Genomic DNA, 46,941 nt, shown 5'->3' on the forward strand with positions numbered 1-46,941 from the left:
AAAGCATTGGTAGAATTTCCATCAGTTCTACCGCGTTATATGATCAGAAAACATCAATACCATTTGGCTTGTGAATTTAGAAGATGGATTGGCTATGTCATCAACGCGTAACGATGGTCTGCTTTTTTTGTCATCTATTAATGTTTAAGTCACGAGGCGGTGGTTTACGGCGGTCGCATTGAACTCCATTGTTTTTTATTGTGTACCCTATTTTTAACAATTGCTTAACAAGCGAGTTGTGCCCCCTATTGCGGTTTAGTGAGCTTGCGTGGTATAATCACAAGATGAAGACATTTGATACTTTAAATATTAGTCATAAAACAAAGCAAGCATTGACTGCGCTGAATTATATTGAACCTACGCAAGTACAGGAGTCTGTGATTAGTGAGATGATCGCAGGTCATGACCTACTTGTTAAATCACAGACAGGTAGTGGTAAAACAGCTGCATTTGCTATTCCAATCGTGGAAAGCATTGCTTGGGAAGAACGCCGCCCTCAGGTACTTGTACTTGCCCCAACGAGAGAGTTAGCATCACAAATTAGCGAAGAAATTTTTAATATTGGCCGTTTCAAACGTATTAAGGTTGAAACGTTAATCGGCCATGCTTCTTTTCAAGCACAAGCCCGTAATTTGAAGGAACGCACACATGTTGTCGTTGCCACACCTGGTAGATTATTGGATCATATCGAACAAGGGACGATTCAGCTAGGGTTAGTGAAACTGATGGTACTCGATGAAGTTGATGAGATGCTTAGCATGGGGTTCATGGATCAAGTTGATGCCATCTTTGATGCCTTGTCAAGTCGACCACAAGTGGCACTGTTTTCGGCCACATTACCTCAGGAAGTAAAAGATATCGCCGATTTTTATGTCAAAAATCCTACTGTAGTCGAAGTGGAGGCAACCAACGCCGTATCAAAACGAATTAATCAGTCTTTCTACTTAGTAGACCAAGCAGATAAGCTTGAAAGCCTTTATCAGCTACTGGTCATTGAAAATCCAGATTCAGCGATTATTTTTGCCAATACTCGCGCTGCTGTTGATGATATTTCGACATTTTTACAGCAAAAAAATGTGAATACTGAAACCTTACATGGCGGAATGGAACAACGTGATAGAACTCGGGTTATCAATGACTTTAAGCATAATTATTTCCGCTATTTGATTGCAACTGATGTTGCAGCACGTGGGATTGATGTGGCAGATATTGCAGTTGTCTATAACTATGATCTACCTGACAATCCAGATGCCTATACACATCGCATCGGTCGCTCAGCACGTTTTGAAAAAACAGGACAAGCGATTGCTTTAGTGAGCCCTGCGCAACGCAGTGATTTTGCTAAAATCGAGCAAGCTCAAAAGCTACTTGGTGCATCAATAGTTGAGATGCAGCTGCCAAGTATCAGTTTAGTTGATAAACGTCTTTCGTCCTTTATCGCCAAACAAAATCGTGCCTTAGTGTTAAAAAAAGATAAGAATACGCTGTTTAAAGACGAGATTATGAAACTGCATATTAATGCAGGCAAGAAGACAAAACTCAGAGCTGGTGATGTCGTGGGTGCAATTACGAGTATTCCAGGGATCACGGGTGATGATGTTGGCGTGATTTCGATTGTTGATGTGTCGACTTTTGTCGAAATTTTAAATGGCAAAGGCGCCAAAGTATTAAAGGCGTTGCAAACTGAAAAAATTAAGGGTAGAGTTCGTAAAGTATCACGAGCAAATGCGGGGAAATATGAGTAAACGCATAGCCTATCTGAGGATTGAGGGATTGTCTTAGGGTTAAAGATTAGCTAAAGTATCACTCGTAGAGTTCTTATCAGACTGAATCAAGTTAAGCTAATATCCCTGAAAGCAAGTAAAGACTTAATTTAGCTTACCTAAGTTAAGTCTTTTTGCTATAATGAGTTTATGGAAAATATAAAAAAAATAGTTGGTATTGAGGCAGCAAAATTTGTCAAGGATGGTATGATTGTCGGGCTAGGGACGGGATCTACTGCTGCTTTTTTTGTTGAAGAATTGGGACGTCGTGTTGCACAAGAAAATCTACAGATTACGGGTGTGACAACGTCTAGTGTGACGAGTGAGCAGGCCAAACGTCTTGGGATAGCATTAAAAGATATCGATGATGTTGCCTATATCGATTTAACTGTTGATGGAGCTGATGAAGTAGACCTTGATTTAAATGGTATCAAGGGTGGCGGCGCAGCACTTTTGATGGAAAAAATTGTTGCAACGTATAGTAAAGATTATATTTGGATTGCAGATGACTCTAAGATGGTCAAACATTTGGGGGCATTTCCTTTGCCAGTAGAGGTCGTTACTTTTGGTAGTGGACAAGTATTTAGATTGTTTGAGACATTAGGTTTTAATCCTAGATTACGTGTGGATGCTAATGACGTAGCAGTTGTTACAGATATGGGCAATTACATCATTGATTTACATATGAAGGAAATAAAAGAACCGCAACGTCTAGCCAAATTATTAGATGAGACAGTTGGCGTCGTAGAGCACGGGTTATTTAATGATATGGTAAAAACAGTTATTGTTGGTAGTGCAGATGGCAATGTGAAGATAATCACAAATAACTTGTAATCGTTTCCAAAATAATGTAAAATGGATGTTAAAGTGATCAATCAACTAGATATTTCACGAGCTAGTGCTGGTTTTGAGGTGATCCTTGTAGCAGTTGTCATTATTTAGAAAAGAGTATTGTTAAGGTATGTACACACCAGAAGAAATTTTAGAACAAACTGCAATAACTGCAGTCGTTAAAGTAAACAAACCATTACTAACTAAAGTAATATTGGGTTTTATCGGTGGGGCGATGATTTCTTTAGGGTATCTAGCCTATCTACGGGTCGGTGGTGGTATCGTTGGGGCAGCAGTTTTTCCTGTTGGTTTAATTGTGATTTTACTTGCAGGAGGAGAGCTGATAACTGGCAATATGATGGCAGTTGCAGTTGGGTATTTTAAAAAACGTGTGACATTATCAGAGTTACTAAAAAATTGGTTTATCATCACAGTAGCTAATGTTTTAGGTGCTATATTCGTTGCTTATGCGTTTGGCGTATTGGCAGGTACGCTTACCTCAGGTGCTCCGCTCAAAGAAGCCGTTCATGTTGCCCAAGGCAAATTAGATGCTAATTTTTTGACATCCTTTTTTTCTGGGATTGGCTGTAATTGGTTTGTTGGATTAGCGGTATGGTTGAGCTATGGTGCTAAAGATTTTTCAGGAAAAATACTTGCCATCTGGTTTCCTGTGATGACGTTTGTCGCGATTGGGTTTCAGCATAGTGTTGCAAATAGCTTTTTAATTCCGTTTATTATTTTTATAGGTCATGCGAGTTGGCTGGATTTTGTAGCGAATTTTATTCCTGTTTACTTAGGTAATATTGTGGGTGGTGCAATTTTAATCTCATTATTTTATACACTAGCTTATCAAAAGCATGAAAGATAAAAAAACTGTCGATTGACAGTTTTTTATTATAATGAATTGAGATAGTCTTGCCATACTTGAATGCCCCATTTGTGGCTACCTCTTTTTAATTTAGTGATCGCGATATCAACAGGAAACCAATCAATATGATTAAAATCTTCAAGTGGTGCCCCTAACACTTCGTAATCAATTGTTTCATAAATATAGGCTGGATTATAGTAATAGGTATCACGATGAGATGAATAGAAGTACTCATCTGCTTGACCAAGATATTTACCTAATTTAGCTTTAGCACCAAGCTCTTCATGTAATTCTCGAACGAGTGCTTTTTTGTGATCTTCACCAGCCTCTATTTCACCACCAGGTAAGAAATAAGCGCCATTTGGAGCTTGTACAAGACAAATCTCAGAATTATTGTGTCGTGATACAATACCATAGACGCCATAACGTGCTTGATATTGTTTATGGTCAAGTTTGCTGCCAAAAGTTGGGATCATATTCTTTTCTCCGTTAATTTTCTTAAGTCTATTCTATCAAATTTTGATAAAATTTGATAAAATAAATTAAGTTAAGTTAGGTAAATGATAGTGTTTGTGTAAAATGCTAATGAAAAAGATAACAGTAGGCGTTTGATATGAGAAATAAATCAAACCCTATATCAGATGAGTCTGACAAAAGGCTTATTTTATCGAGTGATTTGGAGATAGTCGTAAAGTGAAGAAGATAAATTTTAGTAAAATAATTATCATGGCATTGATCATGATGATTGCTGCCTGTATTGCTATCTTAGTGTCAGCACAGCATTATAAGGAAAAAAGATCCCCCTCTGCCATGAGTGTCGTAATTAATGAAAGTGTCGGTGGCATTGATCGGGTGATTGGCGTTCCTTTTAATTTTTTCCAAAATAAATTAAGTGATTTAGGTCATTTTATGGCAACGTATGAACAAAATGCCAGTTTGAGTAAACAAGTCACTAAATTATCGGATGATTCGAGTGACGTTAGTAGTCTTAAAGCAGAAAATAAGGCACTCAAATCAGCTCTGGCTTTACAAAACACGTTGACAAACTACGATAAACTTTCAGCTAATGTCATTGTTAGAAGTCCTAATGCTTGGAATGATACGATGACTATTGACAAAGGGAAATCAGATGACTTAGCCCAAGATATGATAGTGATGAGTAATGGTGGGGTTGTTGGACGAGTTGTACAGGTCAACCAAACAACATCGAAAGTCGCACTTTTAACATCTGATAAAGCCTTAGAGAGCAAAATTCCAGTTAGACTTGGGACTGCAGAAAATCCTGCATTTGGCCTAATTACTGGGTACGATGCACAACAAAATGCTTTTATTGTGACACAAATTTCATCTGATCTCAAATTTAACAAAGGAGACGCTGTAGTAACATCAGGTTTAGGTGGTAATTCACCAGCAGATTTGAATGTTGGTGAAATCATTGGTGAAAAACCAAATACTAAAAGTGTCGATCGCGAAGTTTATGTGAAACCAGCTGGACAATTTAGTAACATGCAATTTGCCTTTGTGATTAAGCGTGGCTTACAATAAAAACAACTTTCTGTAATAAAAAGTTGTGCAAACGATAGTTGACTAGAGATAGTAAAGGTTCACTCTAGTCAACTATCGTTAGGCCGACTACTAGTCGGTTAACTTTATCAGTAATGCAGACGTTTTATTGCCAAAGCAATCTAAGTAAACAATACGATATAGCGCAAGTGATGTTACTTATCTTGTGCCAAGTACTACTTAGCTTACTTTATAAAAAAAAGTTGAGCAAGACTGATTTTATGTTGGGAAGGACCAAATTTGAGTAGAATTGCATTCCAATTTTTGACCCCATTTATTTTGTTATTAAGTATGTTATTGGACGGTCAAATGACACAATTATTGAGTCACCATGCGTTGATGATTACCTCATGTTTATTTTTGATTTTTTTGACATACAGTATCTTGCAACATAGCTATCGTTATATGATTATCGTGGCTTTTGTAATGGGTGTTATCTATGATAGCTATTATATAGGAGTTTATGGTATAGCCAGTCTTTTGTTTCCACTGATTGTGCTGTTTGTCTATAATATCAGAAAGACAGTTTTTGAAAATAGATTGACACGTATCTTTACAATTATTATTATTGTATCTGCATTTGAGTTTTTTTCAGCAGTCATGATGTGGGCATTTCAATTATCTAATTTTAATTTCGGTGAATATATCATTTATGAGATGGCGCCAAGTCTTGCGTTAAATATCTGTTACGCACTACTACTGCAGTTTCCACTAGAACGTTTTTATGGTATGACAAAAGCATACGAAACATTACAAAAAAACACTAAATTGTAACAATGTTGTAACATAATATAAGCTATGAAAGCGTATAATGAATTTTGAAGCTAGTTATTTTAGCTAATTTGAGGAGAAAAACGTTAAAATATGAAGAAAAGACTTATCTCGGCGGTTTTATTATCTACCGTTATCTTATCGACAGTATCGGCAACATTCACAGTTTCTGCAGATGACACAGATGCTAAAATTGCTGCACAAGATGCTAAAATTGCCTCGACAAAGAGTGCTGAATCATCAGCACAAGCAGAAGTATCTACTATCCAATCACAAGTTGATAGTTTAAAATCAAAACAAGACAAACTTAAAAATGATACAGCAGATTTATTAAAAGAATCTCAAAAACTACAAGTTAAAATTTTATCTTTAACTAAAGAAATTGCAGAACGTGATGAGTCTCTTAAAGCACAAGCAAGATCAGCACAAACTGATGGTGCTGCAACATCATACGTTGATGCAGTTGTGAGCTCTAAGTCGCTTTCAGATGTTGTGACACGTATCTCAGCTATGAGAACAATTGTTAAAGCAAATGATGATATGCTTAAACAACAAGAAGCAGCTAAAAAAGAACTTGACGAATCAGTTAAATCTAACCAAGCTAAAGTAGATGAAGGTTATAAATTAATTGATGAAATGGACGCTCAAGCTAAAACGCTTGATACACGTCAAGCTGAGCTTAAAGTTGCACAATTGAACTTGTCAGCTGAACGTGCATCTGCTGAAGGTGAAAAACAATCACTTTTAGATCAAAAAGCAGCAGCACAACAACAAGCAGCCCAAGCAGCAGCAGCAGAAAAAGCTTATAACGATCAAGTAAAAGCAGCAGCAACAACAAATGCGGATACAACTGCAGCTATTAACACAAACACTAATACTAACACAAATACAAACACAAACACAAACACTGATGGTGGTGGTAGTGCAACACCAACACCACAACCTACACCACAGCCAACACCAACACCAACACCACAGCCTACACCAACACCACAGCCAAGTAACAATACTTACCCTGTAGGACAGTGTACTTGGAGCGCTAAAGTCTTAGCACCTTGGGCTGGTAACAACTGGGGTAACGGAGGCCAATGGGCTGCTTCAGCAGCAGCAGCAGGCTTCAGCACAGGTAGTCAACCACGTGTTGGTGCAATTGCATCATGGAACGATGGTGGCTATGGTCACGTAGCAGTTGTAACAGCTGTTCAAAGTGCAACAAGTATTCAAGTTAGCGAATGTAACTATGCAGGTAACCAAAGTATTGGTAACTATCGTGGATGGTTCAATCCAACGAATTGCCAAGGTTCAGTAACTTACATTTACCCATAAATCGATTAACCTATAACCTATAACAGATAACTGTTATAACGTGATCATATGAAGTAGTAAAACTAAGTTTTACTGCTTTTTTTGTATCAAATTTAGGGTCTGTCCCTTTAAGAGGTGATAAATATGGTTATATTTAAAATTTATACAGTAAGATGTGATTATTTGTTTGTTAGGTGTTCTATTTTTTCTTCTATTTCAGAGGCTAAGATAGATATTTTTTAAAAAATAAAAGGCAGATTATATCTACTATGAAGTACATATTGTCTATTATTGTATTTGAACTTAATCTAATAAAATGGTAGAATTAAAGGAAGTATTCTGTTTTAGAACAAGTGCTAAAATGATCTAGGAGAAAAAATGGCTAACATTATTCAAAATTTAATTGAAAATGATAAAAAACAGTTAAAAAAATTACATAAAATGGCTGAAAAAGTTGAAGCGTATGAAGTTGACTTTGCAGCATTGCCTGATGAAGTACTTCAAGCAAAAACAGCCGAATTCAAAACACGTTATCAAAACGGTGAAACGTTAGACGACCTGCTTTATGAAGTATTTGCAGTCGCTCGTGAAGGTGCTAAACGCGTACTGGGTCTTTTTCCTTACCATGTTCAAATTATGGGTGGGATCGTTTTGCATAATGGTGATGTACCTGAAATGAGAACCGGTGAAGGTAAAACGTTGACCGCAACTATGCCTGTGTATCTAAACGCAATCGCTGGTGAAGGTGTGCATGTTGTGACAGTTAATGAATACCTTTCTGCACGTGATGCGACTGAGATGGGTGAACTTTATAACTGGCTTGGCTTAACTGTAGGGATTAATTCAGCTACTAAGTCTGCAGCTGAAAAACGTGAAGCCTATGCGTGTGATATCACGTACTCAACTAACTCAGAATTAGGTTTTGATTATCTGCGTGATAATATGGTGACAACATTTGAAGAAATGTCACAACGTCCACTAAGTTTTGCCTTAGTTGATGAGGTCGATTCTATTTTAATTGATGAAGCTAGAACACCTTTGATTATTTCTGGTCAGGCAGAAAGTTCTAGTGCACTTTATTATCGTGCAGATCAGTTCGCAAAACAGTTGAATGGTCGTGAAGACTACGAAGAAGGCGATGATTATAAGATTGATCTTCAGTCTAAAACAATTGGGTTAACAGAAGAAGGAATCGATAAAGCAGAAAAATTCTTTGCTATCGATAACTTATATGACTTAGAAAATGCTGCATTAACGCATTATGTCGATAATGCATTGCGCGCTAATTATATCATGTTGCATGATTTTGACTACATGGTTGACGAAAATAAAGAAGTTTTGATTGTTGACCAATTTACAGGTCGTGCTATGGAAGGTAGACGTTTTTCTGACGGCCTACACCAAGCGATTGAAGCTAAAGAAGCTGTGCCGATTCAAGACGAATCTAAAACGATGGCATCAATCACCTATCAAAACTATTTCCGTATGTATAAAAAACTCGCAGGAATGTCTGGTACTGCTAAAACAGAGGCAGAAGAATTCCGTGAGATTTATAATATGCAAATCATCCCAATACCAACGAATGTACCGGTTATTCGGGAAGATCATCCAGACTTGTTATATCCAACGATTGAATCTAAATTTACAGCAGTTGTCGCTGATGTTAAAGACCGTCATGATAAAGGGCAACCTATCTTAATTGGTACAGTTGGTGTAGAAACATCCGAAGTGATTTCTAAACGATTAGTACAAGCTGGTATTCCGCATGAAGTCTTAAATGCTAAAAACCACTTTAGAGAAGCACAAATTATCATGAATGCCGGCCAAAAAGGTGCAGTTACGATCGCAACCAATATGGCTGGTCGTGGTACCGATATTAAACTCGGTGCGGGTGTTGTAGATCATCCAGAAGCTGAGTATAGAGGTCTTGCTGTTATCGGGACTGAACGTCATGAATCTCGCCGTATAGATAATCAGTTACGTGGACGTTCTGGTCGTCAAGGTGACCCAGGTATTTCTCAGTTTTATTTGTCATTAGAAGATGATTTGATGCGTCGTTTTGGTAGTGAGCGTGTTGCTGCTATTTTAGATCGTTTCAAACTAGAAGGTGAAGATGCGGTGATAAAATCACGCATGATCACAAATCAAATCGAAGCGTCTCAAAAACGAGTTGAGGGGAATAACTATGATTCTCGTAAACAAGTCTTGCAATATGATGATGTAATCCGTGAGCAACGTGAAGTTATCTATAAGCAACGCTATGAAGTGATTACTGCTGACAAGGATATGACCCCGCAATTATTAGGGATGTTCAAACGTACAATCGACAGATTAGTTGATGGGCAAGCGCCATTAGGCAAATTAGATGAGACGGGCACACAGGATTTAATTGTCCAAGTTGAGAGTAACTTGTTACCAGATGGGGCAATTACTACAGCTGAAATTGATAAATTGAACTTAGATGAAATCAAAGTTTTGATTTTTGAGAAAGTCAAACTTGTCTATGCTGAACAGATGGAAAAATTATCTGACTCAGAACGTCAGTTAAGTTTCCAACAAGCTGTTATTCTTAGAACAGTTGATACAAACTGGTCAGATCATATCGACCAATTAGATCAAATGCGCCAAAGTGTCGGCTTACGTGGCTATGCACAAAACAATCCACTTGTAGAATATCAACAAGAAGCTTTTGCTATGTTTAATAATATGATCGGTGCGATTGAGTTTGAAGTAACACGTTTGATGATGAAAGCACAAATACATCCACAAACAACGATTCAGCAAGAAAACGGGCCTAAAATTGTCACAACGGCATCTCAAGAAAATCTAACGACTGTGGCTGCAGCTAAAACTGCAGATACTGAATTTGATTTTTCAAAAGTTGGTCGTAATGAGATTTGTCCATGTGGTTCTGGTAAGAAATTTAAGAATTGTCACGGACGTGCAGGTGCGCTTTAAGCTGAACGACATGATTAGAAAATTGAAAGTATAAAAATGACATTTAAACCATTATCGAAAAAGTTAGAAATAGAAGATATCAAAGAATTAGGTAAACTCTCTGAGGCTACAAAAGCATTAAAAGCTAGTCGCGATTTAGAATTAGAGGCAATTATCAAAGGTGAAGATGATAGAGTCTTGTTGGTCATCGGCCCATGTTCATCTGATAATGAAGAAGCTGCACTTGAATATGCTAGACGTTTAGCTAAACTTCAAGAAGAAGTTAAAGATAAAATCTTTATGGTGATGCGTGTTTATACGGCAAAACCTCGTACAAATGGTGATGGCTATAAAGGGCTAATCCACCAACCTGATGCAACAGCACAACCTAATTTATTAAATGGGATCAAAGCTGTTCGTGAATTGCATTATAAAGTCATTACTGAGACAGGCTTGACGACAGCAGATGAGATGCTCTATCCTGAAAATCTTCGTATTATTGATGATTTAGTCAGCTATATTGCTGTAGGTGCACGTTCTGTTGAAAATCAACAACACCGATTTGTTGCCTCAGGTATTGATGTACCTGTTGGGTTGAAAAATCCAACATCTGGTAACCTTAACGTGATGTTTAATGGTATCTACGCTGCGCAATCCCCACAAAACTTTTTGTTTAACCGTACTGAAGTAGAAACTGAAGGAAATCCTTTAGCTCATGCTATTTTACGTGGTGCCTTAAATGAATATGGCAAAAATATCCCTAACTATTACACAGATAACTTGTTAGATACGATTGCAAGCTATGATAAGATGGGGCTTGCTAATCCATTCATCATGATTGATACGAATCACGATAATTCAGGTAAGCGTTATTTAGAACAAATTCGTATTGTTCGCCAAACCTTAATTAATCGCAAATGGAATCCATTGATTCAAAAATATGTTCGTGGCTTTATGATTGAATCGTATCTAGAAGATGGTCGTCAAGATGAGCCGACTACTTTTGGTAAGTCGATTACGGATCCTTGTTTAGGATGGGATAAAACAGTTGCGTTGATCAACGAAATATATGAAACGCTTTAATACTCACGTCAGTTTAGTCGTGTTGTTAAAAAGTTAACTGATAAAAAACTGGAGTCTACTTCGGCTTTTTATTTGAGCGTATTTGTCAGAATTTTATAAAAATTAGAAGGAAATATCAAAATGGGAATTCATCAAAAGGGTAGCGTGATTAATATCGCGGAAATCAAAAAACATGCAAAATTATCAGATGACGCATTAGCTAAGAAAACTGCGCGTGATAATGAATTAATGAATATAATTAAAGGCGAAGATGACCGTGTATTATTAGTCATCGGCCCATGTTCATCTGATAATGAGGCAGCAGTATTAGATTATGCACATAGACTTGCTAGCTTACAAGAGAAAGTTAAAGACAAAATCTTTATGGTCATGCGTGTGTATACGGCTAAACCTAGAACTAATGGTGACGGCTATAAAGGATTGATGCACCAACCAGATACCTCAAAATTACCTGATTTGATCAATGGGATTCATGCTGTTCGTGATTTACACTATAAAGTCATCACACAAACAGGCTTGACAACTGCAGATGAGATGTTATATCCATCAAATTTACATATGGTAGATGACTTGGTAAGTTATCATGCCATAGGCGCTAGATCTGTTGAAGATCAAGAACACCGTTTTGTTGCTTCTGGTATTGATGTACCAACTGGTATGAAAAATCCAACTTCAGGCAATCTAAATGTTATGTTTAATGCGGTTCATGCAGCGCAAAATAAACAAAATTTCTTATATGGCAATGCAGAAGTTGACACAGATGGTAATCCGCTTGCTCATGTTATTTTACGTGGTGCAACAAATGAATATGGCGAAAACGTACCGAATTACTACTATGATGATTTACTAAAAGCAATTAATCAATACGAAAAAATGGGGCTTGCTAATCCATTTATCGTTGTAGATACAAACCATGATAACTCAGGTAAACAATTCATGGAACAAATTCGTATCGTGCGTCAAACATTAATTAATAGAGACTGGAATGAAAAGATTAAGCAAACAGTTCGTGGCTTTATGATTGAGTCATATCTTGAAGATGGTCGCCAAGATACACCAGAAGTTTATGGTAAATCAATTACAGATCCTTGTTTAGGTTGGGATAAAACACAAGAGTTGATCAATGAAATCTATGAAACGTTAACAAAATAAAAAGGCGAAAGCCTTTTTATCATCTTCTCATTGAATAAAGTAGCGTGATGTATCTGATGAAAAGTTTTGAAAAGCCAATAGTGTCAGAGTCAAAAAAATATTGTCTTTTCATTGCAAACCTTTTCATTTTGTGATAAACTTATGTTGTTATAGCTTTGCCTAATGCAAAGTTAGAAAAAATCGAAAACACTAAGGAGAATGCAATCATGGCATCTAAAGACTTTCACATCGTAGCTGAAACAGGTATCCACGCACGTCCTGCAACTTTGCTTGTTCAAGCAGCTTCAAAATTCACTTCTGATATCAACCTTGAATATAAAGGTAAATCAGTAAACCTTAAATCAATCATGGGCGTTATGTCACTTGGTGTTGGTCAAGGCGCTGACGTTACAATTTCTGCTGAAGGTGCTGACGCTGCTGACGCAATTGCTGCAATCAGCGAAACTATGACTAAAGAAGGATTGGCTGGAGAATAATCATGACAGAGAAGCTTACAGGTATTGCCGCATCTAGCGGTGTCGCAGTTGCCAAAGCTTATCTACTGGTTCAACCGGATTTGTCATTTGAGACAGTTACTGTCGAAAATACTGACAACGAAGAAGCTCGCTTGGATACTGCCCTTGAGGCCAGCACAGGCGAGCTTAACGTTATCCGAGAAAAAGCCGTAGAAAGCCTTGGAAACGAAGCAGCATCAGTTTTTGATGCACATTTGATGGTCTTGGCAGATCCAGAGATGATCGGTCAAATTAAAGAAACTATTCGTGCTAAGAAAACAAATGCTGAAACTGCGCTTAAAGAAGTAACAGATATGTTTATCGGTATTTTTGAAGGTATGGAAGATAATCCATACATGCAAGAACGCGCTGCCGATATTAAAGACGTTACAAAACGTGTACTTGCAAATCTTCTTGGTAAAAAATTACCTAGCCCAGCAACGATTGACCAAGAGGTTATCGTAGTTGCGCACGATTTGACACCTTCTGATACAGCACAGTTAGACAAAAAATTTGTTAAAGCATTTATCACAAATATTGGTGGTCGTACAAGTCACTCAGCTATTATGGCACGTACACTTGAGATCCCTGCTGTACTTGGTACAAACAATATCACGTCACTTGTGACAGATGGTCAACTTTTGGCTGTTAACGGTATTACAGGTGATGTTATTATTGAGCCAAGTGAATCTGAACAAGCAGAATTTATAGCTGCTGGTAAAACTTATGCAGATCAAAAAGCTGAGTGGGCATTACTTAAAGATGCTAAAACACTAACAGCAGATGGTAAACATTTTGAATTAGCTGCTAACATCGGTACACCTAAAGATGTTGAAGGTGTTAATCATAACGGTGGTGAAGCTGTTGGTCTTTATCGTACTGAATTCTTATACATGGATTCTCAAGATTTCCCAACTGAAGATGAGCAATTTGAAGCTTATAAAGCAGTTCTTGAAGGTATGAATGGTAAACCAGTCGTTGTTAGAACGATGGATATCGGTGGAGATAAGGAATTACCTTATTTCGACTTACCAAAAGAAATGAATCCTTTCCTTGGTTACCGTGCACTCCGTATTAGCTTATCTGAGGGTGGAGATGCGATGTTCCGTACACAAATACGTGCCTTACTTCGTGCTTCTGTTCATGGTAAATTACGCATCATGTTCCCTATGGTAGCGTTACTTACAGAATTCCGTGCAGCTAAGAAAATATTTGATGAAGAAAAAGCAAACTTAGTCTCTGAAGGTGTCGTTGTCGCTGATGATATCCAAGTTGGTATTATGATCGAAATTCCTGCAGCAGCAATGCTTGCAGACCAATTCGCTAAAGAAGTAGATTTCTTCTCAATCGGAACTAACGATCTAATCCAATATACAATGGCTGCTGACCGTATGAATGAGCAAGTTGCTTATTTATACCAACCTTACAACCCATCAATTTTGCGTTTAATTAACAATGTTGTTAAAGCAGCGCATGCTGAAGGTAAATGGGCTGGTATGTGTGGTGAAATGGCTGGAGATCAAACAGCTGTACCGCTTCTTGTGGGTATGGGACTTGATGAATTCTCTATGTCAGCTACATCAATTTTACAAACACGTAGCTTGATGAAACGTCTTGATACAACTAAGATGCAAGAATTAGCTAATAAAGCATTAACTGAATGTGGTACTTTGGAAGAAGTTGTCGCTTTAGTTGAAGCTTATACAAAATAAGAAAAATGTTCTGGTGTTCACGCATCAGAACTTTTTTCTTTAAGCAAGTAAAAACACGTGGGATCATCACGCGTGTTTTTTTTATTTTTTTCTTGATGCGGAGAAAGGGATTTGAACCCTCACACCCTAAGGATACATGCACCTGAAGCATGCGCGTCTGCCATTCCGCCACCTCCGCGTACTTGTTCATTATAGCAAAAAACAACAGAAAGTACTTTGATGATGTCGTATAGTTTTATGTAAAATGAGTCATTAGTCTGTTTAGTGCTTCATTTTTAGCAGTTTGGTGGCGATCAAATGGAAGATTTTGGAAGAGATTTTTATAATTGATAGTTTTTGGAAGATAATGCTTGACAATGATAAATAATGCTTGTATAATGATAACGCAAGCGGTTACAAAACAAAAAGTTTTTAGTGAAAAAGGGATTAGGTCGTCATACTTCCTAATTAAACTACCACTAAAATGTTAGGATTGTTATGTTAAAAAAGGCTAGAAAAGAAAAGATTTTAGACCTAGTGAACCATAGTGGTTATGTCACATTAGAATTTTTAGCTCAAGAGTTAGAGACGAGTGAATCGACAGTTAGACGAGATTTGACTGAGCTAGATCACACGCATAAACTTAAACGACTGCACGGTGGTGCTGAAAGTCTTGAGAGTCTTCGCTATGAAGAGAATGTTGCTGAAAAGTCTGTCAAGCACGTCGCAGAAAAACGTTTGATAGCTAAAAAAGCTGTTGAAAAACTTGAAGATGGTGATGTGATTTTTATGGATGCCGGAACCACGGTAGCCATGATGACACCATACATATCCGATGTGGGTAATCTGACAGTCGTGACTAATTCAGTGCATACAGCCTCAGAATTACTAGATCGACAGATTAAAACGATTGTTATCGGAGGTGTTGTTAAGGCAACAACAGATGCTGTCACTGGAAATGTCGCCGTCCAGCAAATCATGTCATTTAACTTTAGTAAGGCCTTTGTCGGGGCTAATGGTATTTCACGTGATGGTGGTATCACAACGCCAGATGACGAAGAAGCGACGATTAAGCGATTGGTTTTAGGGCAAGCTAAAAAGAAATTTATACTTGCTGACAGTTCAAAATTAGGTAAAATTTATTTTGCAAAAATTGCAGAATTTGATAAAAGTATTGAGATAATAACGGAGGAAATCAATGATTTACACAGTAACACTTAACCCATCTATTGACTTTTTAGTCAGATTACCAGAATTTAAAGTGGGTGAAGTTAACCGCATGACGAGTGACGATAAATTCCCAGGTGGTAAAGGGATTAATGTTTCACGTATCCTATCTCGTATTGATTCAAGTTCGACAGCATTTGGTTTTCTTGGTGGATTTACTGGTGAGTTTATCAAAACGAAGTTGGAAGCTGAACAAATCGTGACAGATTTTGTAACTATTACATCAGATACAAGAATCAATGTTAAGATTAAGTCTGACATTGAAAGTGAAATTAATGGTGCTGGTCCAGAGATAACAGATGCAGAGCGTGCAGCTTTCATCGATAAATTATCAGTATTGAAACCTTCAGATATCGTTGTATTGGCTGGTTCTGCACCAGCAAGTCTAGGTCAAAATTTTTATCTAGATGTTATTGAAAAAATAAAATCACAAGGTGCAGAATTTGTCATCGATATTGAAGGTGACGTACTTGTGAAATCACTTGCCAATAAACCATTAGTGGTAAAACCCAATAATCATGAACTTGGCGCGATTTATGGTGTGACATTTGATTCAGTTGAAGAGCTTATTCCTTATGGACATAAACTTTTAACTGATGGTGCACAATACGCAATGATTTCTATGGCTGGAGATGGTGCACTCCTTTTTGCAGATGGCAAAACTTATTTTGCCAAAGCTGTTAAGGGTGTTGTGAAAAATTCAGTGGGTGCAGGTGATTCTATGATTGCTGGTTTTGTAGGTGAATTTGCAAAATCACATGATGCAGTTAAGGCCTTTAAACAAGGTGTTGCCTGTGGTACTGCAACAGCGTTTTCAGATGATTTAGCTTCAGCAGCATTCATCGAAGAAATCGCTAAACAGGTTGTTGTTGAAGAACGGTAATTAGGATTTATATTATAGTTTTTATATTAGAAAGGTTTTCTTATGAAAATTCAGGATTTATTACAAAAAAATGCGATGATTCTCTCGCTTTCTGCAACTGATAAAGCTGGTGCCATTACAGAAATGGTCCAAAAATTAGTAGATACAGGGTATGTGACTGATTTTGAACAGTTTAAAGCTGGTATCTTAGCTAGAGAGGCACTAACGTCAACTGGTCTTGGTGAAGGTATCGCGATGCCTCACAGCAAAAATAGTGCTGTAAAAGAAGCTGTTGTACTCTTTGCTAAAAAACCAGGTGGTCTTGACTATGAATCATTAGATGGTCAACCAACTGATTTATTCTTTATGATTGCTGCACCAGAAGGTGCTAATGATACACATTTGGCAGCTCTTGCAGAACTTTCTCAGTATCTCATGAAAGATGGCTTTGCAGATGCACTTCGTACAAAAAATACACCTGATGAAGTGTTAGCAGCGTTTAATTCAGCAGAATCTGAAAAAACTGAAGAAGTGGTTGAACCAGTTAAAGCTGATCAAGACTTTGTCGTTGCTGTTACTGCTTGTACAACAGGTATCGCACACACTTACATGGCTGAAGAAGCTTTGAAAAAACAAGCCAAAGAGATGGGCGTTGCGATTAAAGTTGAAACAAATGGTGCATCTGGTGTAGGTAATCGCCTAACAGCAGAAGATATTCAAAAAGCAAAAGGTGTTATCATTGCTGCTGATAAAGCCGTAGAAATGGAACGTTTCGATGGTAAACCATTGATTGCAAAACCAGTTGCAGCGGGTATCCGTGAGCCTGAAAACTTGATTAACCAAGCTGTTTCTGGTAACTTACCACTATATAAAGCAACAGGTGAAAGCAGTGAAGAAGCTTCTGAAGCTAAACTAAGTCTTGGTAAAGCCTTCTACAAACACCTTATGAGTGGTGTATCAAGTATGTTACCATTTGTTATCGGTGGTGGTATTGCAATTGCGATTGCATTCTTGATTGATAACGGTATGGGTGTACCTAAAGATCAGCTACATAATCTTGGTAGTTACCATGAACTTGCTTCTACCTTCAAACAATTAGGTGGTGCAGCATTTGGCTTCATGTTACCGGTCTTGGCTGGTTATATCGCCTACTCTATTGCTGAAAAACCAGGTTTGGTAGCAGGTTTTGTTGCTGGTGCAATTGCTTCAAATGGCTTAGCGTTTGGTAAAGTACCATTTGCTAGTGGTGGTGAAAAGACTCTTGCGCTTGCTGGTGTACCGTCAGGTTTCCTAGGCGCACTTGTTGGTGGTTTCTTAGCTGGTGGTGTTATCCTTGTTTTAAGAAAAATCTTTGCAAATGTACCACGTTCACTTAATGGTATTATCTCTATTCTAGTTTACCCAGTACTTGGTGTATTGATCACAGGTTTCCTTATGTTATTTGTGAACATTCCAATGGCAGCGATCAACAGTGGTCTTACAAGCTTCCTAAATAGTCTTTCAGGTGCGAATGCAGTTGTCTTAGGTGCTATTCTTGGTGGTATGATGGCGATCGATATGGGTGGACCATTTAACAAAACAGCTTATGTATTTGGTACTGGTACACTTGCAGCAACAGTAGCGAGCGGTGGATCTATCGTGATGGCATCTGTTATGGCAGGTGGTATGGTACCACCTCTTGCAGTATTCGTTGCAACTTTACTTTTCAAAAATAAATTTACTAAAGAAGAGCAAAACTCTGGTTTAACAAATATTGTAATGGGTCTATCATTTATTACTGAGGGTGCAATTCCTTTCGGTGCTGCTGACCCTGCACGTGCTATTCCATCATTTGTAATTGGTTCAGCTATCACAGGTGGTCTTGTTGGTGCGCTTGGTATTAAACTAATGGCACCTCATGGTGGTATCTTCGTTATCGCCTTGACAAGTAACCCAGTGATGTACATCGTTGCGGTTGTCATTGGTGCAATCATCTCAGGTGTGATCTTTGGTAGCTTACGTAAAGCTAAATAAATCAACTGATAGATTAAAAAAAAGAACGTCGATGAGACGTTCTTTTTTTATCAGATAGCCATCTTATCAGGATTTGATATCAGTGAATCGATACTAAATAAATGCTCAAGTTGCGCAACCGGTAAAAGTTTATATTTAAAAGCTAAATCGCGTACAGAGCATCTTTTCTGACGTGCTTCTTTGATCAAGTTGGCTGCAGTAGCATACGATAGATATGGCGTAAGTGCTGTAATCATGATATCGCTATGCATCACACTTTCAAGGCAGTAACTCTCGTTAGCTGTTATATCTTGTATGGCATTTATTGACAAAGTTTGTATTGCGTTGGTCAGTAAGTCGATAGATGATAAGATATTTTGGAATAAAATAGGTTCAAAAGCATTTAATTCTAGTTGCCCGCTCTCAACAGCAAAAGTTGCAGTGAGATCGTTTCCTATCACTTGAAAGGCCACTTGTGAGACGACTTCTGGAATGACCGGATTGATTTTGCCAGGCATGATGGAAGAGCCGACTTGTTTAGCGGGTAATTGGATTTCTGTAAATCCTGCTTGGGGGCCACTTGACATCAGTCTTAAATCATTTGATAGCTTAGAGATGGTTGTAGCGATGCCTTTTAAGCGACTTGATACCTGCATAAAACTATCGAGGTTTTGTGTCGCATCTATTAAATCCTCTGCTTGTTTTAGTGGTGTGAAAAAAGATTGATTTAACGTAGGAACAACTTGAGTTAAGTAGTATTGAGAGGCGTTCATACTGGTACCAATAGCGGTACCTCCTAAGTTAACAGTCGTGAGTTCTGACTTGATCGCGATGATACGCTGATATTCACGCTCAATCACTTGTTGATAAGCACCAAAAGATCTACCGAGTGATGTTGGTAAAGCATCTTGTAATTGGGTACGTCCAACTTTTAGGACATCTTTGAATTCGAGAGATTTTTGTTTAAGGGTTTTAGAGAGCAGTTGTAGTGCATTTTCTAACCCTAGTAATAATTCCAGAATGGCCATTTTTCCTGCAGTTGGGAAGACGTCATTTGTGGATTGAGAGCGGTTGACGTGATCGTTAGGATTGATACAGGTGTAGTTACCGAGTGGTTCCCCTAATATCTCAAGTGATCGGTTTGCAATGACTTCGTTCACGTTCATATTGGCAGAGGTACCGGCACCACCCTGTATGGCATCTATGATAAATTGGTTTGCTAATTTTCCTGCCAAAATATCATTACAAGCTGCTATTATAGCGTTTGCTTTGCGGTCGTCTAATTCGTTATTTTGCTGATGTACAATTGCTGCAGCTTTCTTTATTTTTACCATATTCTTAATGAGTAGAGGGTGGAGTGTTTGTTGACTGATTTTAAAGTTTTCACTGGCTCTTTGGGTATGAATGCCATAGTAAGCATCCGCAGGAAGGGTTCTTGTGCCTAAGCTATCTTTTTCAATCCTCGTCATGTCCATTTAGTCTCCTTGTTGTATATGCGTATTTGATTAATAAAGAAATCTTACCATATCAGTATCTTACAGACAATAGATTAAGTAACATAGCGAAATAAATGCTATATGTAGTGATTTTTGCTTAATTAAAGAAAGTTTTCTTAGCATGTGCTATGATATAGTTAAGTCATGATGTAATCACTTAATTAGATAAAAGAGGAGTTTATATGGATGATATCGATAAAACACTGATAAATTTGCTACAGAAACAAGGTCGTATCCCTTTGAAGAAACTTGCTGAAGCTTGCTTTATTTCTTCTCCAGCAGCATCTGCTAGACTGCAACGCTTAGAAAAACAAGGCATTATTTGTGGGTATCAAGGTATTTTAGACTATAAAAAAATAGGCTATCATATTAAGGCATATGTGAGTTTAGAGGTTAAGCCGGCAGATAAGCTTTCTTTTTATCCATTTATCAAGAGCTGTCCTAATGTTTTGGAGTGTGATTGTGTTACCGGTCCTTATTCTATGTTATTGAAGGTCGTTTTTCCAAGTACTGATGAATTAGACAATTTTATTGGTTTATTACAAAAATATGGTCATACACAAACACAAATTGTCTTTTCAACACCTGTTGCATCACGTGGACTCAGACAAGAGTGAAAAGATGAGATACTTGCAGCTCAGTAGTTCAATCATAAAAAAACTTGAAGATGACTTATCTTCAAGTTTTTAATTTATTTTTATTGACTTATTTCATAGTAGGGAACAAGAGTACATCACGGATGGATTGCGCTCCTGTTAATAACATAACCAAACGGTCGATCCCAATACCAAGACCACCAGTTGGCGGCATACCGTATTCGAGAGACTCAACAAAATCATAGTCGATACCAGTCGCTTCGTCATCACCATTAGCAGCATCACTAGCTTGTTTTTCGAAACGCTCTAGTTGATCGATAGGATCGTTTAATTCTGTAAAGGCGTTACCGAATTCACGTCCAACGATAAAGAGTTCAAAACGGTCAGTGAAGCGGTCATCTTCTGGATTTTTCTTAGCAAGTGGTGAGATATCTACTGGATGTCCGTAGATAAATGTTGGTTGGATAAGCGTTGCTTCAACATATTTTTCAAAGAATTCGTTAACGATATGTCCCCAACGAAAATGTGGTTCAATCTTGATATCATGTTCTTTAGCAACTGCTTTAGCAGCGTCTAAATCTTTAATGTCAAAGAAGTTAACACCAGTTTTTTCATTGATGGCATCAACCATATGAAGGCGTTTGAATGCATCAGAAAGATTGATATCTTGATCATCATAAGAGATGATATCTTTACCAACGGCAGCTTTAGCGACATGTTTGATCAAGCCTTCAGTTAAATTCATCACATCTGTGTAGTCTGTATAAGCAGTATAGACTTCAAGCATAGTGAATTCAGGATTATGAGTTGTATCCATGCCTTCGTTACGGAAAACACGACCGATTTCATAAACTTTTTCCATGCCACCTACGATAAGGCGTTTGAGATGAAGTTCTAAAGCGATACGCAAAGCCATGTCGATATCTTGTGCGTTATGGTGTGTCATAAACGGTCTAGCAGCTGCACCACCAGCTTCATTATGAAGAACAGGTGTTTCAACTTCTAAATAATCATGACTGTCTAAGTAACGTCTAACTTCTGAAATAATTTTACTACGTGAGACAAAACGATCAAAGCTTTCACGATTAGAAATTAGGTCTAAGTAGCGTTTGCGGTACTTAGTTTCAGTATCAGTTAAGCCGTGGTATTTTTCAGGTAAGGGACGTAATGCTTTAGATAAGAAAGTAATGTTGTCAGCTTTGATTGACAATTCTCCCATATCAGTACGCATCACTTCACCTTCAACACCATAAAAGTCGCCTAAATCTGCGTGTTTAAAGATATCGTAAGCTTCGTCACCGACATTATCTTTACGAACGTAGATTTGAATTTGCCCTTCACGGTCTTGGATATGGGCAAAGGATACTTTACCTTTACCACGTTTTGTCATGATACGGCCAGCGATAGTTGCTCGCTCAGCTAAATCATGTAAGTCTTCTTTTGATTTATCTGCATAGGTTTGATTTAAACTTGCAGAGTTTGCAGTACGCTCAAAACGTTTACCAAATGGATCAAGTCCAGCTTCGCGAATTGTTTCCAATTTTTCGCGCCTCACAAGCATCTGGTCGTTTAGTTCTACTGTAGTTTCGTCAGCCATTTTATCCCTCATTTCAAAAAGTTCACTGCTTTCATTTTACCATATTACCACGTGTTTGTGTAGCTATCAATGCGTAAATGATGATCATCTGAATAAAAATATTAAAGTGTCTGTAACAAACTTTCGGATAAACTTGCCGATGAAAAAGGCCTCCCTATTTGTGCAAAGAGAGACCTTTTATGCAAAATGAATTGGTATCAATATTTGGCGAAAAACTCTGATATTTTGGCATAATAGCCAGCTTTATCGGTTGTTAAAGATTGTGAATGTTTAGCATGTTTAACAATCCAGAGCATTTTAGGCCCTTTTGTTGCTGCATAATTATCGTGAACCATAGCAGTTGGCACGAAATCATCAGCATCCCCATGTATAAATAATGTTGGAAGCTTATTGTGTGATAATGCAACGAGCGAGCTTGCTTCTGGACTGCCATAAGTAAAACCGGCACTTAGTTTAGAGATGGCAGATACTTCATATAAAATCGGAAAAGCTGGCAAGCCATACATGCTTTTAGCTTGATAACGTAATTCATCCCATACAGAACTATAGCCGCAGTCTTCAATGATGCGTTTCACATTTTTAGGTAAGTCTTGTCCTGAAGCCATCATCACTGTGGCAGCTCCCATAGAAAGACCAAAATAGGTAATCTCAGAGTTGGCATTTTGTTTGACGAGACGCTCTGTCCATTTAATCAAATCACGACTATCAGTTACCCCATAACCAATTAACTTGCCTTCTGAGGCGCCATGCGCACGATTATCAGGCATGAGGACATTATAGCCCAACTTATGAAATAACATCCCGTAAGCAGCCATCTCTTCTTTTTTAGCATTAAATCCATGAACGACAATCACAGTTTTATTTGTTGTTTTTTCAGCTGGTACATACCAAGCCGTCAACTTTAAGTTATCGTTAGTTAATGTCAACGTCTCTTTATTAAGGTTAAGAAACTCTTTTTCATCTTGGTAAATAGGAGATGATGTTGGAGTATTACTTTCATTAATAAAGGACTTAGGGCCTCGGACTTGGGCTACTTTGAAAAAATAAAGACTTGCAGCAATCGATATGACAATGAGTATAATGATAAAAAATAGACATAATTTTAATAGTAGTTTCATTCCTATATTATAACAAATTTTTTGACAAATCCACCTAATATGACCATGATTTTTGTCACATCTATCATTTTCATGGGAATGAACCAGAAGGTCACCAGTTTAAAAAAGTTAAACTAGTTATAAATAACATCAGTTGACTTCATATCATATGCTGAGAAGATCAGGCATATTTTATAATTTTTGCCTAAAAACTGAAGGAAAAGATAGATGATTGAAATGCCTTTTATTTAGAGACGTGTGCGCCATCATCATAAGTGTGAGTTTCATCTTAATGCAAGTCTATTTAAATTTGAAAATACCACAGTACATCGATTAAGGAAAATGAATGGTGTTTTTGCGTATGCTGGTCTTACTTGTAGTGATGGAAGATGATGAGATTATAGAAAGAGGTGATCAGGATACCTTGATGGCTGAAAACAGTTTTTATACTGACTTATATCACTCGCAATTTGAAATTGTGACTTAAGGGGTTGCAAAACAGTTAACCGATAACAAGTATGCTTGTTGAGTGTTTCGCTTAATTAAAAAAAATATAACAGACCCCTTTACAAGTGTTCTGCTTTGCGTTACAATAAGTTTGTAAAAAAAATAAAATAATCATTGTTAGATGAGGCTCCTATACTGGAAATATGCTACTGCCGCGAAATGTCGAGAGACGCCAAGCTGGTCAAACAAAATAAATCGTGAAGGTTTATTTCAACGTAGCTAGAAAATTTTCTTACGCCGTATAGTGCTAAAGTTCAACGATAGGCTAATATGCACTGATAACTAAAAAGGAATCAGGTGCATCAACTTATTGTTGGTGTGCTGGATTCCTTTTATTTTGCATGAAAAGCTTGCTAAATAAGCAGTCGTTGCTTAATATCTTTTCATGCAAAATAAAGTGATCAGCTCATCCAGCTAATTTCTTAACCTTTAAGACAATGATGCAAGGAAAGAAAATACGTTAACAGGTCATACGCTCATCGCTTTACCCGGTTGTAACTGTGGAGAGTAGATGTGTCTGTGTATCGTTAACCGTAAAGAGGTCTAAAATGGAAAAAAAGACAAAAGCATTTGAATTACAAGAGCTTGCGCTAACGCCAGCACAACAATTATTTGGTACGTTAGCTAGCTCCAAAGATGGTATAACAAGTGCTGAGGCCAAGCAACGCCTAGAGACAGTAGGGATGAATATCGTTGCGTCACAACAACCAATCCCTGCTTGGAAGATCTGGGTCAATGCACTCAAAGATCCCTTTGTGATTGTTTTGATATTTTTAGCATTAGTATCTGTCTTGACAAATGATTATGAAGCTGCGATCGTGATGAGTTTGATGGTGATTTGTTCAGTTTCAATCAGTTTTTATCAAGAATACGCAAGCCAAAAAACCAGTATTAATTTACGAGAAATGATTGAAAATACTGCAGCAGTCATTCGGGATGGTGAGCGTCAAAAAATTCCGATGGATGAGGTTGTACCTGGTGATATCGTCAAGTTACATACAGGAGATATGATTCCAGCAGATGGGATATTGCTCGCATCTAATGATTTATTTATTAATCAAAGTTCTCTAACTGGAGAGTCTTTGCCAGTTGAAAAGTTCCCAATCGTCGCAGAAACGAGAGCAGACTATTTGGATAAAGCTGCTGTTGATCTGCCAAATCTTTTATTCATGGGGACAGATGTCTTGAGTGGTCAAGGTGATATTCTGATTTTGAAAACTGGTCAAGCAACATTTTTTGGTGATATTGCCCAAAGTGCAACAGGTAGCAAGGGTGATACAGCTTTTGAAGTTGGCTTAAAAAAGGTTAGTGGTCTATTATTAAAAATGATAGCCGTACTATTTCCAGTTGTTTTTGTTTTGAATGTCATCACAAAACATGATGTTAGTAATGCCTTTTTCTTTGCTATTGCGGTTGCAGTTGGGTTAACACCTGAAATGCTACCAATGATTGTGAATTCAAATTTAGCTAAAGGTGCGCAAAAACTTGCTAAAGAAAAAGTTATTGTCAAAAAATTATCAGCCATCCAAAACTTAGGTGCAATGGATATTCTCTGTACAGATAAAACAGGGACAATTACAGAAGATCGTGTTGTCTTGATGCATTATGTTGGCCCTTTTGGTGATGAGAGTGAGAATGTGTTGAATTATGCCTTTCTCAATTCTAAATATCAAACAGGCTGGCGTAATTTAATGGATGTCGCGGTACTTGATTATTTTGCTAAAAATAAAAAAGTACTCCCTTTTGGTGAAGTCAGTAAAATAGATGAGATTCCATTTGATTTTTCTAGACGCCGTTTATCAGTCGCTTTAGCATTAGGTGACGAGCGTGTGATGATCACTAAGGGTGCTGTTGAAGAAATGGCAGAAGTGTGTGATTCTGTTCTTGTCAATGGTGAAAAATTAGCTTTAACTGATGCGTTAGTTGAACAAATGAAAGCTGTTAATAAACGCATGAATCAAGATGGCATGCGCGTGATTACAGTCGCTAAAAAAACGATTGATACAGATACGATAGAGAAATCTGACGAAAAGAACTTAACAATTTTAGGGTTTATAGGATTTTTAGACCCTGCTAAAAAATCTGCTATTACAGCAATCTCTTCTTTGCAACAGCACGGTGTAACTGTTAAAGTCTTAACAGGAGATAACGCGATTGTTGCGCAAAAAGTTTGTGCAGATGTAGGGATTGACGCGAGTGATTATCTATTAGGTACTGATATTGATGAGATGTTGGACGATGAATTAACAGCTAAGGCTGAAGACATCCATCTATTTGCCAAACTGAACCCGATGCAAAAAGAGCGTGTGATTAGCTTGCTCAAGAAAAAAGGTCACACGGTAGGGTTTATGGGAGATGGGATTAATGATGCACCTTCTTTAAGATCTGCAGATGTAGGGATATCGGTTGATACAGCAGCCGATATCACCAAAGATGCCAGCACGATTATCTTATTAGAAAAAAGCTTGCAAGTCTTAGAAATCGGTGTGCAAGAAGGCCGAAGTGTCTTTGTTAATATGATGAAATATATTAAAATCACCTTGAGTTCAAACTTTGGGAATGTCTTCTCTATTTTGATTGCTAGTGTATTTCTGCCATTTCTACCGATGTTATCAATGCAATTATTAGTCCAAAATTTGGTCTACGATGTTGCGCAATTAGCGATTCCATGGGATCATGTAGATAAAGAAGAAATTGAAAAACCTGTTACTTGGAACATGAATAATATGTTTAGATTTACAGTGTTGATTGGTCCTGTCAGCTCTATTTTTGATGTGTTAACATTTATCATTCTTTATTTTGGCTTCCACTATAACACAGTTGCCAGTCAAGGTAATTTTCAAAGTGGTTGGTTCGCAGTTGGGTTAATCACACAAACCCTCGCATTCCATGTGTTACGTACTAAAAAGTTACCGTTTGTCAAAAGTTTTGCCAGCTTACCAGTATGTTTAACAACCATTGGTGTATTTATCGTAGGTGGGATTTTGAGTTTAAGCGAAATGGGCCATTACTTCAAGCTGGAATTGCTACCGATTCATTACTGGTTAATTTTTCCGCTTATCGTGATCGGATATTTAATCACGTTACAATTTGCTAAGACAATTTACCAAAAAAATATCTAAATCTTTTTTATCAGAGGTAAATTTGATATAATTAGCAGTGAAAATAAAATGATTGATTAGAATAAAGAGGAAAATAATATGTCTAAAATTTTAGTTTTTGGTCACCAAAATCCTGACACTGATGCGATTGGATCATCGTATGCTTTTGCAGAATTATCACGTTTACGTGGTTTAGAAGGTGCTGAAGTGGTTGCACTTGGTGAAGTGAATGAGGAAACTGCTTTTGCATTGGATTATTTTGGTGTAACAGCACCTCGTATTGTGACCTCAGCTAAAGCAGAAGGGGCTGACAGTGTCATTTTAACTGACCATAATGAGTTCCAACAATCTATCTCAGATATAAAAGATGTCACAATTTTAGGTGTCGTTGATCACCATCGTGTGGCAAATTTTGAAACTGAGTCGCCATTGTTTATGATTTTAGAGCCAGTCGGTTCAGCATCATCTATTGTCTATCGTCAGTTTAAAGCAGATGGACATACTATTCCTAAAGCAACTGCGGGCTTACTTTTATCAGGATTGATTTCCGATACACTATTATTGAAATCACCAACAACGCATCAAACAGACTATAAAGTTGCTGAAGAATTAGCTGCGCTTGCAGGGGTTGATCTTGAAACTTACGGGCTTGCCTTGTTAAAAGCAGGTACTAACTTAGCAACTAAAACACCTGAAGAGTTGATTGATATCGATGCTAAAACTTTTGAGTTGAATGGACAAGCCGTTCGTGTTGCCCAAGTAAATACAGTCGATATTCCTGAAGTTTTGACACGTCAATCAGAAATTGAAGCGGCAATCAAAACGTCAATGGCAGAAAATGGCTACGCTGATTTTGTATTTATGATCACAGATATTGTTAATTCAAATTCAGAAATTTTAGCATTAGGCGCAAACACTGATAAAATAGAAGCTGCATTTGATTTCAAACTTAATGATAATCATGCTTTCTTGGCTGGTGCAGTGTCTCGTAAGAAACAAGTCGTACCACAATTAACAGAGTCTTATAACAAATAATCAGATAGAAAAAGTGGTATAAACCCACTTTTTTTGGTTGTCAAAAATCTGGCAGACTAGACGTGTGAGCACTGAGCAACAGAATTAAATTATGGTGGTATGCATGAGGTGTTAGGGACATAAAAATATAAGAAAATAGCTGTCTTATTTTGACAGCTATTTTCTTATATCAGGTTACTTTTTTGAGGTAGCACAAAGTGATGGCCATCGACCACTTCGATTTGTACCGGTTCTTGGTAGAAATCAGTCAAACTATCAGCTGTTAAGAGTTGGGCAGGTGTCCCACTATTGACGACTTTACCATCTCTTAAAAACAAGAGTTTTTGAAAATCGTCTGTGATTTCATCAGGATGGTGGGTAATATAAATCAAAGTAGGTGCATCTGCCAATTGTGTAATCTGATGTAATTGCGTCAATAGCCTAGATTTAGCAAATAAATCTAGGCCGTTTGTCGCTTCATCTAGAATCAAAATCTCAGGTTTTATCATCAAACTGCGTGCAATCAACAATAATTGTTTTTCTCCTTGAGATAAGGTACCGTAAATTCTGCCAATTAGTTCACCAGCACCGATTTGCTTCATAAGCTCTCGTGCTACAGCCAAATCATCTTCTGAAAAAGCTTTGTACAGCATAGACGAGTTGTATTTACCAGTCAAAACAAGATTTTCAGAAACGATATCAGGTCGAAAACGTTCAGCGATAAATGAGCCAACAATACCGATTTTAGCACGGAGTTCAGGAATTCGATCTTGTCCAAATCTTGTCCCCAATACAGTGATCTCACCAGAGGTTTTCCAGTTTTCGGCCATTATAAGTTTGATTAGGTTAGATTTTCCTGACCCATTACGACCCATAATCACCCAGTGTTCATTTTTTTGAACAGTCCAGTTGATATTTTCTAAAATTTTCTTTTGGTTTCGGATGAACGTCACATTTTTGAGTGTAATAATGGCCATATCGTACCTATTCCTTACTTAAATTTGAGTTATCTACTATCATTCTCATTTTAAATATTATACAATAATAGTTAGGAGAATAACAAGATGAAATGGTCTTTACAAGAACTAAATAAAAAAGAATCAGTTACCTTTGATACAACGTTTGAGCTAAGCAGTGATCTGCAAAAGCGCGACCCAGAAATTCTAGGTATATCACCTATTGTTGTCAAGGGGAGAGTGGATGCATCTAATGGGATATATAGCTTAACCTATGCTGCGGACTATTGTTTAACCATGCCGTCCAGCAGAAGTTTGGCACCCGTTGACGTACCGATGACACTCAACGTAGCAGAACTCTTTACGACTCAGGCATATTTTGAAACACACCAAGCAGATTTAGATGCTGATGTGCTTTTCATTTTGGATAAAGATTTAATAGATTTAACAGAATCAGTGGCTGATAACATTTTATTAGAAATACCGCTACAGGTATTAACGCAAGAAGAGAAGCAAACTGATGTATTACCTTCAGGAACAGCTTGGCAGGTATTATCTGAAGAAACTTATAAGCAGATGCAAGCTGAGGAAGAACAAGTTGACAAACCGACGGCTTTTTCTCAACTTGATGGGCTATTTGACTAATATGAGCTACATATCCGATAACGGTGGGAATTTCCTTTCCGTTTTTTATTTTTGGCGGATTAAATTGTGTGCTGGTATGTTTGTTTAAAAAAACTTTATGATAATGACAAAAAAATTAAGTTTTTTTCGTTTTGGGCTTGAAAAATAATTAAAATTATATTATAATTAATACTCATAAGAAATAATTATAATAATAGGATGAAATAGGAGAATATGCAATGACGCAAGCAAACTTTGGTGTGGTTGGTATGGCTGTAATGGGTCGAAATCTCGCACTAAATATTGAATCTCGTGGATATACAGTCGCAATTTTTAATCGCTCAAAAGAAAAAACTGAAGATGTGATCCAATCGCATCCAGAAAAAAAAATCGTTGCGAGCTATGATATTGCATCATTCGTGGCATCAATTGAAAAACCAAGACGTATCATGTTGATGGTTCAAGCAGGACCTGGTACAGATGCAACGATTCAAAATCTCTTGCCTCACTTAGATAAAGGGGACATCCTAATTGATGGTGGGAATACATTCTATAAAGATACAGAGCGTCGTAATGCTGAACTAGCTGATTCAGGCATTAATTTCATCGGAACAGGCGTTTCAGGTGGAGAAAAAGGAGCTTTAGAAGGTCCGTCTATCATGCCTGGTGGTCAAAAAGAAGCATATGAATTAGTCAAAGATGTCTTAGAAGAAATCTCAGCTAAAGCACCAGAAGATGGTAAACCATGTGTGACATATATTGGACCTGCAGGTGCTGGGCATTATGTCAAAATGGTACACAATGGGATTGAATATGGTGATATGCAATTAATTGCAGAGTCATATGATTTGATGCAACGTTTGTTGGGCTTAACGGCAGCTGATATGCAAAAAGTATTCGCTGAGTGGAATAAAGGTGAATTAGATAGCTATCTAATCGAGATCACAACAGATATCTTAACGCACCAAGATGACCAAGGACAAGATGGACCAGTTGTTGATTACATTTTAGATGCAGCAGGCAATAAAGGAACAGGGAAATGGACAAGTCAGTCTGCACTTGATTCTGGCGTGCCACTACCTTTGATTACAGAATCAGTTTTTGCGCGTTACATCTCTGCTTATAAAGATGAACGTGTCGTGGCAAGTAAAGTCCTAACAGGTCCAGACTATAAATTTGATGGTGATAAAGCTGAGTTGATTGAAAAAATTCGCCAAGCGCTTTATTTCTCAAAAATTATGTCATATGCACAAGGATTTGCACAACTGCGAGTTGCTTCTAATGAAAATAATTGGGATTTGCCATTTGGAGAAATTGCTGAAATTTGGCGTGCAGGTTGTATCATTCGCGCACGTTTCTTACAAAAAATTACAGATGCGTATGGTCGTAATGAAGCATTAGACAATTTATTGTTGGATGAATATTTTAAGGATATCACAGCAAAATATCAACAAGCAGTTCGTGAAGTTGTTGCAATTGCGGTTCAAGCGGGTGTTCCAGTACCAACATTTTCTAGCGCAATAGCTTATTTTGATAGCTATCGTTCAGAAAATTTACCTGCAAACTTGATCCAAGCGCAAAGAGATTATTTTGGCGCGCATACCTACCAACGTAAAGACAAACCAGGGACGTATCACTATTCTTGGTATGAAGAAAAATAATCAGCATACGCGTGTTTAACTAGAAAAAGATAAAACAAACAATCTTTTTAGATTGATTGCTAATAAGGTGGTGCTTGAGAAGACAGGCCGGTTTTAGTAATCGTTCAAAAATCTATATTTTCAACTAGGCATATGTATTTGCTCGTTAATCAATTAGTAATGTTGTAAAGTTATAGTCGACACGTGTAGCTATGACTCGAAAAGTCAGAAAGAAAGAGAAATTAATGGTAAAAAAGATTCTAATTATCGAAGATGAAAAACAATTAGCACGTTTTGTCTCACTTGAGCTTGAACATGAAGGTTATAGTGTTCAAGTACGTCACGATGGTCGTAGTGGATTGGAAGCGGCTGTTTCACAGGACTGGGATATGATCCTTTTGGATTTAATGTTGCCAGAATTAGATGGCTTTGAGGTTGCGCGTCGTTTGCGTAATGAAAAACAAACACCGATTACAATGATGACAGCTCGTGATAGTACAATGGATAAAGTAGCTGGATTAGATATTGGTGCAGATGACTATATCACGAAACCTTTTGCGATTGAAGAGTTATTAGCACGCCTTCGTGCTAACTTCCGTCGTCAAGATCGCGAAATACAAAAACGTAAGAAAACAGATGGTACCACTTTCCGTGATTTAACAATCAATAAGAAAAATCGTCAAGTTGAGCGTGGTGGTGAAGTGATTGATCTGACAAAACGTGAATATGATTTATTGGCAACATTGATGAAAAATGTTAACGATGTGGTAACACGTGAACAACTTGTTCAAAATGTTTGGGGATATGACGAAGGAACTGAAACTAATGTAGTTGATGTGTATATTCGTTATTTACGTAATAAGTTAGATCAAGATGGTAAGGATTCATATATTCAAACTGTCCGTGGTCTAGGCTACATGTTACGTGAAAATAATTAATTTACCAATACGTCGATTGATAATAACGATCATCTATCTTGATGGTCGTTATTGTCGCTTTATCCCCCACTATCAGATAGCTGAGCATAATAGTTATAGAAAAATCAGTAAACTGATAGCTATATAATTTCTTAGGAGAGCATGATGGGTATTTTGCCATCTAAAACAAAACCAGCACCTAAACGAAGCATTAAACTTAAGTGGTCTTTTGCTAACATGCTATTCTGCTTTTTAGTATTTACAATTTTTGCAGTCATTGTCTACCAAACTTCTGTCATCTATTTTTTACAGGGTGAAAAAGAAGACTTAATTAAAGTTGTGGATACAGTTGATAACCATTTATCAGAATCGGATGAAAATTTAAATCCGCAAAATGTATATAAGTATTTGGGGTACCGCGCAGAAGGTGTGCTTGAAACATATTATGATGAATCAGGTCATGAGATAAAATCAGCACGAGAAGTAGGAATTCCTCGAGTAGATTGGCGTTCTTTTCAAGTTTATGATGAAAAGCAACAGCTGATTTTTGCAGCTCAAACAGCAAAACTATCTCTTTACAGTAAAAAAACAACCAAACCGGTTATTGTTAAAATTGGCAATAAAACTGGGTTTATTGTTACACGGACGGTTATATCTAAAAATACTGGTAAAGTGATTGGCTATTTGCAATCCTTCAATGAACTAAACTTTTATTATACGATTCGAAATAAATTACTATTTATCTTGATCGCGCTCGAAGTTGTGGCCATGTTGTGGGCTAATTTTATTGGTTACTTTGTCTCTCATCATTTGTTAAGTCCTTTATCAAGATTGCATGCAGAAATGAAAAAAATTAATCATCTGCCTTCTGGAGAATTTAAAGATATTGAGATCAATACTGGTGATGAAATTGAAGAGTTAGCAGATGTATTTAATGATATGATGCATAAAAAGCAGGAATATTTAGAGGGACAAGAACGCTTTGTTTCAGATGTGAGCCATGAGTTACGAACACCTCTTGCCGTGCTTGACGGTCATATTAATTTGTTACTGCGTTGGGGGAAAGATGATCCTAAACAGTTGACTGAATCACTAGAGGCATCACGACAAGAAATTAAAAAAATGTCTAATATGATTCAAGATATGCTAGATATCGCTAGGTTAAAACATACTGATCGCAGTGAATTGGAATACATATCAGTCGCTTGTAGTATGTCAGATTTAGTGACAAATTTCCGTATTGTCCACCCAACTTTTGATATTGAACTGGAAAATAAGTTGATTTCACCTGGTAAGGCACTCATTCATAAAAATCATTATGATCAAGCCATGACGATTTTGCTAGATAATGCCGTTAAGTATTCAGGAAAGATAGGGAATTATATTAAAGTAACTTTATCTGAAGATGATGATATGATTATCACCAAAGTTCTAGATCATGGGCTTGGGATTTGTAAAGAAGATCAAGCTTATATTTTTGAACGTTTCTTCCGCGCAGACAAAGCGAGAAATAGAGAAATTGGTGGTACAGGGTTAGGACTTGCAATCATTAAAAATATTGCACAGATCTATAAAGGCTCAATCTCTGTTGAGTCACAAGTTGGTAAAGGAGCGGTCTTTACCTTTAAGATTCCTAAAAATAAAGAAAAAATATGATGAAAAAAGCGTTCAAATCTAGCGCTTTTTTTCTTTGGTTGAATATTTGTTTGAATTTTTAGAATATTCACTATTTACAAGTAGCTACTTCTGTGTTAGAATATGAGTTATAACAGATGTCAGAACTTCTGACATAGGCATATGAGTATAAAACTCAGTTTGATATTATTTTAGGAGATTTTCTATGAACTCAGGAAGTATTGCTTTTATCCTTGTGTGTGCTGCTCTGGTGTTATTGATGACACCAGCGCTTGCATTCTTTTATGGTGGTTTAGAACGACGCAAAAATGTGCTAAACACAATGCTTATGGCGGTTATCCCTCTTGGTATAGCGTCTATCTTATGGGTAGTTATCGGCTACAGTTTGTCGTTTTCAGGAGATGGTAGTTGGATTGGTAACTTTAATCACCTATTTTTTGAAGGTGTGAGTATGTCTAAAAATACCTTGCATGGTCTTGAAATTCCAGATGGTTTATTTGGTGGATTCCAAATGATGTTCTCGATTATTACTGTTGCCTTAATTACAGGTTCTGTAGTTGGTCGTATGCGTTTTACACCATTAGTTATTTTTATGGTATTTTGGTTGATTCTAGTTTACTATCCATTAGCACATATGGTATGGGGCGGCGGATTCCTTGCTAAGATTCACTCAATTGACTTTGCTGGTGGGAATGTTGTCCATATTTCATCTGGTGTCAGCGCACTAGTTTTAGCAATTGTACTTGGTCGTCGTCGTGATTATATTCGTCTTGAGTATAGACCTCATAATATTCCGTTTGTTTTACTAGGTGCTGGATTACTTTGGTTTGGTTGGTTTGGCTTTAATGCAGGGTCAGCACTTTCAGCAAATGGGTTAGCAGTACATGCTTTCATGACAACAAATACAGCAGCAGCGGCAGCGATGCTTTCTTGGTTAATTGTTGAAAAAATTATGATTGGTAAACCGACAGTTGTTGGGGCATCAACTGGTTTGGTTATTGGGCTTGTTGCCATCACACCAGGTGCTGGTTTTGTCTCATTATGGTCATCAATCTTGATTGGTGCACTCGTTTCTCCAATTTCATATTACTTTATTTCAGTTGTCAAACATAAATTTGCCTATGATGATGCACTAGATGCTTTTGGTGCTCATGGTATTGGTGGTATGTTCGGAGGTATCATGACAGGTATCTTCACAACACCAGCACTTGCTTTAGAAAAAGGATATTCTGGTTTAATTTATGGTTCTGCTAAACTTTTCGTTGCACAAATCGGTGCGATAGTATTCACAGTCATATTTAGTGCTGTGATGACATTTATAATTATCAAAGTTATTTCACTATTTACAGCAATTAGAGTTAGCGATCGTGCTGAAGCAGTTGGACTTGATGATAGTGAGCATGATGAAACAGCTTATCCAACATTTATGGGTCTTGATAGTTAAGCATTTATAAATGGATAGAGTAAAAGGAGAGTTAAGTAATGAAAAAAGTTGAAGCGATTATCCGCACTGAAAAATTGGAAGATTTAAAAGATGCTTTAGTTAAAAATAATTTAGCGAAAGGTATGACTGTTACGCAAGTTTTAGGCTATGGTAATCAAAAAGGATTTGCTGAATATGTACGTGGTCAAAAATTAAATACAACGTTACTTGCCAAAATTAAAATCGAAATCGTCACTGTTGAAGAACGTATCGGAAAATTAGTTGAAGTTATTCGTGAAACTACTCAGACAGGTGAAGTAGGAGATGGTAAAATCTTTGTTTTACCAGTTGAAAATGTCATTCGTATCCGAACAGGTGAAGAAGGCGGAGATGCTATCTAAAATATAGCGATTATGAAAAAACATTTAGCTTATAGGGCTGGATGTTTTTTTGATTAGATTATGTGAGCTTAACGATACTTAGTGTTGAAAAAATGATGTAAAAACGATAGAATTAAAGGATATGAAGACAGAAATGACAAACAATTTTTGTCACTGAAGCTAAGGGTGCGATAATGAAAAATATTAAAAATTTCGAAAATAAAAAAGTCTTGGTATTAGGGTTAGCCAAGTCGGGTGAATCTGCAGCACGTGTACTTAAAAAATTAGGCGCAATTGTCACAGTCAATGATGGTAAGCCTTTTGATGAAAATCCAGCTGCACAAGAACTTTTATCAGAAGGGATTAAAGTGATTACTGGCGGTCATCCACTAGATTTACTCGAAGAAGATTTCGAGGTGATGGTTAAAAACCCTGGTATTCCTTATGAAAATCCGATGGTGAGTCGTGCACTAGACTTAAACTTACCAATTATCACTGAGGTTGAACTTGCTTATCTTATTTCCGATGCACCTATTGTCGGGATAACAGGGACAAATGGTAAAACAACGACAACGACAATGATAGCTGATATTTTTAATGCTGATAAACATGCCGCTAAATTGTCTGGTAATATCGGTTTTCCTGCATCAGAGGTTGCTGCTAATGCGACAGCTAATGACAGTTTGATCATGGAATTATCAAGTTTCCAATTAATGGGTATTGATCAATTTCGTCCGAAAATTGCTGTGATTACGAATATTTTTTCAGCACACTTAGATTATCATGGCACACAAGATCATTACGAAGCGGCTAAGTGGCGTATTCAAGAAAATATGACAGCTGAGGATTTTTTGGTATTGAACTATAACCAAGAAAAGCTTAAAGAGATGGCAGTGAATACTGTTGCAAGCATTGTGCCGTTTTCAACAACAACACAATGTTTAGATGGTGCTTATAGTCATGATGGGGTGATCTATTATAAAGATGAGCAGATCATGCAGGTTAGCGAGTTATCTTTACCAGGTGATCATAACTTAGAGAACGCACTCGCTGCTATCTGTGTGGCAAAATTATCAGGCATCTCAAACACAGCTATCAAAGATGTGTTAATGACATTTTCTGGTGTCAAACATCGCTTGCAATATATTGGCACAAAATCAATGATTAAGTTTTATAATGATAGTAAAGCAACTAATATATTGGCAACGCAAAAAGCATTATCAGGATTTGATAATCATACCCTTTGGTTATTAGCTGGTGGACTTGATAGAGGCAATAGTTTTGATGCTTTAGCTAAAGATATAGCAGGTTTAAAAGGGTTGATTGTATTTGGCGAAACAGCACCTAAACTTAAAGCGTTAGCAGAGTCATTAAGTATTCCAGTTTTTAATAGCGAAGATGTTGCCTCAGCAGCAGCATTAGCCTTTGATCAGGCAGATCAGGGAGATACAGTGTTGCTAAGCCCTGCTAATGCAAGTTGGGATCAATATAAGACCTTTGAGCAACGTGGGGACTTGTTTATTGATGCCTTTAATAAATTGAAAGAAAATTGAAAATGAAAATTATTGTTAGTGGTGGTGGAACAGGTGGTCATATCTATCCGGCGCTGAGTTTTATTAAGTATCTAAAGACAGTTGAACCTAATCTTAGTGTATTATATATTGGGACACAAAAAGGTCTAGAATCTACAATTGTCCCAGAGAATGGCATTGAGTTTAAAACGATTGATATTCAGGGATTTAAACGATCATTATCTTTAGAGAATATCAAAACAGTCTATAAATTTGTCAAATCTGTTTCAGATGCTAAAAAGATTATTAAGAATTTTAAGCCCGATGTGGTTGTTGGGACAGGTGGTTACGTTGCAGGTCCAGTTGTCTATGCTGCAGCAAAATTAAAAATCCCAACTATTGTACATGAACAAAATTCTATTCCAGGTATTACTAACAAATTTTTAAGTCGATATGTGACACGAGTTGCCTTAGCATTTCAAGAAGCAGGGACTTTCTTTCCTTCAAACAAAACAGTCTTTACCGGTAATCCTCGTGCGCAAGAGGTAGCTGATTTGATTGAATCTGGTAATGTACTTAGTCAGTATGATCTTGATGGCACTAAGAAAACTGTCGTGATTTTTGGTGGTAGTCGAGGTGCTTTGAAAATAAATACGGCAGTGCTGGAAGCCTTACCAGAGCTTGCTAAAAAAGATTATCAAATTCTTTATGCGTCAGGTGAAATTTATTTTAACGATCCAGAATTTGCAGCTACTTTTGCAGCCTATAATCAAGAAAAAAATATCAAAATTGTACCCTATATCAAAAATATGGTTGAGGTACTAAATGATGCAACTCTCATCTTATCTAGAGCTGGGGCAACGACGCTAGCTGAGATTACAGCGCTTGGATTACCGGCTATTTTAGTACCTAGTCCTTATGTAACTGCCGATCATCAAACGAAAAATGCACAAGCATTAGAAAATGCAGGTGCCGCTATCAGTATTAATAATGCAGAGTTGACCGGACAAAGAATTGTTCAGGCGATTGATAGTTTACTACTTGACGATCAGAGCTATAGAAAAATGGCTGAAAATGCTTTGCGTGAAGGTGTTCCTGATGCAAGTCAACGTTTATATGGAGTACTTAAGGATGTAGTCAATGGCCAATAAGGAAAAGAAACCCGAGTTAACCCCATGGCAAAAAGAACACGCAGCATTTGAACAAAAGAAAGCTGCAGAAGCAGCGAAAAAAGCACGAGAAGAAAAACGGAAAAAGCAACCGATTCAGACTGAATCCGTGATTGAAAAATATGATGCGCCAACAAAAACACCTAAAACTAAAAAAGCAAGGGTGCCGATTTTAAAACAGATTAAAAATCTGTTTGTGATAACTGAAAAAAAACCAGTAGTTGAAAATCTGACCAAGATGTGGCCGTTTCTTTTGCTTGCGATTGTTGGGATTGTGAGCAGTGCGTATGTTATTTCACCGCTAAGTAAGATTGGTAGTTTTACGCCACAAGGGAATCAACATGAGTCTGCGAAACAAATCGCTGCAGCAACAAATATTAAAACAGGAGATCATGTTTGGCGAATCATTAACTCGGAAAAGAAAATCGCTGCAAATATTACCAACACATTTCCAAGAATCAAATCTGTTGCCATTACTTTTAAGTTTCCTAATCACTTTTTTGCAAAAATTACAGAGCATCGTGAATGTCTATATCTCAAGACAGGTAATACTTATCAGATCGTTTTGTCTAATGGTGAGATTGTAAAAGATGAGCAGATTAATGCTCAAAATCTGAAATCTATGCCAGTACTGGATGGATTTTCAGCACAAGAGGCCAAGTCATTTGCAATAGCTTATGAGACGCTTAAAGATAAGGTAAAAAGCCAAATTACGACAGTTACAAAAACACCTACTAAGGTTACGAAAGATTTCATCGCAATAGAGATGAAAGATGGCAATGAAGTGCGTGTACCACTTAGTCAAATGGAGGATAAATTACCGTACTATACTAGTGTAGCGACGCAACTGACAGAGCCTAGTGTTGTGGATATGGAAGCAGGCATATATGCAAAATCTAAGGATGCTTATCAAAAAGATTTAGATGATGCTAATAAAAAAACAATACCAAGCACTAGCAGTCCAGCTACCCCAGCTTCAGCTACGCCAACTTCAGGGGATTCAGCTAATAATGGTGCAACTACTACTAGCTCAACTACTACTAGCTCAACTACTGCTAGCTCAACTACTGCTAATCCAACTGCAGCTGGTCAATAGTTAAGTCTGCCATGAGAGAAAACATTGTTTAATGAATTGTTTAAGACATGAGCGAAAGCTTGTGTTTTTTGTTATAATGGAAATAACTATAGATAAATTTAAAGAAAATCAAGGTGACAAAATGTCAATGTTTTTAGATACAGCACGAATTGAAGTAAAAGCTGGTAAGGGTGGCGATGGCGCTGTTTCTTTCCGTCGAGAAAAATATGTTCCAGACGGTGGACCTGCTGGTGGTGATGGTGGTCGTGGCGGAGATGTTATCTTCGTTGTCGATGAAGGGCTACGTACGCTGATGGATTTTCGCTACAATCGTCATTTTAAGGCGAAACCTGGTGAAAAAGGAATGAATAAAGGCATGCACGGTCGAGGATCAGAAGATTTGATCGTGAAAGTCCCTCAAGGTACAACTGTTAAAGAAGTGGGTAGCGATAAGATATTGGTAGACTTATTAGCACCTGGTCAAACATTTACTGTTGCACATGGTGGCCGTGGTGGTCGTGGGAATATTCGGTTCGCAACGCCTAGAAATCCTGCGCCTGAGGTTGCTGAAAATGGTGAACCTGGTGAAGAAAGAACCTTGCTACTAGAACTTCGCGTTTTAGCAGATGTTGGACTTGTTGGCTTCCCATCAGTCGGTAAATCAACATTGTTAAGTGTGATTTCTAATGCACGTCCTAAAATTGGTGCTTATCATTTTACAACTTTAGTGCCTAATATCGGTATGGTGCGTGTTGGCGATGGCGAAAGTTTTGTCGTAGCTGATATGCCAGGATTGATTGAGGGCGCTAGTCAGGGAATTGGGCTAGGTACCCAGTTCTTACGTCACATAGAACGTACGCGAGTGTTGCTTCATGTTATCGATATGAGTGGGATGGAAGGGCGCGATCCTTATGATGATTATGTTGCCATTAATGACGAGTTAGAAGGCTATAACTTGAGATTAATGGAACGTCCTCAAATCATCGTTGCAAATAAAATGGATATGCCTGATGCACAAGAAAATTTAGCTGAATTTAAAGCAAAATTAGCTGCAAATTATGATGAATTTGAAGACCTACCACAGGTATTCCCAGTGTCAGGGATTTCAAGACAAGGCTTGCAAAATTTACTTGAAGCGACCGCTGAATTATTAGGTGAAACACCTGAATTTCCACTCTATGAAGAAGCTGACTTTGTTGGTCAAGAACAAGAGGCTTATTATGGATTTGATGAAGGTGCGAGAGAGTATGAGATTTCACGTGCTGATGATGCCTCATGGATCCTATCTGGTGAAAAATTAGAGAAACTCTTCACCATGACGAATTTTGATCATGATGATTCTATATTCAAATTTGCTAGACAACTTCGTGGTATGGGAATCGATGAGGATCTACGTAGCCGTGGTGCTAGAGATGGTGATATTGTTAGAATCGGCAAATTTGAATTTGAATTTGTAGATTAAAACACCCTCAGCTTTGCAAAGGTGAACATCTATAGTGGATCTCGAAGATTGGAGGTGTTTCGATGGGTTTTAAAATTATTGGTAATAGAGGTGAAGATGGTGAATTTATAGCATCTGCTGATGCTTGGCCACCTGAAAAGATTGCGGCATTATTTGATAAATTTAATCCTAACCGCAAATTACGACTAGATCGTGAAAAAGCGGCGCTCGATGCATTAAAAGAAGACAATAAGAAAGAAGATACAGCCATTTGAAAACTTTTGAACTCAAATTAACTCATCCTGCAGATGGTACTAATTTGTTTGGTGCGCAGGAAAAACATCTGAAATATGTGGAAGATGCTATTGGTGTGACGATTCATTTTCGTAGTGATGTGATTCAGATTGTATCCGATTCTGATGAGAAAACTGAGTTGGCTAGATTGATTTTACAAGCTTTATTGGTGCTAGTCTCTCGAGGTCAAACAATTAATACCCCAGATGTTGTAACGGCTGTGACGATGGCCAAAAATGGTGAGATTAATAAGTTTGTCGCACTCTATGAGGAAGAAATTACTAAAGATAGCAGTGGAAAACCAATTCGCGTGAAGACTTTGGGACAAAAGATTTATGTCGACGATATCTTACACCATGACATTACTTTTGGTATCGGTCCTGCTGGAACAGGTAAAACGTATTTAGCTGTTGTATTGGCTACGACAGCGTTACGTCGTGGACAAGTCAAGCGTATTATTGTCACTAGACCAGCTGTTGAAGCTGGAGAGAGTCTAGGATTTTTACCTGGGGATTTACAAGAAAAAGTGGATCCTTATTTGAGGCCTATCTATGATGCATTGCATCAAGTGTTAGGTAAGGTGACGGTTGAGCGGATGTTAGAACGTGGGACAATAGAGATTGCCCCACTAGCTTATATGCGTGGGCGTACTTTAGATGATGCGTTTGTTATTTTAGATGAAGCACAAAATACAACCACTATGCAGATGAAAATGTTTTTAACACGGCTAGGATTTAATTCTAAGATGGTCATTAACGGTGATGTGAGCCAGATTGATTTACCTAGAAAAACAAAATCTGGTTTAATTGATGCTAAAGATAAATTAGCCAAAGTCAAACAAGTGTCCTTTGTTTATTTTTCAGCCAAAGACGTCGTGAGACACCCTGTCGTAGCTGAGATTATAAAAGCGTATGAAACAGATGAGTTGAAAGAAGCTGCTCAAAGTGTAGCAGAAACAGATGAATCATGAGTAGGGATATCGGGATTTGTTATTGACACTTATGACGCATAATGCACGAGTTAGATCGTTGTGAGTGCTAGAACTAGTCAAAACTTTTTTGAAAGGTGATGTTGAATCATGTATGTCGAAATGACAGATAATACGGGCCAAGTTTCTCAGGAAATGCAGGCAGAAACAGTTAAACTATTGAAATTTGCGGCAGAGTTTATTCACTTGCCTGAGCATAAAGAAATGGCAATTACATATGTCTTGAATGATGAAATTCAAGATATTAACCGAGAGTATCGGGGCAAAGATGTGCCTACTGATGTTGTTAGTTTAGAGTATGAACCAGAAACAATTACGTTTGATGATGCGTTTGAGATGCCAGAAGCGCTTCAAGCGGAATTAGCAGAATTTGATAGTTTTATTGGTGAACTTTATATTTCGATAGAAAAAGCGCAAGAGCAAGCTGATAACTATGGTCATAGTTATGAAAGAGAAATGGGATTTTTAGCAGTCCATGGATTTTTACACATTAACGGTTACGATCATATGGTAGCTGAAGATGAAAAAGTGATGTTTGCGCTTCAGGAAGAGATTTTGACAGCTTATGGCCTTACGAGATAAAAATACAGAAAAAAAGTGGAAGAATCAAACTGTTTATGCATCGCTTGAATTTGCTTTAACTGGTATTGTGACTGCTTTTCGTGAAGAGCGAAATTTACGAAAACATGCTGTCAGTGCAGCTATAGCGATCGTATTAGGTTTTGTGTTTAACATTTCTAAAGTAGATTGGCTATTTTTACTGCTAGCTATCTTTTTAGTCATTTTTGCAGAGATTATCAATTCGGCTATTGAAAATGTGGTTGATTTAGCTAGTGAGTACCATTTCTCCATGTTAGCCAAAAATGCCAAGGATATGGCAGCAGGTGCCGTTTTGTTTATTTCTATTTTCGCTGTCATTGTTGGTCTCTTCATCTTCTTGCCTAAAATTTGGTATTTGATTTTTTAAGCTTAGCGAAATAAGGAAAAAGTAGAGATGCGGGTAGCTCCCGCTTTTTCTATGACTTCACGAGCGTGCTGTAGTGTGGTACCAGTGGTATAAATATCGTCAAAAATGATCACTTTATCAGGAAGTTTTAGGGCACTAGTTAGGTAAAATGGGTTATTAGAAGATAGCCGTTCTTGTCTAGTTTTATGAGACTGATGTCCGGTTTCTTGCTTACCTAACACATCTAGATAAGTCAGTTCTGCACTGGTTAAAAATCCTGTGACTTGATTGAATCCTCGGATATTTAGTCGTTTATCAGATATCGGGATAGGGATGATATGAGCATGTTTTAATGCGTCACGAAGTACCTGATCAAAAGCACCTCTTAATCTAAAGTCTCCTTGAAACTTATAACGTTGAAAAAAAGTTTTAGCTGCCTCATTATAATGGAAAATAGCACGATGTAAGGTGGTATGAGCTTGATTTTGGCAGTCAAGACAGCTGCCAGTTATATCTGGTTTATAGCAGGTTTGACAGTACGGCTCTGCAATGACTTCAAAGGTGGCAAAACAGGAGTTGCACAGTTTCTGGTGAGAGCGTCTAGAAAAGAATATATCTGAAAAAGTGGGCACCACCCTAAGATAAGTGTCACATAGCAAACAATTAGTCATCAAAATCCTCCGAGTTTATTCATCAGTCGTATATCTGAGATTGCTTGAGTCATCTGTTTGGTTAATCCCTGATGAAAAAAATAGATAAGTCCGGTCGGCCGTTCAAGACTTCTACCAACTCGACCTGATATTTGCACTAAACTGGACGTTGTAAATAGTCTGTGATGCGCGTGTAAGACGAAAACATCAACTTTTGGAAATGTAACACCTCGTTCCAATATGGTTGTGGTAACCAAGATATTTAAAGAGGCTTCACGAAACTGAGTGATGATATCAGAGCGATCCTCGCTAGTAGACGCAACGAAGCCTATCTGTTCATCTGGAAATAATTGCCTTAACGTAGCTGTAAAAGCTTTGCCCCAAGTAATCACAGGGGCGAAAATTAATAATGGAAAGTTTGTTTTTCGCTGTTTTTTAATATACCGATAAATCGTCTTGTTGTTAGCACTAAATATGGGTTTGGGTACAACGAGAGGATGTCCGTGGAATCGCCTAGATAAAGTGGTGCTTGTTAGCTGGCCAGATTTGACTAGTGCGTTTAGCTTATCTGTCGGTGTAGCAGTCAGATAGATGACTGTGGCACTGTTTTTTTGAGCATGATCAGCAGCGTAGTGGAGGATGGTGTTATTAACGAAAGGAAAAGCATCTACTTCGTCAATGACCAGTAAATCAAATGCATTTCTAAATCGTAATAATTGGTGTGTGGTCGAAATGACGAGAGGCGTTCTAAAATAAGGCGCTGCATCAGCGTGTAAGAGGGAGATAGTGAGATTAAAATCGCGAGATAGTCTACTATAGAGTTCTCGTGCGACATCGGTACGTGGCGTAGCAATACAGACTGCTCCCCCGCTAGCAATACTTGTGTTTATCGCATCATAGATCATCTCTGTTTTACCCGCACCAGTAACGGCGTGCACGAGTATCTTTAGCTTTTGCTCAACTGCCTCTACTAGTTGGTGAGAAATTTTAGCTTGATAGGGAGTAAGCGTGCCTTGCCAAGCTAAGGTATCTTGTTTTGGGAACGGCTGTTGTGGGATATGATAAAGCAATTCATCAGATCTGACACGTCCGAGTCCTATACATGCTGGGCAAAAAAATGCAGAGACTTGAAGTGATACTGATTGCATTAAAGAGCTGGTGCCGCAACGATTGCAAATCACGTATTTACCAGATTGTACCATGCCTGGTATGGAGATCACCTCAGTAGGTAATTGAGTTGGATCGCTATCGAGTTCTTGTCGCGTGAGCAGGCGACCAAATAAGTTTTTCATACCTTCAAGTACGTATTTTAAGGACACATGTTACAATAAAAAGAAAGGAGAGGTGCATTAACATGACGATTACGATTAAAACAGATGTCGTATTAGAAGAAGAAATCAAAAAATCTAAGTTTATTTGTCAGCTAAAACGTGTGACTAGTGAAGAGGAAGCGCGTGAGTTTATCACATCAATTAAGAAAAAACATCATAAGGCTTCTCATAACGTCTCTGCTTTTGTCATCGGTGATCACCAAGAAATCCAGAGATCATCAGATGATGGCGAGCCCTCTGGCACAGCAGGAGTTCCGATGTTAGAAATTCTTAAAAAAAGAGAATTAATTGATGTTGTAGCTGTTGTGACACGTTATTTTGGTGGTATTAAGTTAGGTGCTGGCGGGTTGATTCGTGCTTATGCTGGGAGTGTTAACCATGCGATCGATGCAGTCGGTCTTGTTGAGAGAGTAGAACAAACACGACTTGACATTGTCATGGGGTATCACTTATTTGATAGTGTATCTAGATATCTATCCACAGAGGCTATACCTATGGCAGATACAGCTTTTACAGATCAGGTGACAGTGACATGTTTTTGTGATACCACACAAATGGCGTTGATTATCGCAGGACTGACAGAGCAGTTCCATGGTCAATTGCAACTGACTAAGGGTGATAAAAAACTTGTAGAAGTACCGCTTTGATGGTATAATGAAATTTCAGAGGTCACTTGCTAGACCTTTGAGCATATGATCTGGGGTTGTTCTGGATTCGACAGGTGTTGTCGCGTATGAGCTGCGATTAGTGAGACGTCACTCTAAACCGTCGCAGATAAATATAACTGCTAAAAATACACAAACTTACGCTTTAGCTGCCTAAACCACAGCCGGCGTGCCAGACTTTCGTTCGCCTATGACGATTTGATGGCCTAATTTAGTAGGATACGCTTTTGTGGTGTCTTGACATGAAAGAAGAGATTAAGAGACTCGCCAGCTGACTTTGTTCGAGGATTGTCTTGTCAGTTGGTTAAATTTAGACAGTCCCTATGATTGTAGACGCTGATATAGCAAGGCATTTGGACAGGGGTTCGACTCCCCTCAGCTCCATTTATTAAGCTAAAAACCCTTATAAAATAAGGGTTTTTATTATTTATGTGACAAATATGTGCCAAAATATTTTTTAAAACAAATTGTCGAGTCGTCAATTACTTTTTGATTGTTATGAAAAGAACCTTATAAAATACCAAGGTTCTTTTTAATTTTATTGTAAAATTTAAACTTACGTGTTATACTGTAGGCGAGATGAGAATTATGAAAATATTAGAAAATAGGCTAATGGCTAAACTAAAGCATAAAAAANTGGGATGGGAGGCTAATGGCTAAACTAAAGCATAAAAAAATAATAGGCTTTTTACTGTTACTGGTACTTATGGGTACTGGATTTGGAGGTAAAGTGTACATGGACAAACGTAAATTAGAAAAAGAATACCAACAAGGGATCGAGCTGATTCAAAGTTATGTGACAGATTACTTGGTCAAAAACTATGCAGGTATCAAAAAAATCGAGTGGCAAGGCATTGGAGTAGAATACCGAAACTCACCGATATTAGGCCCATCTTTGTTTGGAAATTATGTTAACAGTAAGGCTAAAATATTTGTCTCTCAAGATAAATATTTTACTTTAAGATTTACGTTGAATGATGAAACAGAATACGATGATAACTTAAAAAAATACGTTAAACTAGACTCTTTGAATCCCGAAAATACTGAGTTTTCTATTCGATCTGATTTCGAGAATGCGACGTATGACTTAAGTTCTCACGAAAAAAAAATATTTGAAAAGTTTGGAGTAGCAGCTGAAGGTAGTAAAAATGCTAAAGTCGTTTATAACTTAAAAATTCATGAATTAAAATATTAAGGAGGATACTTTATATGAGCAATGAGATTACAACAGAAGTATTGGCTAAAGCCATAGATGAAACAAAAGACAGTGTTCAGTCAAATAATAATAATGTTAGACTTGATATCCAAGGGGAAAAACAAGATTTCAGAATCATCCACAAATCCGCCAG

41 protein-coding genes, 1 tRNA gene, 1 other RNA gene, 2 pseudogenes and 1 riboswitch (1 of these 46 running past the window's edge) are annotated in these 46,941 nt (G+C 37.5%); of the genes and pseudogenes, 37 read left to right on the top strand and 8 right to left on the bottom strand.

Annotated elements, in window-relative coordinates:
- The 4 genes from RU87_RS05075 to RU87_RS05090 form a co-directional block, all read left to right on the top strand.
- Positions 1-111, top strand: the end of a protein-coding gene (locus RU87_RS05075) for a hypothetical protein (RefSeq protein ID WP_068161918.1). Its footprint begins 639 nt before the window's first position; the window shows 111 of its 750 coding nt (coding positions 640-750); its start codon lies off the left edge, out of view; the stop codon is at positions 109-111.
- Positions 112-284: 173 nt separating this feature from the next.
- Positions 285-1,745 carry a DEAD/DEAH box helicase gene (locus tag RU87_RS05080; RefSeq protein ID WP_068161921.1) on the top strand — a complete coding sequence of 487 codons (1,461 nt, stop codon included), beginning with the start codon at positions 285-287 and terminating at the stop codon, positions 1,743-1,745.
- A gap of 168 nt (positions 1,746-1,913) precedes the next feature.
- The gene (gene rpiA, locus RU87_RS05085) at positions 1,914-2,597 is read left to right on the top strand and encodes a ribose-5-phosphate isomerase RpiA (RefSeq protein ID WP_068161923.1); all 684 of its coding nucleotides are present in this window, start codon (positions 1,914-1,916) and stop codon (positions 2,595-2,597) included.
- A 127-nt stretch (positions 2,598-2,724) separates the two neighbouring features.
- A complete protein-coding gene (locus RU87_RS05090; RefSeq protein WP_068161926.1) occupies positions 2,725-3,462 on the top strand; it encodes a formate/nitrite transporter family protein in 738 nt (245 codons plus the stop codon).
- A gap of 26 nt (positions 3,463-3,488) precedes the next feature.
- Here the strand turns inward: RU87_RS05090 and RU87_RS05095 are convergent, their stop codons facing one another.
- A complete protein-coding gene (locus RU87_RS05095; RefSeq protein ID WP_068161928.1) occupies positions 3,489-3,938 on the bottom strand; it encodes an NUDIX hydrolase in 450 nt (149 codons plus the stop codon).
- A gap of 217 nt (positions 3,939-4,155) precedes the next feature.
- Between RU87_RS05095 and mreC the strand changes: the two genes are divergently transcribed.
- From mreC to ptsP, 9 genes and pseudogenes are all read left to right on the top strand, one after another.
- The gene (gene mreC / locus RU87_RS05100) at positions 4,156-5,007 is read left to right on the top strand and encodes a rod shape-determining protein MreC (RefSeq protein WP_068161931.1); all 852 of its coding nucleotides are present in this window, start codon (positions 4,156-4,158) and stop codon (positions 5,005-5,007) included.
- A gap of 258 nt (positions 5,008-5,265) precedes the next feature.
- Positions 5,266-5,799: a rod shape-determining protein MreD gene (gene mreD, locus RU87_RS05105; protein ID WP_068161932.1), complete on the top strand. Its 534-nt coding sequence runs from the start codon at positions 5,266-5,268 to the stop codon at positions 5,797-5,799.
- A 90-nt stretch (positions 5,800-5,889) separates the two neighbouring features.
- Positions 5,890-7,122 carry a peptidoglycan hydrolase PcsB gene (gene pcsB / locus RU87_RS05110; RefSeq protein WP_068161936.1) on the top strand — a complete coding sequence of 411 codons (1,233 nt, stop codon included), beginning with the start codon at positions 5,890-5,892 and terminating at the stop codon, positions 7,120-7,122.
- Between the two features lie 357 nt (positions 7,123-7,479).
- Positions 7,480-9,870 (top strand): annotated as a pseudogene (gene secA, locus RU87_RS05115) (preprotein translocase subunit SecA); the annotation flags it as partial.
- A 99-nt stretch (positions 9,871-9,969) separates the two neighbouring features.
- Positions 9,970-10,059, top strand: a pseudogene (locus RU87_RS09995) (SEC-C metal-binding domain-containing protein); the annotation flags it as partial.
- Between the two features lie 36 nt (positions 10,060-10,095).
- A complete protein-coding gene (locus tag RU87_RS05120) occupies positions 10,096-11,121 on the top strand; it encodes a 3-deoxy-7-phosphoheptulonate synthase (RefSeq protein ID WP_068161942.1) in 1,026 nt (341 codons plus the stop codon).
- Between the two features lie 120 nt (positions 11,122-11,241).
- Positions 11,242-12,273, top strand: coding sequence for a 3-deoxy-7-phosphoheptulonate synthase (locus RU87_RS05125; protein ID WP_068161945.1), 1,032 nt, complete (start codon positions 11,242-11,244; stop codon positions 12,271-12,273).
- Between the two features lie 206 nt (positions 12,274-12,479).
- Positions 12,480-12,749: a phosphocarrier protein HPr gene (locus tag RU87_RS05130; RefSeq protein WP_068161948.1), complete on the top strand. Its 270-nt coding sequence runs from the start codon at positions 12,480-12,482 to the stop codon at positions 12,747-12,749.
- 2 nt (positions 12,750-12,751) lie between these two features.
- Positions 12,752-14,479, top strand: a complete 1,728-nt coding sequence (ptsP, locus tag RU87_RS05135) for a phosphoenolpyruvate--protein phosphotransferase (RefSeq protein ID WP_068161951.1) — start codon at positions 12,752-12,754, stop codon at positions 14,477-14,479.
- A 96-nt stretch (positions 14,480-14,575) separates the two neighbouring features.
- On the opposite strand, the gene RU87_RS05140 is transcribed toward ptsP, so the two are convergent.
- Positions 14,576-14,657 (bottom strand) — tRNA-Leu (locus RU87_RS05140).
- Positions 14,658-14,956: 299 nt separating this feature from the next.
- Here RU87_RS05140 and RU87_RS05145 point away from each other — a divergent pair.
- The 3 genes from RU87_RS05145 to RU87_RS05155 are packed head-to-tail and all read left to right on the top strand — an operon-like array spanning position 14,957 to position 18,560.
- A complete protein-coding gene (locus RU87_RS05145; protein WP_082782153.1) occupies positions 14,957-15,679 on the top strand; it encodes a DeoR/GlpR family DNA-binding transcription regulator in 723 nt (240 codons plus the stop codon).
- On the top strand, positions 15,657-16,568 hold the full coding sequence (pfkB, locus tag RU87_RS05150; protein ID WP_068161958.1) for a 1-phosphofructokinase: 912 nt from the start codon (positions 15,657-15,659) through the stop codon (positions 16,566-16,568). Before RU87_RS05145 ends, pfkB begins: the two co-directional genes overlap by 23 nt.
- A 42-nt stretch (positions 16,569-16,610) precedes the next feature.
- Positions 16,611-18,560, top strand: coding sequence for a PTS fructose transporter subunit IIABC (locus RU87_RS05155; RefSeq protein WP_068161960.1), 1,950 nt, complete (start codon positions 16,611-16,613; stop codon positions 18,558-18,560).
- 50 nt (positions 18,561-18,610) lie between these two features.
- On the opposite strand, the gene RU87_RS05160 is transcribed toward RU87_RS05155, so the two are convergent.
- Positions 18,611-20,008, bottom strand: coding sequence for an aspartate ammonia-lyase (locus RU87_RS05160; protein ID WP_231860431.1), 1,398 nt, complete (start codon positions 20,006-20,008; stop codon positions 18,611-18,613).
- Positions 20,009-20,217: 209 nt separating this feature from the next.
- Between RU87_RS05160 and RU87_RS05165 the strand changes: the two genes are divergently transcribed.
- Positions 20,218-20,652, top strand: a complete 435-nt coding sequence (locus RU87_RS05165; RefSeq protein WP_068161967.1) for an Lrp/AsnC family transcriptional regulator — start codon at positions 20,218-20,220, stop codon at positions 20,650-20,652.
- Positions 20,653-20,740: 88 nt separating this feature from the next.
- Here the strand turns inward: RU87_RS05165 and lysS are convergent, their stop codons facing one another.
- Positions 20,741-22,228 (bottom strand): lysine--tRNA ligase, encoded by a 1,488-nt coding sequence (lysS, locus tag RU87_RS05170; protein ID WP_068161970.1) that lies wholly within the window; start codon positions 22,226-22,228, stop codon positions 20,741-20,743.
- Between the two features lie 197 nt (positions 22,229-22,425).
- Complete coding sequence (locus tag RU87_RS05175; protein ID WP_068161974.1) at positions 22,426-23,346, bottom strand: alpha/beta hydrolase; 921 nt, start codon at positions 23,344-23,346, stop codon at positions 22,426-22,428.
- A gap of 340 nt (positions 23,347-23,686) precedes the next feature.
- Between RU87_RS05175 and RU87_RS09885 the strand changes: the two genes are divergently transcribed.
- The 3 genes from RU87_RS09885 to RU87_RS05185 all read left to right on the top strand — a co-directional run bounded on the left by RU87_RS09885 (position 23,687) and on the right by RU87_RS05185 (position 27,968).
- The gene (locus RU87_RS09885; protein WP_279626856.1) at positions 23,687-23,812 is read left to right on the top strand and encodes a hypothetical protein; all 126 of its coding nucleotides are present in this window, start codon (positions 23,687-23,689) and stop codon (positions 23,810-23,812) included.
- A gap of 126 nt (positions 23,813-23,938) precedes the next feature.
- Positions 23,939-24,105: riboswitch (M-box (ykoK) riboswitch) on the top strand.
- Between the two features lie 227 nt (positions 24,106-24,332).
- Positions 24,333-26,954: a magnesium-translocating P-type ATPase gene (gene mgtA / locus RU87_RS05180; RefSeq protein ID WP_269447762.1), complete on the top strand. Its 2,622-nt coding sequence runs from the start codon at positions 24,333-24,335 to the stop codon at positions 26,952-26,954.
- Positions 26,955-27,032: 78 nt separating this feature from the next.
- Positions 27,033-27,968, top strand: coding sequence for a manganese-dependent inorganic pyrophosphatase (locus RU87_RS05185; protein WP_068161981.1), 936 nt, complete (start codon positions 27,033-27,035; stop codon positions 27,966-27,968).
- Between the two features lie 164 nt (positions 27,969-28,132).
- Here the strand turns inward: RU87_RS05185 and RU87_RS05190 are convergent, their stop codons facing one another.
- A complete protein-coding gene (locus RU87_RS05190; RefSeq protein ID WP_068161983.1) occupies positions 28,133-28,924 on the bottom strand; it encodes an ABC transporter ATP-binding protein in 792 nt (263 codons plus the stop codon).
- A gap of 87 nt (positions 28,925-29,011) precedes the next feature.
- Here RU87_RS05190 and RU87_RS05195 point away from each other — a divergent pair, with 87 nt between their 5' ends.
- From RU87_RS05195 to RU87_RS05260, 14 genes are all read left to right on the top strand, one after another.
- Positions 29,012-29,548 (top strand): YceD family protein, encoded by a 537-nt coding sequence (locus RU87_RS05195; protein ID WP_068161985.1) that lies wholly within the window; start codon positions 29,012-29,014, stop codon positions 29,546-29,548.
- Positions 29,549-29,766: 218 nt separating this feature from the next.
- A complete protein-coding gene (gene gndA / locus RU87_RS05200; RefSeq protein WP_068161987.1) occupies positions 29,767-31,188 on the top strand; it encodes an NADP-dependent phosphogluconate dehydrogenase in 1,422 nt (473 codons plus the stop codon).
- A 224-nt stretch (positions 31,189-31,412) separates the two neighbouring features.
- Entirely contained in the window at positions 31,413-32,105 is a 693-nt protein-coding gene (locus RU87_RS05205; protein ID WP_068161990.1) for a response regulator transcription factor, read from the top strand.
- Positions 32,106-32,249: 144 nt separating this feature from the next.
- Complete coding sequence (locus RU87_RS05210) at positions 32,250-33,740, top strand: HAMP domain-containing sensor histidine kinase (RefSeq protein ID WP_167373829.1); 1,491 nt, start codon at positions 32,250-32,252, stop codon at positions 33,738-33,740.
- 184 nt (positions 33,741-33,924) lie between these two features.
- Positions 33,925-35,163, top strand: a complete 1,239-nt coding sequence (locus RU87_RS05215) for an ammonium transporter (protein WP_068161996.1) — start codon at positions 33,925-33,927, stop codon at positions 35,161-35,163.
- A gap of 38 nt (positions 35,164-35,201) precedes the next feature.
- Positions 35,202-35,543 (top strand): P-II family nitrogen regulator, encoded by a 342-nt coding sequence (locus RU87_RS05220; protein WP_068162000.1) that lies wholly within the window; start codon positions 35,202-35,204, stop codon positions 35,541-35,543.
- Between the two features lie 173 nt (positions 35,544-35,716).
- A complete protein-coding gene (murD, locus tag RU87_RS05225; RefSeq protein WP_068162003.1) occupies positions 35,717-37,075 on the top strand; it encodes a UDP-N-acetylmuramoyl-L-alanine--D-glutamate ligase in 1,359 nt (452 codons plus the stop codon).
- Positions 37,076-37,077: 2 nt separating this feature from the next.
- Positions 37,078-38,184 carry an undecaprenyldiphospho-muramoylpentapeptide beta-N-acetylglucosaminyltransferase gene (murG, locus tag RU87_RS05230; protein ID WP_068162006.1) on the top strand — a complete coding sequence of 369 codons (1,107 nt, stop codon included), beginning with the start codon at positions 37,078-37,080 and terminating at the stop codon, positions 38,182-38,184.
- Positions 38,174-39,298, top strand: coding sequence for a cell division protein FtsQ/DivIB (locus tag RU87_RS05235; protein WP_068162008.1), 1,125 nt, complete (start codon positions 38,174-38,176; stop codon positions 39,296-39,298). The genes murG and RU87_RS05235 overlap by 11 nt, the downstream gene beginning before the upstream one ends.
- A gap of 121 nt (positions 39,299-39,419) precedes the next feature.
- On the top strand, positions 39,420-40,739 hold the full coding sequence (gene obgE / locus RU87_RS05240; protein ID WP_096835820.1) for a GTPase ObgE: 1,320 nt from the start codon (positions 39,420-39,422) through the stop codon (positions 40,737-40,739).
- A gap of 62 nt (positions 40,740-40,801) precedes the next feature.
- Positions 40,802-40,993 (top strand): hypothetical protein, encoded by a 192-nt coding sequence (locus RU87_RS05245; RefSeq protein ID WP_068162011.1) that lies wholly within the window; start codon positions 40,802-40,804, stop codon positions 40,991-40,993.
- On the top strand, positions 40,990-41,982 hold the full coding sequence (locus RU87_RS05250; protein ID WP_068162014.1) for a PhoH family protein: 993 nt from the start codon (positions 40,990-40,992) through the stop codon (positions 41,980-41,982). Before RU87_RS05245 ends, RU87_RS05250 begins: the two co-directional genes overlap by 4 nt.
- Before the next feature lie 108 nt (positions 41,983-42,090).
- Positions 42,091-42,582, top strand: a complete 492-nt coding sequence (ybeY, locus tag RU87_RS05255) for an rRNA maturation RNase YbeY (protein WP_068162018.1) — start codon at positions 42,091-42,093, stop codon at positions 42,580-42,582.
- Positions 42,566-42,967: a diacylglycerol kinase family protein gene (locus RU87_RS05260; RefSeq protein WP_068162020.1), complete on the top strand. Its 402-nt coding sequence runs from the start codon at positions 42,566-42,568 to the stop codon at positions 42,965-42,967. Before ybeY ends, RU87_RS05260 begins: the two co-directional genes overlap by 17 nt.
- A gap of 2 nt (positions 42,968-42,969) precedes the next feature.
- On the opposite strand, the gene RU87_RS05265 is transcribed toward RU87_RS05260, so the two are convergent.
- Positions 42,970-43,617 carry a ComF family protein gene (locus tag RU87_RS05265; RefSeq protein WP_068162024.1) on the bottom strand — a complete coding sequence of 216 codons (648 nt, stop codon included), beginning with the start codon at positions 43,615-43,617 and terminating at the stop codon, positions 42,970-42,972.
- The gene (locus RU87_RS05270) at positions 43,617-44,888 is read right to left on the bottom strand and encodes an ATP-dependent helicase ComFA (protein WP_068162035.1); all 1,272 of its coding nucleotides are present in this window, start codon (positions 44,886-44,888) and stop codon (positions 43,617-43,619) included. Before RU87_RS05270 ends, RU87_RS05265 begins: the two co-directional genes overlap by 1 nt.
- A gap of 62 nt (positions 44,889-44,950) precedes the next feature.
- Between RU87_RS05270 and RU87_RS05275 the strand changes: the two genes are divergently transcribed.
- From RU87_RS05275 to RU87_RS09820, 3 genes are all read left to right on the top strand, one after another.
- Complete coding sequence (locus RU87_RS05275) at positions 44,951-45,574, top strand: YigZ family protein (RefSeq protein WP_068162026.1); 624 nt, start codon at positions 44,951-44,953, stop codon at positions 45,572-45,574.
- Positions 45,575-45,626: 52 nt separating this feature from the next.
- Positions 45,627-45,979, top strand: a transfer-messenger RNA (tmRNA) gene (ssrA, locus tag RU87_RS05280).
- A 265-nt stretch (positions 45,980-46,244) separates the two neighbouring features.
- Complete coding sequence (locus RU87_RS09820) at positions 46,245-46,787, top strand: hypothetical protein (protein ID WP_096835821.1); 543 nt, start codon at positions 46,245-46,247, stop codon at positions 46,785-46,787.
- Positions 46,788-46,941: the final 154 nt, after the last annotated feature.

Origin of the sequence: Pseudolactococcus plantarum (assembly GCF_002441715.1) — a bacterium.
Taxonomy (GTDB): domain Bacteria; phylum Bacillota; class Bacilli; order Lactobacillales; family Streptococcaceae; genus Pseudolactococcus; species Pseudolactococcus plantarum.

What these genes read in the sequence shown, in the direction of transcription:
- RU87_RS05080 (WP_068161921.1), top strand. Translation starts at nt 285, where the DNA reads ATGAAGACATTTGATACTTTAAATATTAGTCATAAAACAAAGCAAGCA.
- rpiA (WP_068161923.1), top strand. Translation starts at nt 1,914, where the DNA reads ATGGAAAATATAAAAAAAATAGTTGGTATTGAGGCAGCAAAATTTGTC.
- RU87_RS05090 (WP_068161926.1), top strand. Translation starts at nt 2,725, where the DNA reads ATGTACACACCAGAAGAAATTTTAGAACAAACTGCAATAACTGCAGTC.
- RU87_RS05095 (WP_068161928.1), bottom strand. Translation starts at nt 3,938, where the DNA reads ATGATCCCAACTTTTGGCAGCAAACTTGACCATAAACAATATCAAGCA.
- pcsB (WP_068161936.1), top strand. Translation starts at nt 5,890, where the DNA reads ATGAAGAAAAGACTTATCTCGGCGGTTTTATTATCTACCGTTATCTTA.
- RU87_RS05120 (WP_068161942.1), top strand. Translation starts at nt 10,096, where the DNA reads ATGACATTTAAACCATTATCGAAAAAGTTAGAAATAGAAGATATCAAA.
- RU87_RS05125 (WP_068161945.1), top strand. Translation starts at nt 11,242, where the DNA reads ATGGGAATTCATCAAAAGGGTAGCGTGATTAATATCGCGGAAATCAAA.
- RU87_RS05130 (WP_068161948.1), top strand. Translation starts at nt 12,480, where the DNA reads ATGGCATCTAAAGACTTTCACATCGTAGCTGAAACAGGTATCCACGCA.
- ptsP (WP_068161951.1), top strand. Translation starts at nt 12,752, where the DNA reads ATGACAGAGAAGCTTACAGGTATTGCCGCATCTAGCGGTGTCGCAGTT.
- RU87_RS05145 (WP_082782153.1), top strand. Translation starts at nt 14,957, where the DNA reads ATGTTAAAAAAGGCTAGAAAAGAAAAGATTTTAGACCTAGTGAACCAT.
- pfkB (WP_068161958.1), top strand. Translation starts at nt 15,657, where the DNA reads ATGATTTACACAGTAACACTTAACCCATCTATTGACTTTTTAGTCAGA.
- RU87_RS05155 (WP_068161960.1), top strand. Translation starts at nt 16,611, where the DNA reads ATGAAAATTCAGGATTTATTACAAAAAAATGCGATGATTCTCTCGCTT.
- RU87_RS05160 (WP_231860431.1), bottom strand. Translation starts at nt 20,008, where the DNA reads ATGACGAGGATTGAAAAAGATAGCTTAGGCACAAGAACCCTTCCTGCG.
- RU87_RS05165 (WP_068161967.1), top strand. Translation starts at nt 20,218, where the DNA reads ATGGATGATATCGATAAAACACTGATAAATTTGCTACAGAAACAAGGT.
- lysS (WP_068161970.1), bottom strand. Translation starts at nt 22,228, where the DNA reads ATGGCTGACGAAACTACAGTAGAACTAAACGACCAGATGCTTGTGAGG.
- RU87_RS05175 (WP_068161974.1), bottom strand. Translation starts at nt 23,346, where the DNA reads ATGAAACTACTATTAAAATTATGTCTATTTTTTATCATTATACTCATT.
- RU87_RS09885 (WP_279626856.1), top strand. Translation starts at nt 23,687, where the DNA reads ATGCTGGTCTTACTTGTAGTGATGGAAGATGATGAGATTATAGAAAGA.
- RU87_RS05185 (WP_068161981.1), top strand. Translation starts at nt 27,033, where the DNA reads ATGTCTAAAATTTTAGTTTTTGGTCACCAAAATCCTGACACTGATGCG.
- RU87_RS05190 (WP_068161983.1), bottom strand. Translation starts at nt 28,924, where the DNA reads ATGGCCATTATTACACTCAAAAATGTGACGTTCATCCGAAACCAAAAG.
- RU87_RS05195 (WP_068161985.1), top strand. Translation starts at nt 29,012, where the DNA reads ATGAAATGGTCTTTACAAGAACTAAATAAAAAAGAATCAGTTACCTTT.
- gndA (WP_068161987.1), top strand. Translation starts at nt 29,767, where the DNA reads ATGACGCAAGCAAACTTTGGTGTGGTTGGTATGGCTGTAATGGGTCGA.
- RU87_RS05205 (WP_068161990.1), top strand. Translation starts at nt 31,413, where the DNA reads ATGGTAAAAAAGATTCTAATTATCGAAGATGAAAAACAATTAGCACGT.
- RU87_RS05210 (WP_167373829.1), top strand. Translation starts at nt 32,250, where the DNA reads ATGGGTATTTTGCCATCTAAAACAAAACCAGCACCTAAACGAAGCATT.
- RU87_RS05215 (WP_068161996.1), top strand. Translation starts at nt 33,925, where the DNA reads ATGAACTCAGGAAGTATTGCTTTTATCCTTGTGTGTGCTGCTCTGGTG.
- RU87_RS05220 (WP_068162000.1), top strand. Translation starts at nt 35,202, where the DNA reads ATGAAAAAAGTTGAAGCGATTATCCGCACTGAAAAATTGGAAGATTTA.
- murD (WP_068162003.1), top strand. Translation starts at nt 35,717, where the DNA reads ATGAAAAATATTAAAAATTTCGAAAATAAAAAAGTCTTGGTATTAGGG.
- murG (WP_068162006.1), top strand. Translation starts at nt 37,078, where the DNA reads ATGAAAATTATTGTTAGTGGTGGTGGAACAGGTGGTCATATCTATCCG.
- RU87_RS05235 (WP_068162008.1), top strand. Translation starts at nt 38,174, where the DNA reads ATGGCCAATAAGGAAAAGAAACCCGAGTTAACCCCATGGCAAAAAGAA.
- obgE (WP_096835820.1), top strand. Translation starts at nt 39,420, where the DNA reads ATGTCAATGTTTTTAGATACAGCACGAATTGAAGTAAAAGCTGGTAAG.
- RU87_RS05245 (WP_068162011.1), top strand. Translation starts at nt 40,802, where the DNA reads ATGGGTTTTAAAATTATTGGTAATAGAGGTGAAGATGGTGAATTTATA.
- ybeY (WP_068162018.1), top strand. Translation starts at nt 42,091, where the DNA reads ATGTATGTCGAAATGACAGATAATACGGGCCAAGTTTCTCAGGAAATG.
- RU87_RS05260 (WP_068162020.1), top strand. Translation starts at nt 42,566, where the DNA reads ATGGCCTTACGAGATAAAAATACAGAAAAAAAGTGGAAGAATCAAACT.
- RU87_RS05265 (WP_068162024.1), bottom strand. Translation starts at nt 43,617, where the DNA reads ATGACTAATTGTTTGCTATGTGACACTTATCTTAGGGTGGTGCCCACT.
- RU87_RS05270 (WP_068162035.1), bottom strand. Translation starts at nt 44,888, where the DNA reads ATGAAAAACTTATTTGGTCGCCTGCTCACGCGACAAGAACTCGATAGC.
- RU87_RS05275 (WP_068162026.1), top strand. Translation starts at nt 44,951, where the DNA reads ATGACGATTACGATTAAAACAGATGTCGTATTAGAAGAAGAAATCAAA.
- RU87_RS09820 (WP_096835821.1), top strand. Translation starts at nt 46,245, where the DNA reads ATGGCTAAACTAAAGCATAAAAAAATAATAGGCTTTTTACTGTTACTG.